The organism is Mammaliicoccus sp. H-M34 (genome assembly GCF_022386495.1).
Classification (GTDB): domain Bacteria; phylum Bacillota; class Bacilli; order Staphylococcales; family Staphylococcaceae; genus Mammaliicoccus; species Mammaliicoccus fleurettii.
The window spans coordinates 230,686-288,356 of record NZ_JAJNIK010000002.1 but is presented as its reverse complement, the minus strand read 5'-3'; the positions used below and the strand labels follow the sequence as shown (position 1 = coordinate 288,356).

General features: G+C 30.8%; 50 protein-coding genes (2 of these 50 only partly in view). 5 read left to right on the top strand and 45 right to left on the bottom strand.

Features of this window, described 5'->3' with window-relative positions; genetic code table 11:
* The 4 genes from glnA to hflX all read right to left on the bottom strand — a co-directional run.
* Positions 1 to 198 carry the start of a type I glutamate--ammonia ligase gene (gene glnA, locus LQ608_RS03605; RefSeq protein ID WP_239749642.1) on the bottom strand. It extends 1,143 nt beyond the left edge of the window, so only the first 198 of its 1,341 coding nucleotides appear in the window; its start codon is at positions 196 to 198; the stop codon falls past the left edge of the window.
* Between the two features lie 18 nt (positions 199 to 216).
* Positions 217 to 573, bottom strand: a complete 357-nt coding sequence (locus tag LQ608_RS03600) for a MerR family transcriptional regulator (protein WP_016912283.1) — start codon at positions 571 to 573, stop codon at positions 217 to 219.
* An 87-nt stretch (positions 574 to 660) separates the two neighbouring features.
* Complete coding sequence (locus LQ608_RS03595) at positions 661 to 1,908, bottom strand: methionine gamma-lyase family protein (protein WP_239749633.1); 1,248 nt, start codon at positions 1,906 to 1,908, stop codon at positions 661 to 663.
* Between the two features lie 11 nt (positions 1,909 to 1,919).
* Entirely contained in the window at positions 1,920 to 3,158 is a 1,239-nt protein-coding gene (gene hflX, locus LQ608_RS03590; protein ID WP_078356295.1) for a GTPase HflX, read from the bottom strand.
* Positions 3,159 to 3,266: 108 nt separating this feature from the next.
* On the opposite strand from hflX, the gene LQ608_RS03585 reads away from it, so the two are divergent.
* The gene (locus LQ608_RS03585) at positions 3,267 to 3,740 is read left to right on the top strand and encodes a glutathione peroxidase (RefSeq protein ID WP_078356294.1); all 474 of its coding nucleotides are present in this window, start codon (positions 3,267 to 3,269) and stop codon (positions 3,738 to 3,740) included.
* 67 nt (positions 3,741 to 3,807) lie between these two features.
* Here LQ608_RS03585 and hfq read toward each other — a convergent pair whose 3' ends face one another.
* From hfq to LQ608_RS03495, 18 genes are all read right to left on the bottom strand, one after another.
* Positions 3,808 to 4,035, bottom strand: coding sequence for an RNA chaperone Hfq (gene hfq / locus LQ608_RS03580; RefSeq protein WP_078356293.1), 228 nt, complete (start codon positions 4,033 to 4,035; stop codon positions 3,808 to 3,810).
* 13 nt (positions 4,036 to 4,048) lie between these two features.
* The gene (gene miaA / locus LQ608_RS03575) at positions 4,049 to 4,978 is read right to left on the bottom strand and encodes a tRNA (adenosine(37)-N6)-dimethylallyltransferase MiaA (RefSeq protein WP_239749632.1); all 930 of its coding nucleotides are present in this window, start codon (positions 4,976 to 4,978) and stop codon (positions 4,049 to 4,051) included.
* On the bottom strand, positions 4,971 to 5,918 hold the full coding sequence (locus LQ608_RS03570; protein ID WP_239749630.1) for an alpha/beta fold hydrolase: 948 nt from the start codon (positions 5,916 to 5,918) through the stop codon (positions 4,971 to 4,973). The genes miaA and LQ608_RS03570 overlap by 8 nt, the downstream gene beginning before the upstream one ends.
* Positions 5,919 to 6,124: 206 nt before the next feature.
* Positions 6,125 to 7,801, bottom strand: coding sequence for a glycerol-3-phosphate dehydrogenase/oxidase (locus tag LQ608_RS03565; RefSeq protein ID WP_275583013.1), 1,677 nt, complete (start codon positions 7,799 to 7,801; stop codon positions 6,125 to 6,127).
* Between the two features lie 116 nt (positions 7,802 to 7,917).
* A complete protein-coding gene (gene glpK, locus LQ608_RS03560) occupies positions 7,918 to 9,411 on the bottom strand; it encodes a glycerol kinase GlpK (protein ID WP_078356289.1) in 1,494 nt (497 codons plus the stop codon).
* 26 nt (positions 9,412 to 9,437) lie between these two features.
* Positions 9,438 to 10,256, bottom strand: coding sequence for an MIP/aquaporin family protein (locus LQ608_RS03555; RefSeq protein ID WP_239749619.1), 819 nt, complete (start codon positions 10,254 to 10,256; stop codon positions 9,438 to 9,440).
* A gap of 196 nt (positions 10,257 to 10,452) precedes the next feature.
* Entirely contained in the window at positions 10,453 to 10,986 is a 534-nt protein-coding gene (locus LQ608_RS03550; RefSeq protein ID WP_239749618.1) for a glycerol-3-phosphate responsive antiterminator, read from the bottom strand.
* Between the two features lie 9 nt (positions 10,987 to 10,995).
* Complete coding sequence (gene mutL, locus LQ608_RS03545; protein ID WP_239749616.1) at positions 10,996 to 12,996, bottom strand: DNA mismatch repair endonuclease MutL; 2,001 nt, start codon at positions 12,994 to 12,996, stop codon at positions 10,996 to 10,998.
* 14 nt (positions 12,997 to 13,010) lie between these two features.
* Complete coding sequence (gene mutS, locus LQ608_RS03540) at positions 13,011 to 15,536, bottom strand: DNA mismatch repair protein MutS (protein ID WP_239749613.1); 2,526 nt, start codon at positions 15,534 to 15,536, stop codon at positions 13,011 to 13,013.
* Positions 15,537 to 15,653: 117 nt separating this feature from the next.
* Positions 15,654 to 16,085 carry a YlbF/YmcA family competence regulator gene (locus tag LQ608_RS03535; RefSeq protein WP_078356284.1) on the bottom strand — a complete coding sequence of 144 codons (432 nt, stop codon included), beginning with the start codon at positions 16,083 to 16,085 and terminating at the stop codon, positions 15,654 to 15,656.
* Entirely contained in the window at positions 16,086 to 17,621 is a 1,536-nt protein-coding gene (gene miaB, locus LQ608_RS03530) for a tRNA (N6-isopentenyl adenosine(37)-C2)-methylthiotransferase MiaB (RefSeq protein ID WP_239749611.1), read from the bottom strand. It lies immediately after the preceding gene.
* Positions 17,622 to 17,717: 96 nt separating this feature from the next.
* Positions 17,718 to 18,227 carry a GNAT family N-acetyltransferase gene (locus LQ608_RS03525; RefSeq protein ID WP_239749609.1) on the bottom strand — a complete coding sequence of 170 codons (510 nt, stop codon included), beginning with the start codon at positions 18,225 to 18,227 and terminating at the stop codon, positions 17,718 to 17,720.
* 13 nt (positions 18,228 to 18,240) lie between these two features.
* A complete protein-coding gene (locus tag LQ608_RS03520; RefSeq protein ID WP_239749607.1) occupies positions 18,241 to 20,085 on the bottom strand; it encodes an ABC transporter ATP-binding protein in 1,845 nt (614 codons plus the stop codon).
* Positions 20,082 to 21,806: an ABC transporter ATP-binding protein gene (locus LQ608_RS03515; protein ID WP_239749605.1), complete on the bottom strand. Its 1,725-nt coding sequence runs from the start codon at positions 21,804 to 21,806 to the stop codon at positions 20,082 to 20,084. Before LQ608_RS03515 ends, LQ608_RS03520 begins: the two co-directional genes overlap by 4 nt.
* A gap of 130 nt (positions 21,807 to 21,936) precedes the next feature.
* Positions 21,937 to 22,227 (bottom strand): thiamine-binding protein, encoded by a 291-nt coding sequence (locus tag LQ608_RS03510; RefSeq protein ID WP_078356279.1) that lies wholly within the window; start codon positions 22,225 to 22,227, stop codon positions 21,937 to 21,939.
* A 74-nt stretch (positions 22,228 to 22,301) separates the two neighbouring features.
* The gene (locus LQ608_RS03505) at positions 22,302 to 23,168 is read right to left on the bottom strand and encodes a 2-oxoacid:ferredoxin oxidoreductase subunit beta (RefSeq protein WP_239719652.1); all 867 of its coding nucleotides are present in this window, start codon (positions 23,166 to 23,168) and stop codon (positions 22,302 to 22,304) included.
* Complete coding sequence (locus LQ608_RS03500; protein WP_078356277.1) at positions 23,169 to 24,926, bottom strand: 2-oxoacid:acceptor oxidoreductase subunit alpha; 1,758 nt, start codon at positions 24,924 to 24,926, stop codon at positions 23,169 to 23,171.
* A 105-nt stretch (positions 24,927 to 25,031) separates the two neighbouring features.
* Positions 25,032 to 25,823: a TIGR00282 family metallophosphoesterase gene (locus LQ608_RS03495; protein ID WP_078356276.1), complete on the bottom strand. Its 792-nt coding sequence runs from the start codon at positions 25,821 to 25,823 to the stop codon at positions 25,032 to 25,034.
* Positions 25,824 to 25,995: 172 nt separating this feature from the next.
* On the opposite strand from LQ608_RS03495, the gene LQ608_RS03490 reads away from it, so the two are divergent.
* Positions 25,996 to 26,214, top strand: coding sequence for a hypothetical protein (locus LQ608_RS03490; protein ID WP_078356275.1), 219 nt, complete (start codon positions 25,996 to 25,998; stop codon positions 26,212 to 26,214).
* A 63-nt stretch (positions 26,215 to 26,277) separates the two neighbouring features.
* Here LQ608_RS03490 and LQ608_RS03485 read toward each other — a convergent pair whose 3' ends face one another.
* From LQ608_RS03485 to LQ608_RS03470, 4 genes are all read right to left on the bottom strand, one after another.
* Positions 26,278 to 28,584 carry a CDP-glycerol glycerophosphotransferase family protein gene (locus LQ608_RS03485; protein ID WP_107510025.1) on the bottom strand — a complete coding sequence of 769 codons (2,307 nt, stop codon included), beginning with the start codon at positions 28,582 to 28,584 and terminating at the stop codon, positions 26,278 to 26,280.
* 233 nt (positions 28,585 to 28,817) lie between these two features.
* Positions 28,818 to 28,979 (bottom strand): hypothetical protein, encoded by a 162-nt coding sequence (locus tag LQ608_RS03480; protein WP_239749602.1) that lies wholly within the window; start codon positions 28,977 to 28,979, stop codon positions 28,818 to 28,820.
* A gap of 151 nt (positions 28,980 to 29,130) precedes the next feature.
* On the bottom strand, positions 29,131 to 31,002 hold the full coding sequence (locus LQ608_RS03475) for a glycosyltransferase family 2 protein (protein ID WP_239749600.1): 1,872 nt from the start codon (positions 31,000 to 31,002) through the stop codon (positions 29,131 to 29,133).
* A 13-nt stretch (positions 31,003 to 31,015) separates the two neighbouring features.
* Positions 31,016 to 32,083, bottom strand: a complete 1,068-nt coding sequence (locus tag LQ608_RS03470) for an acyltransferase family protein (RefSeq protein ID WP_239749598.1) — start codon at positions 32,081 to 32,083, stop codon at positions 31,016 to 31,018.
* Between the two features lie 333 nt (positions 32,084 to 32,416).
* On the opposite strand from LQ608_RS03470, the gene LQ608_RS03465 reads away from it, so the two are divergent.
* From LQ608_RS03465 to LQ608_RS03455, 3 genes are read left to right on the top strand one after another with little or no spacing between them, the layout of a single operon-like run.
* A complete protein-coding gene (locus tag LQ608_RS03465) occupies positions 32,417 to 32,743 on the top strand; it encodes a hypothetical protein (protein WP_239749596.1) in 327 nt (108 codons plus the stop codon).
* Entirely contained in the window at positions 32,730 to 33,140 is a 411-nt protein-coding gene (locus LQ608_RS03460; protein WP_078356270.1) for a YolD-like family protein, read from the top strand. Before LQ608_RS03465 ends, LQ608_RS03460 begins: the two co-directional genes overlap by 14 nt.
* Before the next feature lie 26 nt (positions 33,141 to 33,166).
* Entirely contained in the window at positions 33,167 to 33,688 is a 522-nt protein-coding gene (locus tag LQ608_RS03455; protein WP_239749595.1) for a GNAT family N-acetyltransferase, read from the top strand.
* A 122-nt stretch (positions 33,689 to 33,810) separates the two neighbouring features.
* On the opposite strand, the gene LQ608_RS03450 is transcribed toward LQ608_RS03455, so the two are convergent.
* The 19 genes from LQ608_RS03450 to ribF form a co-directional block, all read right to left on the bottom strand.
* Positions 33,811 to 35,970: a bifunctional glycosyltransferase/CDP-glycerol:glycerophosphate glycerophosphotransferase gene (locus LQ608_RS03450; protein WP_239749593.1), complete on the bottom strand. Its 2,160-nt coding sequence runs from the start codon at positions 35,968 to 35,970 to the stop codon at positions 33,811 to 33,813.
* Positions 35,971 to 35,995: 25 nt separating this feature from the next.
* The gene (locus tag LQ608_RS03445) at positions 35,996 to 37,483 is read right to left on the bottom strand and encodes a glycosyltransferase (RefSeq protein ID WP_239749591.1); all 1,488 of its coding nucleotides are present in this window, start codon (positions 37,481 to 37,483) and stop codon (positions 35,996 to 35,998) included.
* A 160-nt stretch (positions 37,484 to 37,643) separates the two neighbouring features.
* Positions 37,644 to 38,435, bottom strand: coding sequence for an HAD family hydrolase (locus tag LQ608_RS03440; RefSeq protein ID WP_239749590.1), 792 nt, complete (start codon positions 38,433 to 38,435; stop codon positions 37,644 to 37,646).
* 167 nt (positions 38,436 to 38,602) lie between these two features.
* Entirely contained in the window at positions 38,603 to 40,162 is a 1,560-nt protein-coding gene (gene rny, locus LQ608_RS03435) for a ribonuclease Y (protein WP_078356186.1), read from the bottom strand.
* A 216-nt stretch (positions 40,163 to 40,378) separates the two neighbouring features.
* Complete coding sequence (recA, locus tag LQ608_RS03430) at positions 40,379 to 41,419, bottom strand: recombinase RecA (RefSeq protein WP_237687696.1); 1,041 nt, start codon at positions 41,417 to 41,419, stop codon at positions 40,379 to 40,381.
* Between the two features lie 211 nt (positions 41,420 to 41,630).
* Complete coding sequence (locus LQ608_RS03425; RefSeq protein ID WP_239749588.1) at positions 41,631 to 42,779, bottom strand: CinA family nicotinamide mononucleotide deamidase-related protein; 1,149 nt, start codon at positions 42,777 to 42,779, stop codon at positions 41,631 to 41,633.
* Between the two features lie 57 nt (positions 42,780 to 42,836).
* Positions 42,837 to 43,418 carry a CDP-diacylglycerol--glycerol-3-phosphate 3-phosphatidyltransferase gene (gene pgsA / locus LQ608_RS03420; protein ID WP_078356183.1) on the bottom strand — a complete coding sequence of 194 codons (582 nt, stop codon included), beginning with the start codon at positions 43,416 to 43,418 and terminating at the stop codon, positions 42,837 to 42,839.
* A 64-nt stretch (positions 43,419 to 43,482) separates the two neighbouring features.
* Positions 43,483 to 43,878, bottom strand: a complete 396-nt coding sequence (locus tag LQ608_RS03415; RefSeq protein WP_107509944.1) for a helix-turn-helix domain-containing protein — start codon at positions 43,876 to 43,878, stop codon at positions 43,483 to 43,485.
* Between the two features lie 21 nt (positions 43,879 to 43,899).
* The gene (locus LQ608_RS03410) at positions 43,900 to 44,715 is read right to left on the bottom strand and encodes a YmfK family protein (RefSeq protein WP_078356181.1); all 816 of its coding nucleotides are present in this window, start codon (positions 44,713 to 44,715) and stop codon (positions 43,900 to 43,902) included.
* A 16-nt stretch (positions 44,716 to 44,731) separates the two neighbouring features.
* A complete protein-coding gene (ymfI, locus tag LQ608_RS03405; RefSeq protein WP_203153588.1) occupies positions 44,732 to 45,436 on the bottom strand; it encodes an elongation factor P 5-aminopentanone reductase in 705 nt (234 codons plus the stop codon).
* On the bottom strand, positions 45,429 to 46,718 hold the full coding sequence (gene yfmH, locus LQ608_RS03400; RefSeq protein WP_239749585.1) for an EF-P 5-aminopentanol modification-associated protein YfmH: 1,290 nt from the start codon (positions 46,716 to 46,718) through the stop codon (positions 45,429 to 45,431). Before yfmH ends, ymfI begins: the two co-directional genes overlap by 8 nt.
* The gene (yfmF, locus tag LQ608_RS03395) at positions 46,711 to 47,985 is read right to left on the bottom strand and encodes an EF-P 5-aminopentanol modification-associated protein YfmF (protein WP_239749584.1); all 1,275 of its coding nucleotides are present in this window, start codon (positions 47,983 to 47,985) and stop codon (positions 46,711 to 46,713) included. Before yfmF ends, yfmH begins: the two co-directional genes overlap by 8 nt.
* Before the next feature lie 77 nt (positions 47,986 to 48,062).
* On the bottom strand, positions 48,063 to 48,776 hold the full coding sequence (locus tag LQ608_RS03390) for a GntR family transcriptional regulator (RefSeq protein ID WP_078356177.1): 714 nt from the start codon (positions 48,774 to 48,776) through the stop codon (positions 48,063 to 48,065).
* 9 nt (positions 48,777 to 48,785) lie between these two features.
* The gene (locus tag LQ608_RS03385) at positions 48,786 to 51,074 is read right to left on the bottom strand and encodes a DNA translocase FtsK (RefSeq protein WP_239749583.1); all 2,289 of its coding nucleotides are present in this window, start codon (positions 51,072 to 51,074) and stop codon (positions 48,786 to 48,788) included.
* 89 nt (positions 51,075 to 51,163) lie between these two features.
* Positions 51,164 to 52,837 (bottom strand): ribonuclease J2, encoded by a 1,674-nt coding sequence (gene rnjB, locus LQ608_RS03380; protein ID WP_078356175.1) that lies wholly within the window; start codon positions 52,835 to 52,837, stop codon positions 51,164 to 51,166.
* Between the two features lie 146 nt (positions 52,838 to 52,983).
* Positions 52,984 to 54,201 carry a M16 family metallopeptidase gene (locus tag LQ608_RS03375; protein ID WP_203153591.1) on the bottom strand — a complete coding sequence of 406 codons (1,218 nt, stop codon included), beginning with the start codon at positions 54,199 to 54,201 and terminating at the stop codon, positions 52,984 to 52,986.
* Positions 54,202 to 54,270: 69 nt separating this feature from the next.
* Positions 54,271 to 56,385, bottom strand: a complete 2,115-nt coding sequence (gene pnp / locus LQ608_RS03370) for a polyribonucleotide nucleotidyltransferase (RefSeq protein WP_107510130.1) — start codon at positions 56,383 to 56,385, stop codon at positions 54,271 to 54,273.
* Positions 56,386 to 56,506: 121 nt separating this feature from the next.
* On the bottom strand, positions 56,507 to 56,776 hold the full coding sequence (gene rpsO, locus LQ608_RS03365; protein ID WP_078356172.1) for a 30S ribosomal protein S15: 270 nt from the start codon (positions 56,774 to 56,776) through the stop codon (positions 56,507 to 56,509).
* A 105-nt stretch (positions 56,777 to 56,881) separates the two neighbouring features.
* A protein-coding gene (gene ribF / locus LQ608_RS03360; protein WP_239749580.1) for a riboflavin biosynthesis protein RibF crosses the window boundary here: on the bottom strand, positions 56,882 to 57,671 show its 3' portion. The gene runs 164 nt beyond the window's last position; 790 of the gene's 954 nt are visible here — the last part of the coding sequence; its start codon lies beyond the right edge, outside the window — the gene reads right to left on this strand; its stop codon occupies positions 56,882 to 56,884.

The following is a 57,671-nucleotide window of genomic DNA, read 5'->3' as shown; positions in this document are numbered from 1 at the left end:
TTCAATTCGCACGAATCCTTCAATTGAAGAACCGTCAAACATCATTTCATTGTTTAAAACTTTTTCTAATTGTGCAATTGGTACCTCTACGTTCTTGATTGTTCCTAAAATATCAGTAAATTGTAATCTTAAATAGCGTACGTTTTCTTCGTCAGCAAAACGAAAAATATCTTCCTTCGTAAATGTTTGTTTAGCCATGTGATTATCCTCCAGTTTTTATTTAAAAAATCTTGATAAATCTCCACGATTAAGTGGTCCTTCTGTTTTAGAAGTTCCTCTAATTACACGTTCTCTCATCTTCAGTTCTTCATCAGAAAGGTCATTTTGTTCTTGTAAAAGAATTTGTTTTATACCTTTCATATTAAATCCCTTTTCGATAAGATTTTTAATTTCAAGTAATCGCTCTAAGTCATTTAAAGAAAATAACCGTTGATTACCTTCAGTCCTTTTGGGTGAGACTAGTTCGTTGCTTTCGTAATATCTGATTTGTCTTGCTGTTAGCTCAGTTAACTTAATCACTACACCAATGGGAAACACGGCCATGTTTCTTCTAATTATGTCTCTAGACAGCACGACCGCCTCCTTCATTTAAGAACTTAAAATAAATTTAGCACATAAATTTTCAGAAAACAAATAAATGTTAGAAAACCTTACATAAAATTAAAGTTTAACAAGTTGACTGTTTATTAAATTTTCTACCGCTCTTTTAATTGCAATTTTAACATGTTCATATGTTAATCCACCTTGTATATATGCTTCATATGGCGCTCTAATAGGACCATCTGCAGTTAATTCAATTGATGATCCTTGTATAAATGTACCTGCTGCCATAATGACATCATCTTCATAACCTGGCATATAACTAGGCAAAGGACTAAAATGCGCATTGATTGGCGATGCATGTTGAATCGACTGACAAAATGCTATCATTTGTTCTTTTGTTTCAAAAGTAACGGACTGTATAATATCTGTTCGCTTATCTTTATAGTGTGGTGTAGTTGTCATATTTAATTTTTGTAGTAATAGGGAAGTAAATAGTGCACCTTTTAAACTTTGACTGACTACATGTGGTGCTAGAAAGAAACCTTGATACATATCTGGCAAGCTTCCTAAAGATGCACCCGCTTCTTTGCCGATTCCTGGTGCTGTTAAACGATATCCACAACGTTCGATTAATTCTCTTTTACCTGTAATGTACCCGCCTATTTTTGCTAGTCCGCCACCTGGATTTTTAATAAGCGATCCTGCCATAATATCAGCACCTATTTCAATAGGTTCTCTATCTTCAACAAATTCTCCATAACAGTTATCAACAAATATAATTATATCCGGATATTTCTTTTTTATATGTTTTATTGCATGCTCAATTTGATTGATTGTTAATGAAGGTCTAGAGCTATAACCCTTTGATCTTTGGATTGCAATAACTTTTGTACATTCATTTATGCTTTTTAACACAGAATCTATGTCTATTTCATTATCTTTTAAAGGAACTTCATTATATAAAATACCTTGCTCCAAGAAACTTCCGATTCCGTTTCCATTAACGCCAATAACTTCTAACAACGTATCATATGGTGTACCTGTTATATATAACAACTCTTCACCATATTTAAGCTGACTATTAAGCGCTAATGTGATAGCATGTGTGCCTGAAATAATTTGAGGTCTTACTAAACTATCTTCAGCTTTAAATACCCTACTATAAACATCTTCTAAATGATCCCTACCAATATCATCATAACCATAACCAGTTGTACCTACTAAATCAGATTCAGTAATTTTCACATCATGAAACGCATCTAATACTCTCTCTTGAGCAATTAATGCATTTTGTTCTATCTTATCAAAATATGGTCTTAATTCTGTTTCTACATCTGTAATTAAATTGTTTAATTTTTGTTCCATTTTTCAACCTCTTATTTCTGTTTATATCCTTTAACAAGATATGAATTTGATGCTTCATCAAAATCCATTGTCTCAACTAAAGTATGTGTTCTTTGCCAATATAATTGATCAGCATTTGATGACGGAATCGTCATTTCATAATATTCCATTGTTTCTTCTATCATTTGTACTAATTTTTCTTTCATTATAACTTTATCTTGAACATTTTTTGCAGAAACAAAAATTGAATGTTCTGAAACAGCTAAATGCGCTCCTTGAACCATATCTTTTTTATTAAATACAACGAGCATTGGAATATGTCCCATCTCTAACTGATTGACTAATGACATAACTGTTTCATATTGCTCCATATGATGTGGATGACTTGCATCAACTACATGAATTAACAATTGAGCATATTTCGCTTCTTCTAATGTTGATTTAAAAGCTGCGATAAGTGTCGTTGGTAACTTTTGAATAAAACCAACCGTATCTGAAATTATCACATTAAATCCATTATTTATTGTAATTGCTCTTGATTTTGGATCTAGTGTTGCAAAAAGCAAATCTTGCTCAAACGTTTCGTCATTAGATAACTGATTGAACCATGAAGACTTACCAGCGTTTGTATACCCTATAAGTGCAACTTGATATGCTTGATTGTGCTGTCGTCGCTCTCTATATCTTGAGCGGTGTGAAACAATAGTTTCTAATTGATGCTTTATTTCATTCATTCTAGTCCGTATATGTCTTCTATCAGTTTCTAATTTTGTTTCACCAGGTCCTCTTGTGCCTATCCCTCCACCAAGACGAGACAAACTTTTTCCGTGACCAGATAACCTTGGTAGCAAATAATCTAGTTGAGCTAACTCAACTTGTAATTGCCCTTCTCTACTAGAAGCTCTTTGTGCGAAAATTTCTAGTATAAGCTGTGTTCTATCGATTATTTTCGTATTAAATAACTCATCTAAATGTTTAGATTGTCCAGTTGTTAACTCGTCATTTGCAATTATGGCATTAACATTTAAGTCATTTAATTCTATATATTCAATCACTTCTTCAATTTTCCCTTTTCCAAAATAATACTGTTGGTCCGGTCTGTCTCTTTTTTGAGTGAATATTTCTATCACTTCAAGTTTACTTGTAGCCGCTAAAGATTCTAACTCATCAACTGTTGATTGAAAAGTAGCTTCATCAATTCTTTTATCTTGAAATGCTAATAAGATTACCTTCTCAGTATCATGTTTAGTAGATTTCATATCATTCTTCATTTTATCACGCTCTCTTTAATTATATTTTAACATATAAAGCAGTATGCATATTAATATGACTTTTATAAATTTACGACTATAATGGAAATAAGAAAAGGAGTGATTGCAATGTCAATTTATGACTTCGAAGTTGCGAAAACAAACGGTGAGAGATATTCATTGTCTGAATATAAAGGGAAAGCAATTTTAATCGTTAATACTGCTAGTGAATGTGGTTTCACTCCACAATTTGAAGGATTAGAAGAGCTTTATCAAGATTATAAAGATAAAGGCTTTGTGGTACTTGGTTTCCCTTGTAATCAATTTGGTAATCAAGAACCTGGAGACTCATATGAAGCTTACCAAAACTGTAAATTAAACTTTGGTGTAACTTTTCCAATGCATGAAAAAATAAAAGTAAAAGGTTCTGAACAACATCCACTATATGAATACCTTACGCTAGCGAAAAAAGGTATATTAAATGGAGCTATTAAATGGAACTTTACTAAGTTTTTAGTAAACAAAGATGGTGAGGTCGTTAACCGTTTTTCTCCACAAAAAAGTCCAGATCAATTAAGAAGTTCAATAGAAGAATTATTATAAATTTAAGAGGTTCTAAGATAGTATATTAAACTACTACCTTAGAACCTCTTAATTACATCACAGGACTTTATTCATTGTCTTTATTTTCTTCGTCTTGTGTATCTACGAAAGTTGAAATAGCATGTTTGTAAATTAGATTTTCTTTCCCTTGAATATCTAAAAGTACAACATTATCGTCAAAGTTGACAATTTTGCCTTTCATTTGAAATCCATTCAGTAAAAAGACTGTTAATTCAGTACCATCTGATTTGAATTTCTCCAACAATACTTCTTGAATATTTTCTTTCTCTGCCATATGACTTTCCCCTTCACTTGGATAATTGGATTACGTTGTCTGCGATTTCTGATAAAGACTGTTTATCCCGTTGAAACCAAGTAACATTCATTTTATTTTTAAACCATGTCATTTGACGTTTGGCATATCTACGTGAATTTTGCTTGATTTGTTCTTTTGAAGTTTCTATATCTATTTCTCCCTTTACAACAGGTATTAATTCTTTGTATCCAATTGCTTGCATACTTTGAGAATTTTCATACCCTTTCTCAACAAGATTAGACACTTCTCTTAATAATCCTCGCTGCAACATCATGTCTACACGCATATTAATTCTTTCATATAATATTTCGCGCGACATTTCTATCCCAATTAATATTGTACTATATTTTCCAGAAAATGTCTGGCTTTTCTTTCGTTCACTTAAAGTTTTTTTTGTTTTTAAGTAATATTCAATTGACCTTTCAACTCTTTTGCGATTGTTTGGATGCACTGTTGACGCAGTTTCTGGATCAATTTGATAAAGATAGTCATGCAATTCATTATTTGTGAAATTAGATAATTTATTTATTTTATTTTTTATAATTTCCATTTTTTCAGAACTTATTTCTTCTTCTTCAAGCTGATAATCATATAATACTGACTGAACATATAGCCCAGTTCCACCAACTAATATAGGTAACTTACCTCTATTATGAATATCCTCAACTACTTTTGTAAAATCTTGTTTAAACTTGTAGACAGAATAAGGTTCATCGGGTTCATAAACATCAATTAAATGATGGACTACACCCTCTTTTTCTTCTTCTGTAACTTTGGCAGTACCAATGTCCAAGCCTTTATATATTTGAAAAGCATCACCATTTATAATTTCACCATTTAAAGCTTTAGCCAATCTAATACTTAATTCAGTTTTCCCTACAGCAGTTGGTCCAACTATTGCAATTAATGGTTTATCATTCATTTGAAGATTCCTCTTTTTCTAATTGTTTAATTTGTAAATTCAACCAATTATATAAATGTTCATAAACGGCGTATTGATTCGTTTCAAATAAAACTTCATGACGTTTATTCTTATATAGTTGCACTGTGACATGTTTAACACCTGAACGTTTATAAATAGATGCTAATTGTTTAATACCTTGTCCAAAACCACCAAAATGATCTTCTTTACCTGATACAAGTAATATAGGCATATTTTTATTTTGCACTTTAATGAAATTTGATTTTTTAGTTTGGACTGTAGCCCTAACTGTCTCTAAAAGAATTTTGTGTGATACTGGAAATCCTGCAAATCTATCTTGCTCATATAGTTCACGATTCTCATCACTTTGACTGATCCAATTATTATCTTTGTTTAAATCTTTATGTTGACGGTTAGTAGTTTTGAATGCAATATTGTTAATAAATTTTGACTTAGTACGACTTCCCAAAAATAAATTTACTACTTTCAGACCGTATAAGTTCATTTTGCCGCGTAAATTCGAATAAACTACAGTACCAGATAAGATTAATATATCAACATCATCTGGATAATCATGTACGAATTTTCTTGCAATTAGTGAACCCATTGAATGACCTAGTAATATATAAGGTAAATCAGGATTCAATTCATTTTTAAATGTATCTCTTATTTCTTTAGTATCATCAACTAAATCTTGTAATGAATTGAAATGACCTCTCGTTGATTCTTCAATATTAATACCATGTCCACGATGATTATGACGGATAACATGAAAACCTCTTTTACATAAATACTCAACAATAACGTCATATCTATCTTTATGCTCAGCTACACCGTGTAATATATGTATAATGCCTATAGGTTGTTCATCAGTTTTATCTATGGTAACTTCTAACGTCTGTTCTGTTGACAGAGTAATTCTATGATTAAAACGTCTCAAAGACATACGCCTCCCTTTTGAATCATTATATCAAATTCTATACTGCTTAAAAATATATTATCTGTTTTCTCTGATAAATAAAAAAGCTGAGACAATTAAATGTCTCAGCTCAGAGTGTCGACAAAGTCTTAGACTTTGCCGGCATTTTTTTATGCGCATGCTTGTCCCACAGGAGTCAGCGCAAAAAAATACCAAATATTAACAAATTATTTTATGATTGCTGGTTGATCGTTTGGATTAACCGCTTCTTTAATAGCTTGTTCTAATTCATCTTTATATATACGTTTACTGTCATTATCATAATTTAATACTTTTGCCATTACTTCAACAATAGCATCTTTATGTTCTAATACGTAACTAATATCAAAGTATAAACGTCCTGAACGACGTACTAAGAAGTCAGTTGGTTTATGAACCATTTCTTTTTGAATACTATAAATCACTTCTGCGTAAACTTCGATTGGCAAGTTTACATCCGCAACTTGTGTAGCGTGAGCAATTTCAAATACTTCGTCAACGTTTGAACCATATTTTCTAGCTAAATAACGTGCAGCATCTTCAGAAAGATTGTAGTTTTTAGCTTCTTTAACTTTGCTTTCTACAAATGATTCATAATTTTTACTACCACCAACGTTACCACCAGAAATGTAAGTTTCTTTAGTGTTACAAGGTTTAAATGTTAATTTGTAATCTTCTTTAAGACGTTTACTTAATAAGTCAACAATGTCTTGAGCCATGTGACGGTAACCTGTTAATTTACCACCTGCAATTGTAAGTAATCCTGAGTCACCTTCCCATATTTCATCTTTACGAGATATTTCTGAAGGATCTTTACCTTTTTCAAAGATTAATGGTCTTACACCAGCCCATGTAGATTCTATATCTTTATCTTCAACTTTAACTGTTGGGAACATATAATGAATCGCATCTATTAAATATTGACGATCTTCTTCTGTAACTTTAGGTGATGATTTATCATTGTCATATATTGTATCAGTTGTACCAACATATGCTTTTCCGTCTCTAGGAATAGCAAAAATCATTCTGCCATCATTTTCAGTATCAAAGTAAACAGCTTGTTGTAATGGGAATTTACTTTGGTCGATGACAATATGAACACCTTTAGTTAATCTAAGTTGTTTATTGTTTGTTGAGTAATCTTTCCCTCTTACTTCATCTACCCATGGACCTGCTGCATTAATAACTCTTTTACCTTTAATTTCAAAAATTTCATTCTGTAATAAGTCAGTAGCTTCTATACCAGCAACTTTGTTCTTTTTGTTGTATAAAAATTTGTTTGATTTTGCATAGTTAATAATATCAGCACCGAATTCACGTGCACGTTTCATAACTTCAATTGTTAAACGAGCGTCGTCTGTACGGTATTCAACATAATAGCCACCCGCTTTTAAGCCATCTTGCTTAACTAGAGGTTCTTTGTTAATAGTTTCATCTCTATTTAACATTGTACGACGTTCTGATTTTTTAACTCCTGCTAAGAAATCATATACTTTTAAGCCGATAGAAGTTGTGAAAGGTCCCATACTTCCACCTTTATGCAATGGTAATAACATCCATTCTGGTGTTGTTACATGTGGTCCATTTTCATAAACAATTGCTCTTTCTTTTCCTGTTTCAGCAACTACGCCTACTTGGAATTGTTTTAAATAACGTAATCCACCGTGGACTAGTTTAGTACTTCTTGAACTTGTACCTTGAGCAAAGTCTTGCATTTCTACTAATGCTACTTTCATTCCGCGTTGAGATGCATCTAATGCAATACCTGCACCAGTAATACCTCCACCTATAACGACTACATCATATTCTGTATTCTTAAGTTGATCTTTAACCTGGTTGCGGTTTAACGCTGATAATTGTTGCATAATCATTTCCTCCTATAAAATGTAAAAAAATGAGAGACTCATCCCTACAATAAATTGTACGAACAAAGCCTCTCACGTCTCTACGGAATATTAACTTACCTTAATGATAACACAACTTAATCTAATTTAAAAGCTTGAGTGGCTTTTACTGCAGTTTTCCAACCTTTGTAAAGTTTTTCTCTTTCTTCTTCTTCAAGTTCAGGTTTGAATTCTGTTTCTAATTTCCATCTTTGTTGTATTTCATCTTTTGATTTCCAGAAACCTACCGCTAGTCCAGCTAAGTAAGCAGCACCTAGTGCAGTAGTTTCATTTACTTCAGGTCTTTCAACCGGTGTGTTTACAATATCTGCTTGGAATTGCATTAAGAAATTATTCTTAACTGCTCCGCCATCAACTCTTAATGTCTCAACATTAATACCAGAGTCTTTTTCCATTGCTTCTAACACATCTCTTGTTTGATAACATAATGACTCTAATGTTGCTCTAATGAAGTGTTCTTTTTCAGTACCACGTGTTAATCCGAAAATTGCACCCCTAGCATCAGCATCCCAATATGGTGTACCTAAACCAACGAATGCTGGTACAACATAAACGCCTTCAGTAGACTTAACACGTTTTGCGTATTCTTCTGAAGCTGGAGCAGATTTAATCATTCTTAATCCATCTCTTAACCATTGGATTGCAGAACCAGATACAAAGATACTACCTTCAAGTGCATAGTTTACTTTTCCATCTAAACCATATGCTAATGTTGTAAGTAATCCACTATCAGATTTCACAGCTTTTTCACCTGTGTTCATTAGCATGAAGCCACCAGTACCATAAGTGTTCTTAACATCTCCACTTTCGAAACAAGCTTGACCAAATAATGCAGCTTGTTGGTCACCAGCTACTCCAGCAATCGCAATTTTTTCACCGAAGAAATGATGTTCTTGTGTATAACCATAAACTTCACTTGATGGTTTAACTTCAGGTAACATTGATTTTGGAACATCAAGATATTCTAATAATTCTTCATCCCATTTTAAGTCGTAAATATTATACATTAATGTTCTACTTGCATTTGAATAGTCAGTTACATGCGTTTCTCCAGTAAATTTCCAAATTAACCATGTATCAATTGTACCGAATAGTAAATCACCGTTTTCAGCTTTTTCTCTAGCACCTTCAACATTATCTAGAATCCATTTTACTTTTGTACCTGAGAAGTAAGGATCTAATAACAAACCTGTTTTCTCTTTAAATATTGGTTCTAAATCTCTAGATTTCAAATCTGCACATATGTCTTGTGTTTGTCTAGATTGCCAAACAATTGCATGGTATACAGGACGACCAGTATTTTTATCCCAAACAACTGCTGTTTCCCTTTGGTTAGTAATTCCAATACCTTCAATTTGGTTAGGACTAACGTTATTTTCATTCAACACACTAGAAATAACTGCTAGAACAGATGTCCAAATTTCGTTTGCATCATGTTCAACCCAACCGCCTTTTGGAAAGTATTGCTTAAATTCACGTTGGCTAACAAATTTGATAGTTCCCTCTTTATCAAATAGTATAGCTCTTGAACTTGTTGTACCTTGGTCAATTGATAAAATGTATTTTTCCATATTAAACACTCCTATAAATTTGTTTGTTACAGAATTTCAGAAACTTCACCTTTTAGTAACGCTTTATTCAATACAATACCGAATAATACGACAACAACTGTAAAGATGAGTGAGAAAATAACTAAACCGTTAACAACCCCGTTAAATAAAATGTTGTACAATGCTGCACCAAGCATACCACCAGCAATAGGTCCTAAAATTGGAACAATTGCATATTTCCAGTTTGAACTTCCTTTACCTGGAATTGGTAATAACATATGCATAATACGTGGACCAATGTCACGAGCTGGGTTAATTGCATAACCAGTCGCACCACCTAAACTTAAACCAATCGCTACGATTAATAAACCTACGATAAGTGGATTTAAACCGTCAGTAAATTTATTAGCTCCTATAAACAATAATCCCATAACTAAGATCATAGTTCCAATAATCTCACTTAAGAAGTTGGCAACATAGTTTGGATATGAAGGTCCAGTAGAGAATACTGCTAATTTCGCACCTTGATCTTCAGTTTTTTTCCAATGTGGTAAATATGTAGCCCATACAAGTGCTGCACCAATCATGGCGCCGATCATTTGAGCAATGATGAATGGAACAACTTTAGACCATGGGAATGATCCGTCAATTGCAAACCCAAGTGTTACTGCAGGATTTAAATGTGCTCCCGAAACATTACCAGCTGCATAAACACCTAGCATAACAGCAAGCCCCCAACCTAACGAAATAACGATCCAATCTGCACCTTTACCTAACGCACCTTTAAGGTTAACGTTAGCACATACACCGCCACCAAATAATATCAAAATGGCTGTACCAATTACTTCCGCTAAAAATTCACTCATATTAAACACCCTCCTAATATTTTTCGTGCTAATACATAAAAATCCCTCTACGAACTTACAACTATACCTATTATTCGCATAATTAATTATACAAATCTATCGCATAGTGTTTTTGTCATAGAGGGTCTCATTTACTCATCTCATATATTAACTTAATTAGAAGTATAATACTATATGAAAACGTTGTCAAATCAATTTACCAAATTGATGTATCACTAGACGTGATATATTGGGCACCGCTTTCAATAGCAAGTTCAATTTCTTCTTCCGTATTTATTAATCCACCGGCAATTATACGTTTACCTGTTTGGTCACTGATCTCTTTAATTACTTTAGTTGCAACTCCTGGCAGTACTTCTACTAAGTCTGGATCTGACTGTTTAATCAATTCAATGCTTCTACTCAATGCGGTACTATCTAAGATAAACACTCGTAATATCGTTAAAGTATTTAACTTTTTCGCACGTCTTATAATTTTTGATTTAGTTGAAATAATGCCATGTGGTTTATATTGTTGTATAACATATTCAACAGCAGCTTCATCATTAGATAAACCTTTTATAAGATCTATATGCAACATAACTTCTTTATCATGTTTTTTTATTTGTTCTAAAATCCCTTGCAAATGACCTATATGAGTATCTAATAATACACAACGATCATAGTCCATCTTAAAGAATTTTTCCATATCTTTCATAGATCGAATAGCCGGTAATATATGTTTATTCATCTTATCCTCCTACATGACTCTTTTAAATAATTTTTCTAACTCATAAGTTGTTAATTCAATAATAATGGGTCTACCATGTGGACAAGTAAATGGATCAGTTGTATCTCTTAATTCATCAATCAAATGACTCATCTCATGATTTCTTAAGTAGTGATTAGCTTTAATTGATTTTTTACAACTCATCATAATGGCCGCATCTTCACGCAATTTTTTAATATCTACTTTTTCATGTTTTAATACGTAATCAATCATATCTTTAATGATTTCTTCTGCTTCAATATGTGGCAACCAAACTGGATATTCACTAACCATATAATCATGATGTCCAATTGGTTCTAGGAATATGCCCGCTTCTTCTAAAGGACGCAAATATTTTTCAATAATCATATGTTCGTCTCTTGAAAAGTTAAATGTTAATGGCAACAATAAACTTTGAGTTTCATTCGTTACTTCACCAATTTTCTCTTTAAAGAATTCATATTTTATACGTTCTTGAGCGGCGTGTTGGTCAATCATAAACATTCCTGTATCATTTTGAGCAATAATATATGTTCCATGTACTTGACCAACTACCTCCATATAAGGAACTCGCGGTGTATTTGATTTAGTTTCTTCAATTTGTCTTTGTTCATCATTGTCATTTGTATTTTCTATATCAACAGCGTGTTCGTATTCGATATTATTAATCTCTGTTTTTTCAATATCAGCTTGCTCATCCTCATGTTGAATATACGAATGTTCTGTGTTTGTATCTATATCTTCATTTATAAATGAATGGTTATCTTTTTTATCTTTAAATTGCCATTGCTGTGAGTTAGTACTATTCGTTGAATTTTGTTTGTAATTATTTTCAAACGTTTTATTGAATTCATTTGTTTCATCTATCGTGTCATTATCAATTTGACTTTGTTGTTTCACTGGTTCCTGACTACGTTTAGCTTCAAAATCTAACTTCTGCTGTTCAAAAATCTCTTTTTGTGATTTTTTAGGCTTATGGTTATCTAAAGAAGTGCCTGGTATTAGAGACATTCCTCTAAAGGCTTCTTTAATTTTATTATTAATTAAATCATAAAGTAATTGTTCCTTTGAAAGTCTTACTTCTAGTTTAGTCGGATGAACGTTTACATCTACTAATATAGGATCCATTTCAATATTAATATAGACAATTGGATATCTACCGATTGGTAAAAGTGTATGATAACCTTCGATGATAGCTTTATTTAGAACAAAATTCTTAATGTATCTACCATTAATAAAAATAGAAATATAATGTCTATTACTTCTCGTATGTTCAGGTTTGCAGACGTAACCTTTCATTACATAATCATCTGTTTCACCATTGATTTCCACTAAATCTTTAGCTATTTTCATGCCATAAATTTCTGCCATCACTTCGTTCGTCTTACCAGATCCATTAGTTGACAGCACTGTTTTATCATCAGATACGAGATTAAATGAAATATTCGGATGGCTCATCGCCATTCTATTTACGATATCTGTAATCTTACCTAATTCTGTATATAGACTTTTAACATATTTCAACCTTGCTGGCGTATTATAAAACAAATCTTTCACAAGTATGTCTGTACCTTTTTTAGCTTTAGCCGGTTGTTGTTTAATAATTTCACCGTTTTCAACTTGTACTTCATGTCCAAGCATACCATCAGTACATGTCTTCATAGTGACTCTACTAACAGATGAAATACTCGCTAATGCTTCACCTCTAAAGCCTAAAGTACGTATGTGAAATAGGTCATAGTCATTATTTATTTTACTTGTTGCGTGTCTTCCGAACGCTTTATTAATGTCTTCTTCTTCTATACCAGTTCCATTATCTACAACTCTAATTGATTGTATGCCTGATTCCTTTATAGTTATATCTATTTGAGTTGCTTGTGCATCTATTGCATTTTCCAATAATTCTTTCACGACAGAAGCAGGTCTTTCTACAACTTCTCCAGCGGCAATTTTATTGGCTAAAGATAATTCAAGCTCTTTAATTTTTCCCAATGCACTCACACTTTCTATTTAAGTTGATTTTGTAATTCTTGAAGTTTTGTTAATGCTTCTATAGGCGTTATATTCATCAAATCTATTGATTTAATTTTCTTCTCGATTTCAGACGGGCTATGTTCTTCAAACAATTGGAATGCAGGTTGGTCAAATTTTTCAACTTTACGTTCTACTTTTGTATGAGATTCTAATTCCTGGAGAATAGTATGTGCTCTTTCTATAATTTCATCAGGCAAATCAGTTAATTTTGCAACATGTATACCATAACTTTGGTCAACCGCGCCTTCTTTAACTTTATGCAAGAAAATGAGTTCTCCTTGGTATTCTTGTGCAGCAACGTGAATATTTTTAAGTCCAGATAAAGTTTCATCAAGATGTGTAAGTTCATGATAGTGTGTAGAAAATAATGTCTTTGCCTTTGTATGATGATGTACATACTCAATCATAGATTGCGCTAATGCCAATCCATCAAATGTTGATGTGCCTCTACCAATTTCATCAAAAATAATTAAACTGTCTTCTGTTGCACCAACCATTGCTTTTTCCGCTTCTAACATTTCAACCATAAATGTACTTTTACCTGATACTAAGTCATCTGCAGCACCAATTCTTGTAAATATTTGATCAAATATAGGTAATTGTGCGTAATCTGCAGGTACATATGCACCCATTTGAGCCATAATGCTTATAATCGCAATTTGTCGCATATAAGTACTTTTACCAGACATATTTGGGCCAGTTATTAAGTATATAAATCCTTCTTGATCTAAATAGCAGTCATTAGGCACATAATCATTATGATCCATTACTCTCTCAACAACTGGATGACGAGATGATTTTAATGATAAAGTTTTGTCTTCACTAAATATTGGTCTTGTGTAACGATTTTTTTGTGCTATTTCAGCAAAACTTTGTAGACAATCTATCTCTGACAACAACTTCGCTTGTGTTTGTAATTGTTCAGTAAATGCCTTAACTTTCTGTCTTAATTCAAGGAATAACTGATATTCTAATGCTATCGCTTTATCCTCTGCACCTAAAATAATAGATTCTTTTTCTTTAAGTTCTTCCGTAATAAATCTTTCAGCATTTGATAATGTCTGTTTACGTTGATAACCCAGTGCATCAGTATCTATGTTATTTAAATTAGCTCTAGTAATTTCTATATAATATCCAAAAACTTTATTAAAGCTTACTTTTAATGATTTCACACCGGTTCTTTTTCTTTCTTTCAACTGTAACTCTGCAATCCATTGTTTACCATTTGTAGATGCTTCTTTATATTGATCAAGTGTTTCATGGTATCCTTTTTTAAATATTCCACCTTCTTTTACTGAGATTGGCGGATCTTCAACTAAGCTTTCTTCAAGTAAATGTTCTAAATCTCTTAACGGTTTAAGCTCTTTAAATCTTTCAATTGAATTTGAATCTAGTCTTTCTATAATTTCCTTAATATACGGAATTTGTTTTATTGAATAATTTAATTGAATTAAGTCTTTAGCATTCACATTACCATAACTCACTCTTCCAACTAGTCTTTCTATATCATATACCATATTCAAGTAACTTCTTAACTCATCACGTTCGATAAATCCGTTGACCAATAGTTCAACAGCATCTAATCTTTGTTCAATATCTCGTTGTTTAATTAATGGTCTATCAATCCATTGTTTTAATCTTCTTGCTCCCATTGGCGTTTTTGTATCATCCATTAACCATAAAAGTGTTCCTTTTTTTGATTTAAGTCTAATACTTTCAGTTAATTCAAGATTTCTTTTAGCATAAAAATCCATTTTCATATAATCTAGTGCTCTATACACCACGACTTCTTCTATATGAGGCATATCTCTTTTACCATTATCATGGATATAATTTAATAAATAATTTAATGATTTCTTTTGAGCTTGAGATGTATTAGTTACGACTTCGTAATCACGTTCATCATAACTATCTACAACAGTGATTGTTTCAGTTATAAGTTGAATTTGTTTATACAAATTATTTGGCAAAATTTTATTCACTATAATCTCATTCGGATGAATCGTTGTAATTTCGTTAATTAAAGTTGTTTCATCAATGAATGAAGTTACCTTTAACTCTCCTGTCGTTACATCACAATAACTTAAATGAAACTCACCATCTTCTTTAATAAAACTTAAAATATAATTATTAGCTTTTTCATCCATTCCTTTTTGGTCCATAACAGTACCCGGTGTAATAACTTGTACGACTTCTCTACGAACCATACCTTTAGTTTGAGTCGGATCTTCCATTTGCTCACAAATTGCTACTTTATAACCTTTAGATATTAATTTTTCTATATATCCCGAAGCAGAATGATAAGGTACACCACACATAGGAATTGGATCTTTTTTAGCATCTCTTCTAGTTAAAGTAATTTCTAAAACTCTAGATGCTTCAACTGCATCATCATAGAACATTTCATAAAAGTCACCTAATCTAAAAAATAATAATGTATCTTGGTATTGTGATTTTATCTTTAAATATTGAGCCATCATTGGCGTTGGTTTAGACATCTATTTTCACGTTCCTTTTTTTAACTTTCGATTTATCTATTTTATCAAAATTTCTAACAATAAACGAGTAAAAAAAAATCATTAGCCTACGCATTGGCAGACTAATGATTATGTTTATTAATGTGAACAACTGCTCGTATTTGGTGCATTATTCACTGCAGCACCTGTTTCACCAGTAAGCTGATTCCCACCTGTTGATTCAATAATTTCATTTGTAACAGTATGACTAATTGAATGAGACACCATTTGTAACAGTTCATTTACTTCTACTTGAGCTTCTTTAAATTCACTTACTATTGGCATTTCATCTAATTCTTTTTCTATATTTTCTATTTTAGCTTCAACCATTGCTAATGCTTTTTCTTTACCATAGTTTTGGAAATTGACAGCTTGTTTTTGTAATGATTTTAAACTTGCCATTTTTTCTCTTACAGTTTGATTCTCATGTATTTGAGCTTCAGCGCGTTTAAAGAAATCTACTTCTTCTGTTTCAGACATCATTTTACCTAATTTTCTTGCTTGATCAAGAATATCTTCTTTTGTATACATTTAATGTACCACCTTTTCTTTAGATACAATCTCTATAAATTCACCATTTAATGAATATTGCTTAGCTTCAGTTATTTTAACTTTTACTATTTTTCCAATTACATCTTTTGAACCTTTAAAGTTAACTAATTTATTTTTTTCAGTATATCCAGCTAATACTTCATCATCTCTTTTACTAGAACCTTCGCATAATACATATACTTCTTGTCCTTCGTATGGTTTCAATGATTTAGCTGTATACTCTCCAACCACTGTATTTAATCTTTGAAGTCTTGCTTTTTTCTCTTTGTCAGGAACATTATCCTTCATTTTAGCTGCTGGTGTACCTTCTCTAGGTGAATATACATACGTATATGCATGTTCAAATCCAACTTCATGATAAAGTTTAATCGTTTCCAAAAATTGTTCTTCTGTCTCATTAGGATAGCCAACAATGATGTCAGTTGTCAATGCAACATCTGGTATTGCTGCTCTAATCTTTTGAACTAGCTCAAGATAGCTTTCACGAGTATATTTACGACCCATAATTTTTAGTACTTGATTATTACCAGATTGAACAGGTAAATGTATGTGAGGTACGATATTTCCACCATTTTTAATCACTTCAATTAATCGATCATCAAAATCCCATGGATGACTCGTTGTAAAGCGAACTCTTGGTATGTCAATTTTAGTCATATCATTTAATAAATCACCTAGACCATAATTTAATCCTTCAATATCCTTACCATATGCATTTACGTTTTGACCTAATAAACATATTTCTTGATAACCTTGTCGTGCTAAATCTCTAACTTCAGCAATAATTTCTTCTGGCATACGACTTCTTTCTTTACCACGTGTGAAAGGTACGATGCAATACGTACAGAACTTATCACATCCATACATTATATTTACCCATGCTTTTATTCTACCATTTCTAACTTTAGGTAAATTTTCAATAACATCGCCTTCTTTTGACCACACTTCAACTACCATTGCTTTAGACATATACGCTTCTTCTAAAATTTCTGGCAATCTATGAATATTATGTGTACCGAAAATCATATCAACATTTTGGTATGATTTAAGAATTTTATTTACAACTGATTCTTCTTGAGACATACATCCACATACACCAATTAAACAGTCTGGTCTTTCTTGTTTAAGATGCTTTAAATTACCAATCTCACTAAATACTTTATTCTCAGCATTTTCTCTTATTGCACAAGTATTCAGTAAAATCACATCTGCATCATCAACAGTATTAGTTGGTGCATATCCTAACGCTTGGAATATTCCCGCCATAACCTCTGTATCATGTTCATTCATTTGACAACCATAAGTTCTAATATAGAATTTACGACCTTTCCCCATCCCTCTATGTCGCTCATCTATTTTAAAATCATCATGATATTCAATTTGTGATTTACCTCTTTGTTTAGCTTCCTTTAAGTTTGGAGGTTGATAAACATGTTCGAAGTATTTGCTATAATCTTTTTCTAAATTAGGTTCTGTCTTCGCATTAGCACCATGTTTTCTTTGCTCTTCATTCAATGTCAAAACCCTTTCTGCCCATATATTTACATCTTTATATTATATTAGAGTTCAACACAAAGTGCAAAAAAGTTTAAATATTTTCACAGTTAACATTTATTCAAGATTAATCCAAAATCTTTTTGTAATTTCGTTGTCATCTGATATAAAAGGTTTTGCTTCAACACCATTGTTATGAATAATAACTTTTGCACTTGCTAAATTATTTTCATCACATGTTATGAGCGCTTTTTCAACTGATTCTTCACGTAATTCTATCAGTGCATACTCTAATAATTTTGTTGCATATCCTTTACCTCTTTCACTTTTTCTTACGCCATAACCAACATGTCCGCCTTTACTTTCCAAGAATTCATTTAGTGCATATCTAATATTTACAGCACCTACAATATGCTGGTTGTCTATTAAGACAAATGTTTTTGCTTTTACAAAGTCTTTGCTAATTGGATTAATTGCTTCTTTTTGCATCATTAACATTTCTTTGAATCCACCATGGTGTTTTACATCAGTTGACCATGGAACCACGCTTTCTTCATTTTCATACCATTCACTTATATACTCTGTAAACATACTTTCGATATCTGTATTTATTTCTCTAAATTCCATAAATTCACCCTCTTTAATGCAGTTCTTTAATTTGTTCTTCGTCATTCGCATTTAGCATATGATAATAAATTCCTTGTTGCTCTATTAAAGCTTGTTGTGTACCTGATTCAATAAGTTCTCCGTTTGCCAATACAAATACTAAATCTGCTTTTTTAACAGTATTCAACCTATGGGCAATAATAATACTCGTTCTACCAATCATTAAAGTTTCTAAAGCTTCTTGAATTTTTATTTCTGTCACTGTATCTATACTACTTGTCGCTTCATCTAACAGTAAGATTTTAGGGTCTTGTAACAAACATCTTGCTATTGATACAAGTTGTCTTTCCCCTTGTGACAATGAGCCGGATTCCCCTTTTAAAACAGTTTCATAACCACTTTCAAGATCTTTAATAAATTCGTGTGCATTTGCTTTTTTAGAAGCCTCAATTACTTGTTCATAAGTTGCATTTGGAGTGCCATACATAATATTATCTTTTATCGTTCCATCGAATAAATATGGGTCTTGTAACACAACACCTATTTCTTTCCTTAAAGACTTTCGCGTTATTTTATTGATTGGAATATCATCTATAAGAATTTTTCCACTTTGTACATCATAATAATGTAATATAAGTTGAACAATTGTTGTTTTACCAGCTCCAGTAGCACCAACTAATGCTACCGATTCACCATTATTTATTTTAAAGGACAAGTCTTTGATTGTTGGATTTTTTTGAGTCTTATCATACTTGAATACAACATTTTCGAATTCAATAGTACCTTTTATATCTTCGTAATCTGATGCATCGTCTTCATCTTTTTCAACTGGTTCATCCATAATATCAAATACACGTTCAGCACCGGCAATAGCTGATAATACAGTATTAAATTGGTTTGCTAAATCTGATAACGGTCGTGTGAATTGTCTCGCATATTCTGCAAAAATAACTATAACACCGACCGTTACCCCAGCTGCATTATTTAAAGCTAAAATACCACCAATTCCTGCTACGATAGCAAAGCTTAAATTATTTAAGTAGTTCATTACTTTTGGTATCATGCCACCAATTGTTGTTGACCAGAAACTATATTCTTTTACATTTCTTGCTTTTTCATTGAATGTTTCCATTACATATTTTTCTTGAGAAAATGCTTTAACCACTGTTTGACCGTTCACAATTTCTTCAATATAGCCATTCATAATACCGAGTTGTTTTTGCCTTAAAGCATATAATACACTCGTACGTGCTGTAATCCATCTTAAACTCACGAACATGATTGGAATGATCGTCATAGTTAATAGTGTGAGTAATGGACTTAAATAGAGCATTATTGAAAGTGTACCTATTAATGTCACTACACTAGAAGTAAATTGAATAAACGATGAATTTAACACTTGTGATACATTTTCAATATCATTTTGCATTCGACTCATTAATTCGCCATGTTGCTTCTTATCATAATATGATACTGGCAACTTTTGAAAATGTTTAAAAAGTTGATCTCTTAATAAATAGACTGTGCGTTGTGCAATGCTTACCATCATAAATGATCCAATATATGAAGTTATGGATAATGATACATAAACAATCAGTATGATTACAATATATTGAGGGAGACCACTTAAATCTTTAGGTATAACTTTTGTATCGATTATACGACCAATTAAAAATGGTCCAATTAGACTCAATATTGAAGCACATACAATCATAAATATTACGATTATCAATTGAATTCGCTTTTCATCAATTAAATTCCAAATATTAAGTAATGTTCCTTTAGTATCACGTGCTCTTTTTTTCTTTTTCGGATTCTTTTTTGAAAAATCTGCAGCTTTGAAAACAGGCTGATGACCATAAGGTTGTTTTATACTCATGATGAACTCACCGCACTTTCTTGACTATTGGCGATTTCTTTATAAAGTCTTGATGTTGCTAATAGAGACTCATGTGTATCTATTGCTTCAATCCGTCCATCTACAAGTAACATAATTCGATCAGCGGTCTTAGCTGTTGAAATCTTTTGAGTCACTATTAACTTCGTTGTATCTTCATCTTCTAATGCATCCCATAAAGCCGATTCTGTCTTAATGTCTAATGCTGAAGTAGAATCATCTAAGATTAATAACCCCGGCTTTCTTACGAGAGCTCTAGCGATTGACAGTCTTTGTTTTTGACCACCTGATAAAGTTACACCTTGCTGACCAATTAAAGTGTCATACTGATTATCAAAGTGCTCAATAGATTGATGAATTTGTGCTTTTTCAGATGACATTTCTAATTCTTCTATTTCTGCAGACGGATCTCCAAATTGCAAATTCTCATATATTGTTCCTGAAAATAAAAGTGCTTTTTGAGGTACATAACCAATAGCATCTCTTAAAGCTTCTATATCCCAGTCATTCACATTTTTGTTATTTAATAATATTTCGCCAGATGTTGCTTTGTACATTTTAGGTATTAAACTTAATAATGTTGACTTACCTGAACCAGTAGCACCCATAATCGCAAAAGTTTCTTTAGGTTTAACATCAAAACTAATATTTTCTAATACAGGATTATGTGCATTTGGATATGTAAATGAAACATCTTTAAATGAAATACTATATGCATAATTTGAAGAATGGTTTACTTCGTCATTTATCACTCGTTCATCTGATTCTGTAATTAGCACTTCTTCAATGCGGTCACTTGAAGCTTTCATTCTACTTAATGTCATAATTAAAAATGCTAACATACCAAAGCCACCTTGCATTCTCATTCCATAATTTAAAATGGCAACGAGCTTACCTATTTCTAATGTAGATTGATTTACCATATCTGAACCAAACCAAATAACAGCTAAAATACTACCATTTATAATCAGTAATAATGATGGATTGATAAGTTCCATAAGTCTTAATGCATATGTATAATTGTGTCTAATATCTTTAATTTTTTCTTTAAACTGACTTGTTTCCTGTTCACTCGTTTGACTTGCTTTAATCAATCTAACTGCTTCCAAATTTTGTTGGAAAAATCTATTCATTTCATCAAACTTTCTTTGAATTTTAGTGAATAGTTTAGATCCCGTTCGAGCAATTATAAAAATAATTATAAAAATAATTGGTGTACCTATAACTAAGTAAATCGCTAACCTAGGTTCAACAACAAAGCTCATTATTATACTACCAATAATCATCAATGGTGCTCTTAACATAATTCTAATTGACATATAAACTGCTTGATCACAATTGTTTACATCACTTGTTAATCTAGTGATTAAGCTAGACGTTTTAAACTTTTCTAAGGTTGCTAAAGAAAAAGTTTGTATCTTGCTAAATTGGGCAGTCCTTAAATCATAAGCAAATGCTTGACTGACATGACCTGCTACGAAGCTATTCCACACACCAGAAACTAGTGCAGCTAAACCTGTTACTAGCATAATTGCTAAATATAAATAAACGTGATTTAAATTATTCTTCAAAATACCGTTATCTATAATTTCAGATATAAAAATTGGTTGAACTAATTCTACTGCTAGCTCTACTAACATTAATATTAAACCTAATGCGAATAGCCATTTATACGGTTTAATAAATTTAAGTACTGTCTTCAATTTGCTCGTCCCCTTTATTTCATAAAACGAAATATTTCTATAACATTCTCCTTTTTATTTTAACTTCTATTTAACTATTAGTTATGATACATTTTCATACAAATAAAAATAATATTTTAAAAAAAGTGGTTTATTCTTTATATTTTTCTGTTAAAGATTCCATAGTTATACCTTCTGGAACATGATAAAACTTTATTTGAGAAATAATACTTTCACATTCAAGTTCAGCCATTCTTTCATTTATTTGCTCTATTAAAATCAAACAAGCATTCATTTCTCCTTCAATTGTCGTTTCTAAAGGATGAACTTCATATTTCAATCCAGATTGGTCGATTACTTTAATTGCCTCATCAACTAATGGTATAACTTCTGTTTCATTATGTTTGGGAATAATTTGAATGCTCATTAACGTATTTGTCATTTTATGTTCTCCCTTCAATTTAGAAAAAAAGCCCATAGATAAATCTATGAGCTTAAAGTGTGACTATTATACAATTATTTAAATTGAGAAACAAGTTCATCAAATTGATTTTTTTCAAGTTTTAATGATTTTTTAACAAGAGGTTCTTCATCAAATTGCTCTATTTGAGATTCATATGATGGTGTTTCTTTATCTTGATAAATAATACCTGTGATCATAGATTCTGTATCAAGCACTGTTTGCATAGCTTGAGCTTTACTTGAATTATCGTAATCTTCAATATCAGCAAGTTTCGTTAAATTCTCTTTAAACCAATCATACGTGTTAATTTTGTTGTATGTCACGCATGGTGAGAATACATTAACAAAAGAAAATCCTTTATGATTAATCGCTTCTTCAATGATATTTGTTAATTCTTTAATATCACTTGAGAAACTTTGTGCTACAAAAGTCGCACCTGATGAAATAGCAAGTTCTAAAGGCGCTACATTTTGTTCAATGTTCCCTTTTGGAGTTGATTTAGTAACAAAACCCTTTGCAGAACTTGGCGATGTTTGTCCTTTAGTTAATCCATAAATTTGATTATCCATTACAATATAAGTCATATCCATGTTTCTTCTTAAGGCATGAATCGTATGGCCCATACCGATTGCAAAGCCATCACCATCTCCTCCAGATGCTATAACTGTTAGGTCTTTATTAGCCATTTTAACGCCTTGAGCTAACGGTAATGAACGACCGTGTATAGAATGGACACCATATGAATTTACATATCCACTTAATCGTCCAGAACAACCGATACCTGTAATAAGTGCAACTTCTTCTGGTTCTAGCCCTACATTAGCTGCAGCCTTTTGAATAGCGGCTTGTACTGAGAAATCTCCACATCCTGGGCACCAGTTTGGTTTAACATTATTTCTAAAATCTTTGAATGTTGCCAATTATATCAACTCCTTCAAATTGCTTACTATTTCTAATGCTTTATCTTCAATTTCATGTGGTAAGAATGGTGTACCATCATATTTTGTTTGGTTTATGATTTTATTTTGATGATTTATATTCATTTTAATAATATTAGATAGTTGACCTTGATAATTATGTTCAGCTACTACTACTTTTTTAGCTTTATTGAATGCTTCTTGTACAACGTCTGAAGGAAATGGATGTAATTGTCTTATTTGAATATGATTTACTTTAGCGCCTTGATGATCCAATCTAGAGATCGCCTCATCAATTGCTCCAGCAGTTGAGATAAATCCTACATAAAGAATATCCGCTTCATCATATTTTTCATTTGATTCAACTGGCTCATCGATTAACAATTGAGCAGTTTTTCGCATACGTTTATCCATTTGCTTTTGTCTATTTTCAGCACTTTCAGAAGGCTTACCTTCTTCATTATGTTCTACACCTGTAACATGGTGGATTCCACCTTTAGTTCCAGGTAATACACGAGGTGAAACACCTGAATCAGTTAATGCATAACGCTTAAAGTATGCTTTATCTTCTTGTGCTTCTAAATCACCTTCAACTAATGCTCCACGACGAATTTCAACTTTATCATAATCTAAAGATTCAACTGTCTGTTTACCTAATGACAATTGTAAATCTGATAATAAAATTACTGGACATTGATATTCTTCAGCTAAGTTAAATGCTTCTACCGTTAAATAGAATGCATCACTTGCACTTGTTGGCGCTAACACAATTTTAGGAATATCACCATGTGTACCATAGATCATTTGCATTAAATCAGACTGTTCTTGTTTAGTTGGTAAACCTGTTGATGGACCACCACGTTGTGTATTAACTATAACAAGTGGTGTTTCAGTCATACCTGATAAACCAATAGATTCCATCATCAATGATAATCCTGGTCCTGCTGATGATGTAAATGAACGTACGCCAGCATAGTTAGAACCAATCGCCATAGTACATGCTGCAATTTCATCTTCAGTTTGGATAACAGCACCACCTAAAGCAGGTAAGCGATCTATCATGTATTCCATTATTTCAGATGCTGGTGTAATTGGATAAGCTGCCATAAATCTAACACCTGCTGCAACTGCACCTAAACCAATTGCATCATTACCTATCATGAATAAATGACCTTCTGAATCAATAGGTTCTAATGTATGTTCACTATTTAAACTTTCCATTTCTTCTTTCATTAAGCGATAGCCTTCATTTAAAGCTTGTATATTTAAATCTACAACACTCTCGCCTTTTTTACCGAACAAATCTTTAATTAATGATTCAAATACTTTTGTATCTAAATTCATAACTGCACATGTTGCACCTACAGCAACCATATTTTTCATTAAAGCAGTTCCTAGTTCTTTAGCTACACCTGTAAACGGAAGACTTACTAATTGAGCTTTACTATCTTCAGGATTTTGTGGTTTAGCTTTTTCATCAGCAATTATTATACTTCCTTCAAGCATTTCACCATAATTTACATCTATTGTTTCTTGGTCGAATGCAATCAATATATCTAAATCGTCACTTATAGCTCTAACTGGCTTCGACGATACTCTAATTTTATTGTTCGTATGACCGCCTTTAATTCTACTTGAAAAATGACGGTATCCGTATAAATAATATCCTTGGCGGTTCATAGCAGTTGCAAAAATTTCACCTGTTGATTCAATTCCTTCACCTTGCTGTCCGCCAACTTTCCATGAAATTTGTGATTTCATTTTATGGCCTCCCCATGTAATATCTCAATTTATATCATAACAAAAAAAGCCCTTTAATCCTATGAAATTAAAGGGCTTTAGTAAAAATCAGTCTAATGGACGATACTATTCAAATGGATGATCATCGTTAATCAAAACTCTTTGAATTTTTTTAGCCTTACCTTCTGCATTGAGATCAATAATTACACCAGACAATACTTTTCTACCTTCATCTGGCAAATTATGACGTTGTGGCAAGCTTGTTATAAATCTTTCTATAACTTCTTCTTTTTTAATGCCAAGAATACCATCATAGTATCCTGTCATTCCTACGTCCGTAATATATGCTGTACCACCATTTAACACGCGCTCATCAGAAGTTTGAATGTGTGTATGTGTTCCAACCATAGCACTCACTCGCCCATTCAAATACCAACCCATTGCATTCTTTTCAGACGTTGTTTCAGCGTGAAAGTCTACAAATATATATGGTGTTATTTTCGATGCTTGTTCAATTAGTTCATCTGCTTTTTTAAATGGGCAATCTATTGCTGGCATGAATGAACGGCCTTGTAAATTAATAATTGCAATATCTTTATCATTTACTTTAATAATTCTCATACCTATTCCAGGTGCTTCTTCAGGAAAATTTGCAGGTCGTACCATTCTGTTAGCTTGACCTATAAAATCGTATATTTCCCTTTGACCATATGTATGGTTTCCCATTGTTAAAAAGTCAGCACCCATACGTAATATTTCTTTATATAGTTTTTCTGTTAATCCTTTGCCGTGAGCAGCATTTTCTGCATTCACAATGGTTAAAGTTGGTTTATAACTTGCTTTAATTTTTGGTAAATAATTTTCTAATTGCTCTCTTCCTAATTTACCTACAATATCACCTATAAATAAAATTCTCAATATTGACATCCTCTCTATACACTATATATTCTAATTCAAAACAAAAATTTTTAAAAGAGATGATTAATATTTTTTTATTAGGGTATTTATAAAATGGACGCTATATAGACATGATTGAAATATGATTGTTTTGTTAACGTTACAAAATCTTACTAGGAGTGTTTATTTAAACATGGGAATTGAAATTCAACCAGAAAAATTTGCAGAATTAGTGGTTAGTGCAAATCCGTCCGTAGAAGAAAATGCAGAAGATATTGCGAAAGACTGTTTAGAATTATACGTTACAGCATTTAAGCTTGCTGAAAAGTATGGTAATTGTGGTGTTAATTCACAAGAAACATCTAACGTCTTAAAAGAAGCTTTAGAATTAGAACTGAACTTAACACATTAATTAATTATAAAATATTAATCCAAAATAACATCTCTACAATAATTGTAGAGATGTTATTTTGGATTATTTCATTATAAAGTTTACAATATTTTCTGTTGTTCCGATTTTATCTGCATCTAATAGTCTATTCGTAATATTGTGGTAATCAATTTCTTTGTTCTCTAATAACTGTCTTGCTAAAATGCGTTCATCATTACTAGCAATTTCAATATTTACAAGTTCAAATATATCGAAATAAAAACCGATTTGTTGTGAATAATCTTCCGTATCTTCTTGTAATAAGAATATTGGTTTATTCAAATGTGCAAAGTCGAAAATTGTTGAGGAATAATCTGTAATCATAGCTTCTGAAATTAAGTATATTTCTTGAATATCTACAAATTCATTATAAAAACAATGGATTCGTTCACTCAATTCACTATATATCCGTCTTAAATGAGCTTCATTTGGATGTAATTTAACTATAATTTCATATTCTTCCGGCAAATGTTCAAGTAAAATGATCAAATTAATTTTTGACAATATTTCTCGTTTCTCTTTTCGCCATGTAGGACAGAATAATATAAATTTCTTATCTTTATTTTTAGTAAAGAAGTACTTAGAACGAACGCGATCGCTTTCTTCTTCATTACTTTGTATTAAATATTCATTTCTAGGTGCACCAAGCTCTAGTACTTGTAAGTTTTTATTCTCTTTAAGATCAAATGAGGACTCCAATAGGATTGTATTTATAGCCGAAGAAGTAAGTAAATAATCCCACTTTTTCATTCTCGGTCTAAATGCTTGAACTTGTTCTTTTCTTTCAATTTCATCTCCTAAATCATTCAACATTCTTTTTAAAGGGAAACCATGCCATGTTTGTATAAATATTTGTTCTTTATGCTTAAATACTCTATCTAAAGTATTTCCATTCACTATTACATATTTACATTCTCTAAATGTTCGATTATAAATTTCACTACCGAATCTTATAGGAACTAAATTATAACTTCTAACTTCCATATCTACCAATGCATTTCTAGAACTTACGTATACCTCTTTTTCAGGAAAATGTTTTTTAATATAAATTCCTAAATACTTAGGATCTCCACTAAAATTATTACCATGAAACGACTCGATAAATACTTTGTTATGCGAAGGTTTAATTTGATCATATATTTGTTTCATTTTATCTATTTTTCTTTTTTCATATTTCTCTTTAGCAAAATTAAACACTTTTTCATTATTTAAGACTGCTCTTAATAATGGCTTTGTTTTATATTGCTCGTATAAATCTCTACCATATTCAAGCTTGGACTTCTTCCCATTATTGCTCTTTGAAACTTTTGTATTAACTGAACCTCTTTTAAGTTCATTCATACACCCAATTGATGACTCAATGAAATCATTCGCATAATCTCTGTCTATAAACGTATCTTTCATCAATGCTACATCTGCAGCTCTTTGTTCTTTAGTATATTTATGATCAATAAAGTCAAGTAGTCGTTTGCAATCGTCTTGTATATTTTTTTCTAAAAATTCAATCGCATGATATTTTTGATAAATTCTTTGAAGAACACCATCTTCACCAGCGTAAATAAAAGCTTTATTTCCTTCAGCAATTGCTTCTAATATAGAATATCCCAACGTTTCATATGGTGAAGAAGAAATATAAATATAATTCTTCGGTTCTCTCTCATTAATATGTATATTATCTTCTAAATGATAATACTGAATTAAGTTCTTATACAATATTTCAGACGGACCATACCCTTTTATATATAACTGAATATCGTCATGCCCTTCAATGTTAACAATTCTATTCATCAATTTTATTACATATGAAATGTCTTTAATATTATCTTCAAAACGAGCTTTAATTAACAAGTTTCTTTTTGTTACACTTGCTTCTTCATTTAATTCAATATGTGATGCATCTACATATTGGTTGAAAACATTCGTAACTTTAAAGCGTTTCATAAAATCATTTTTAACATCCATTGTACTTACTCTAAATGCATCGATAGAGTCCATCGCTAAATCTTGACCATCATTTATATAAGCTAATGGCGCATGAATCTCACCTACAATTTTAATACGATAATCTATCGATTTAATTTCTCTTGCTAAATAAAAGAAAGTTTCTCTCGTCAAAATAACTAAATCAGCTCCGACTAAGTCATGAGCATCCTCAAATAGTTTGAAATTCAAATTTTTATCAAATAATTGTTCATTGATCATGATGTTAAACTTTGCAGTTTTATCAAATTCTTTAAAATTATAATACGTAACCTCATGATTAGATTTAATAAAAGATTTGATTAAGTTGATGTTGCTTCTTGATGTTCCACCTTTTGCAAAAAGATTGAACCCTAGAATTTTGATATTCATTCAATCTCGCCCCTCTTTTAATTGGAGTTAACAATTTAATTTTTTCTCTATATTAACACTAATTTAATATTTAATCTATATATAACAACAATTTATGACATAATTGATAAAAATTTTATTTTATTCTAATAAGTACAAAAAAAGGAGATAACCTGAGTTCAAGTTATCTCCTTTTTTGTACTTTAATGTTAAGTTTTTCATCCCTAGTTAGCAGCCTTAAATAATTACATATCCTATTCTTTAACAGGTATTAAATCAATTAATACATTCATTATATAGCTTACTATCCCTATAGTAATCGCTATCAGCAAATCTTGAACAATAAAGCAATAAACTAGAATTCCTATTAAGTGACTTATGATTAAATTCATAAGTATATATTTTAAAGTCATCATTTATCATTGCCCCTTCAACATCAATATACCACGTTTTCATTAATCGTTTATTTTTTAAGTATTAATTTTTATTTAAGATGATTTAATCATTAATAAAAAACTCCACCAACGACCTTGTTGGTGGAGTTTTTTAGAATTTGTTTACCTTTAACTACTTAGTGATATCAATAAAGTCTTTATTAGCTGTTAAATAATTACCATCTTCTGTAACAAGTCGTGGTGTTGAGTTATTAGTATAAATAATATTACTGATTTTTATGTTTTCACCAATTTTTAGTATTTTAATCGGTTCATTTTTAAATGATCTCGAATCATATAATTTACAAGTTTTTTTAATTTTTACTTCACTTGGCACTTCAGTTATATATTTATGGTGATTTTTTTCATCAATATATGTGACAAAATCTTTATTAGCAGTCATTATACTACCATCTTCTAATACTAACCTAGGTGTCCCGTTAGAACTATATTTTATTTCAGTTGGAACAACTTTTGATCCTGGCTCCAAGTTCATAATTGCTTCTTTAAATTCAAGGTCTTTATATATCTTAGTTTTTTTAAGTGTAATTAATGAATCAGATATATTTGTAAAATATTTATTTTTTTTATTTTCTTTCAATCTATTTATAAACTCTACCTTGAAACTTTGTCTTTTCATTTTAAACGTTTCATTATTACTTGGATATGAAGCATAAACCAACGTACTATCCATTTCACCATGATCTACACATAAATTTACATCTAAAGCTTCTAATTGATCGAATTGTTTTTGATTTATATAAATTTTGTCATTTTTATAATCAAAGTCTATGTACTGAGTATTTAACACATTATTAATTTCAACTAAGCTTAGGGCAGTAATATTAATATGCTCTGGTTTTAAAACTTTTATTACTTCATACATCTCTCCATTTATGTATTGGGTACCCTCATAAATTGGATAACAATCTACAGCGATAGGGTTTATGATGTCATAATCATTTTCTAATTCTTTATAAACCACATCATTTTGGACATAAAAACGCCAATTCCCATATACTACATCATGTGTAAATTTTAAAAATTCATCTTCATTTTCAGATTGGTATAGTTCATACATAGCTGTAAAAATTTTATTTTTTAAAAAATCTTTTGTTTGGAATCCATGTTCTTTCAGTATTTCTTCAATTTCATTAAATAAAATGTAAAATTCTTGTTTATTATCAGATTTCAAGAATGTTTTTGTATGCAAAAATCTTCTAAAGAAGTCAACTTCGACCATTCTAGATAAAGCTAGCTTTTTTAGTGGTAATGGTATATCTGCCTTACAAATTCTTCTTGTGATTTCTTTATTTAAATAAGCTTTGTCCAGTACAGATGTTTCTTTTACAAGTGAAACATTTTCGTCATATCTATTCACGTGATACACCGGAATTGTAGACATTGTAATATTACTAATCTTCGAAATGAGCTCAATGAAAAATAGTTTATCTTCTCCAAATTTCATATGTTCAAACTCTATTTGATTATCTTCTACAATACTACGCTTAAATACTTTCCCAGGTGGTCCAACTGCTCTAAAAATTTTCTCTATTTCCTCAGGTTTCAAATTAGAACTATCTTTATATGCTGTAAACCTTGCATGAAATGTAATATTTTTATTTGTATGCTTATAACTTTGACCTAAACCAAATTCAGCATCATCTTCATTAACTTTATTAATAAATTTTGGGAATCCTTCTGTATCTAACCAATCATCGGCATCTAATAATGTTAAATACTTTCCACTTGCTTCTTTCATGCCTATATTTCGTGGTTCTGAAGGACTACCTGTATTATTTGGTAACTTAATGATTTTTATGAATTCAAATTTTTCTACATAACTTTCTATTATTTCAACGGAATGATCTGTTGAACAATCATCTACAAAAATTGCTTCAATCTTCGAGTGATCTATATTTAAATTAATTAATGATTCTATACATTTCTTTAAATAAGGTTCTTTATTATATACAGATACTATAATCGAGACTAACTTCCCCATCATTTCTCCCCCTTTAATCTACTTGATTATTTTTATAACTATTATAAAACGACTCATACTTAACTTTTCCAATACCGCCAACTATATATTTCCCAAATTTTGTTAAATTAAACAAATATGTTATACAAATTGCAAAAGTAACAGTCAATGTAAACGTAAATAATATATTAAATGCTGGATTATCATGTAATTTCCCTAATCTATGAACAATAAAATAGTGTATTAGATAAATAGAGAACGAATAATTACTAATGAATATAAAAAATCTTGGAACATACTTAGTATAAGATGATATTAAAAAGAATACCAGAATAATCATAGTAACATATAGAGGTGTATCTATACGTTTTGAATCTACTAAAGTTAGCCAACCAGATAAATAGTTGAACACAGTTATTACAGTAACAATTAAAGTACCGACTAGAATATGAACACTGTATCTTTGTATATTAGCCATGAATGTTTCATAGTAGTAACCCATATAAAAGCCTAATAAGAAATAACTTAGCCAACCTATAAAGACCATCCATCCTTCTCTTTGCCACATCCAATTTAAATAAAAGGCATCAGGTGCATCTATAAATGTTCGCATTGCCCAAAATAGGCTCGTTATAATTAATGAATAAAAAATCATCTTTATAGGATTCAGCTTCACTAAGTATTTAGCGAATAACATATGTAATGCGTAAAATTGAAAAATAATGATAATAAAATAAGTTAATGTTCCACCGTGAAACATCATAAAATTAACTGATTCCATATATTCTTTCATATTTTCAGGATGACCATACACATAAGCTAGCCCTAAATTGATAATAATATAAGGAATTCCTAAAATAAGTAACTTCTGCTTCACAAAGCCTTCTTTAACTTCTGTCTTATAATGCTTAGCTAATAAGAATTCAGAAATAAACACAAATATCGGTGTTGCATATAGTAATAATAATTGAAAAACTCTTAATAAATAGCCTTCATTTGGCATTTCAAATTTATAGAATGTTGTTGTTATAGTATGGATCATAACAATACTTAAACATGCCATTGCTCTCATCCAAAATATAACTGATGTATATACTTTCATAAATGTACTCCTCTTTAATTTTAACAATTATCTTACTATAGGATTTTTTACAAATAGTTAACAAATGCTAAATAATATATACTAATTATAACTATATATTGTTAAACAAATCTAGAGTAAATTTTTTTGACAAGAAATTTTCTTGTAAATAAAGATAAATATAATATTTTGAAAGCTTCTAGTAAAAGTAATAGTCTCACATTCTAAGTGTTATATTTGAAGCGTTTGAAGAATTTAATTAAGTTATTCTATTTAAATTTTTAACTTAACACTTTACAAACACGAACACTTGTTCGTATAATGAAGGTAATAATTCTACGAGAGGTGTTAATTATGAATAAGTATATAAACTTAATGATTAATAAATTTGAATCTTATATTTACATGTTAGATAGCATTGAGCCAACTAATGACACCGCAAAATTTTTAAACGACAAAGTTATTTATAAAGAAATAAACAATGTTTGTAATTATCTTAAGTCATTTAATAGTCGAACAGAAAAGTTCATCTTATATACAGATTATTTAGAGTTACTATGCACAGTTTATGATGACGTACAGTCTTCACATACTCAAAGAAATACTATGATTGTTGCATTAAACAACGCGATTCATCGCTTAAATAAAATAAATAAGGAACTTGCATATGAAAGTCATTAATCCAAGTATGCCTGAACCTTACAAATATGAATCTGATTATCGAAAAATACCAAATAAATATCTTCAACAAAACATACCTAAAGGCCGTGGTATGATTAAATGGGCACCATTTGCGACAATGCCACAACAATACGAAACGATTAAACAGTTTATAAGAGATCAAACAAAGGTTGATAAACCTATATTAGAGGACACTGCATTAAACGATTTAAATCATGTTTTAGCAGAGAAGATATTCTATAATCCAAAAGCATCAATTAAATATTGGGATAATGGTTATTTTAAAGAAGTAGATTGTGAAATAAATAAATTTGATAGTGAACGAAATAAGTTAGAAGTGCTTAAAAATAATGAGTTGCTAAAGCTAAATATGGATTGCATTGTAGAGATAGAATAAGCGTTAATAAGGGGGGATTTCCTACTATGATAAATGTAGAGAAGATAACAAATGAGAATCAAAAAGCACTTAAACTGCCCAATGAAAAGTTTGAATTATACGGAAAATTAATCGTTACAAGAGCAAATAATTTATGGAATTATCATGAAATTTTAACTGAAACTGAAACAATGGTTTTTCCAGATGAAAATTATCAACTAGACATAATTAATCAAAATGGATTTGCACTTGGTGCTTTTGAAAATAGTAAATGTGTAGGTTTAGCAATTTTCGAAAATAATTGGAATAAATATCTATATCTAAGTGATTTAAAAGTGGCTTCATCACATCGCAGAAAAAATATTGCTTCAATGTTGTTAGATGCAGCAATATCAGAAGCAAAAACAAAAGAAATATGTGGACTATATACAATTGCGCAAGACAATAACTTAAGCGCTAATCGCTTTTATTTACGTTATGGATTTGAAATAGGCGGATTAAATACGAAAGACTATAGTTTCACTAACCAAGAAGGTAAATATGATATATATTACTATTTAGATTTTTAAAATATAAATAAGCATATCACTAGAACTGATTACTACAGTTTTACAGTGATATGCTTATTTTTTATAAGAACAACCAAAAAGTACAAATCAAATTTGTTTAACACATATACATGTCCTGGACACTATTTTGTATTGTTAAATATATAATCACCTATATATTTAGATGATTCTCCTTTTTCTAAAGAACAGAATTTCTCATAAAACTTCTCTATCTTATCTTTATATTTTTCTTTATGTTCGTCAATATTTTTTAACTCTTCTGCTAATTTAAACTCATCTGTTATAATTTCACCTGGTAAGTCAGTCATATAATCCATATAGAATCCTCTTAAACCTTTATCATACTTTTCAATATCATAAGCAAAAAAGAATTGAGGTTTCTTAAGAATACCAAAGTCAAACATAACCGAAGAGTAGTCTGTAATTAAAGCATCAGATATTAAGTATAATTCAGAAATATCATTATAATTAGATACATCAATAGCAAAGTCTTCATATCCATTTAAATCTAGAGCATTAGAAATCAAATAATGCATTCTAAGTAATATGACATATTCGTCACCTAACTCTTTTTGTAAATTTTCTAGATTAATTTTTAAATCAAATAAATACTTTCCTTTTTTGACAAATTCATCATCTCTCCATGTAGGAGCGTACATAATGATTTTTTTTCCTTCTGGTAAATTCAAATCTTTTTTTATTTGTTCAATATATTCTTGATCATTACTTCTATTAACTAATACATCATTTCTAGGATAACCAATTTCCATCGTTCTTTCTTCATCCATCCAGAAAGCAGTTTTAAAAATATTTGTTGAATATCTGTTTGGAGAAACTAAATAATCCCATCTTGATGTTTCAGCATAAAAATTCTTTTTGTAATTAGACGTAGTTGTACCTGGCATTCTAACAACTTTCATATCGTTAGCTAATCTTTTTAATGGTGTACCATGCCAAGTTTGAATATATATTTGATTTTCTTTCTTGTTTAAATAAAGAGGTAGTCTAGCATTGGTAACCCAAAACTTTGCTTTAGAGTATGCATCGTAATATTCTTTAGATCCTTTTTTAACTTTCTCAGCATTTCCGATAATTACATTTTGTTCAGGTTTGACAAATACCCAAATATAATTTAACTGAGGATAGTTTCTTTGCATATATTCATATATATACTTAGGACTATCACTATAATTTTTGCCACCAAATGATTCAAATACAATTGTGTTTGAATCTACACCATCTTCTTTATCAAACAATTGATACTTAGAACGATTTTTCAATTTATTATTTTGTAATATATTTTTTACATGTCTACTTACATATCTAAGATTATTAACATACTTTGCATTTTCGATCGCATTCATAGATAAAAATAGTATCTCTAAGTTGTATAAAATCTTAGCGTCTTTCATTAAGTCCCACTTTAAAGATTTAACCACCTTAACTAATGGTTTCTCAAGGGTATTGTATCTCAACTCAATATCTTTTAAAGATGGATCGAAGCCATTTTTGATTTCTTTTTTCATTTTATCAGTTAAGAAATGAATTACTTTTTTATTATCAGTTCTTTCAATAGAATCGAAATAGCTATTAACATAGTCTTCAAATGTTAATATAAATTCTTGGTCAGTTAGAGTATTTCCTTCAAATGGATCGTATACTTCACCTCTATAATAAAACGGAAAATCAAATATTCTGGCAAATCTTTCAACATACTTCATATAATCAAGTACAAATGAAGCATCAGTGTATATTTTCAAATTTTCATTAAATCTAATGTTATGAGCTTGTATAATTGCATTTTTAAATAAAATATTACAAACAGTATTCTTTCTTAAAAATGAATTAGGATTAGATTTTTGAGTTAAATATTCAACTCTTACTTTATCTTTATTAACGTATTGTGGTTTATTCATAGTGAATTTGTGTATAGGTGCTACTAATCCATCCAATCCGTTAACTTTAGATAAATAATACTCAACTGAATAACTTGCTAGTTGGTCGTCTGCGTCTAAAAACATAACATATTGTGTATTTACATGTTCTAAAGCAATATTTCTAGCATGTGCATGACCTGAATTATTTTCTAATGTAATAAAATTAATGTGTTTATCATAGGTATTAATCGACTCTTTAACTAAATTAGCTGATGAGTCAGTTGAACCATCATCGACAATAATCAAATCAAAGTTTTGATTTCTTTGACTTTTTATACTTTCTATACAATCTAATATATGATCTTTATTATTATAAAATGTAATAATAATCGATAATTTATTCATTTTTTCTCCCCATTTTTTCAAACTTTTAATATTTTAATTCATCTAGTAAGTTTTTATAATTATTAATTGCAGATTCTAGACTAAATCTATTATTCAATTTTACATCTTTCAAAGGTATATTTCTAGCATTTTCCATAGCTGTTGCAAGTTCGTCAATATTGTCTTTTTCTACTAGAATGCCATTTTTATTATTTTCTATTAATTCACTTGAACCATATTTAATATTGTAAGATAAAACTGGACATCCATTATTTAAACTTTCCATTATAGTAAGTCCAAAACCTTCAAATTTACTAGTTAAAATAGAAGCAATTGAATTTTCGAAAACTTTTTCAGGATTACTAGTGTACCCTTTAAATTCTACATATTCATTTAAATTCAATTCTTTCACTAGTATTTTTAATGAGTTCAACTCTCCATCTCCATCTTTACCATATATAAGTAATTTTGAATCATTACCTTTACTTATATATATACTAAAAGCTTTAATAATATGATCAATTTGCTTTTCTTTTGAAATTCTACCAACGTAACAAAATTGATTGTTTTTCTCGTTAATTTCATGAGATTTCATTTCCTCAACAAAATGTGGAATTACTTTGAATTTATCATCTTCAATTTCGAAGTCTTTTTGAATATCTTTTTTTTGATAATCAGTAAGAACTATATACTTATCAATAATATCATCACTATTTAAAACCAACTTATAAGAAGCTCTAATTCCTCTTTCCACTAAATGAGTGCTATGAAACACAACTACCCTTTTTAAATTTTTATCACATTCTATTAAAGATTTATCCAATAACCTAGCATCATTAAACACTATTGATTCATCTTCAAGAACATTATTGAAATAATAAGTAAACATCTCTTTTTCATTTCTAAAAAATTTAGCTGGTCTATTTCCTTGATAAAGCGTTATATACAAAATTTTATTCTTCTCAACATCAGAATAGTATTTTTTTAAATATATATCTCCTACCTTATTATAATATTCTTCGTATAATTTATTATAACTTGTTGGCGAATAGTTAGTAATTCTATGAAGCACACCATTTCTTGTATACTCTCTTCTTTCTAACCTTTTACTTGATATAGGCGACATAAAATCTTCGAACAGCAAAATTTTAGTACCAAAGTAAAATTTTCTATATAACACATATTCATCCTTATTATAGTATCTAACAATGTTTTTATTAATTTTTTCATTTAAGTGTTCAATAGTGTACTCAGTTTCTTTCTTTTTTTTAGTAAAAATTGTTGGACTAGAATATCTTTCAAGCAATTTGTCGTTAGATAGCCATTCATAAATATTTTTTATTTCTAAAGAATCACTTATGATATTTCTTTTCTTAAAGTCATCATAAACATTAAAATAATCCGGATTATAATTAGTAGTGTGGATAACAGACTTTTGGTTTAGATGTTCTTCTAAAAACTTAATTCTGTACAATAAGGATTTAGTTCGACCCCCATGTATCTTTGGTAGTATCGATGTAATAGTATATAACATAAAACTCCCCCACTATTTAATTTATAACAATATAAAAAAGTCTCACTCATTCGAGCGAGACTATGATTATCTACGATGTTTAACTTATATATAGTAAACCATAATATTAAGAAAATGTAAATTATCATATAAAGTCACTAACTGACTTTAGTTAAGTTATTTAAACTAATAATTCCAAAGTTTTAATAACCCCACTTTTATTATTATTTACTGAAATTAGATTTGCTGCTTCTTTTAGTTCTGGATATGCGTTATCCATTGCTACTTTATACTTAGCTGATTTAAATAAGTCGATATCGTTTAAACCATCTCCAAAAGCAATCGTTTCAGATGGGTCTATATTTAAAATACTTTGTATTCTATTTATAGTCGTTCCTTTATTAACACCTAATGTTGTAATATCAATCCAATAATGTTCAGAAGCAACTATATAAACCTCATTTTTAAAGTAACCTATTTGTTCGGCTGTATTCTTACATTTCCCTTTAATATCATGAACAGTAATCTTTAAGAAATCACTTTTTATTTCTACAAAATCTTTTATGTATTTCACATTTTGATATGATCCATGCACAAATTTACGTTCTTCTTCAGAAGTAGATTCTAAAACATAAGCAACTTCTTCTGTACAAGCTATAATAGTCTGTTCTTCATCTATTTCTTTTAACGATTCAATAATATTTAAGCCTAAATTATTATTGATAGTAGCTGTATATAGAAATTCTCCATTATACTTTATACGCGTAGCACTATCTCCAATGATAAAAGTATCGTTACTCAAATCTCCCACAATATTTTCGACTCTTTCGCATTGTTTCCCAGTACAAAATACAAATCTAATATCTTTAGAATCCAGGTTTTTCTTTAATGCTTTAAATGCTTCTCTATTAAAATCACTATTACTATCTAAAAAAGTCCCATCCATATCTGTTACAACTAATTTAATATCCAATTTAATACCCCTTTTTATACGGTTTAATTATATTGTACCGGTATAATAAAAATTGTACAAATGATTTTGTTTTTATTAATATCCCAATATTATAAAGTGCCACCCATTTATAGATAGCAAAAAACCCTCTAACCGATGTGGTTAAAGGGTTTTATTTCTAAGGGCAACTATTTAGCGTATTCGGTTGCTCTCATCTCGCGGACAACTGTCACTTTAATATGCCCTGGATATTGTAATTCACCTTCTATTTGATCTTTAATATCTCTTGCTATCCTATGTGCCTTCAAGTCGTCAATATCTTCAGGAGAAACAATTACTCTAATCTCTCTACCTGCTTGTATTGCAAAGGCTTTTTCTACACCTTGATAACCTTCTGATATTTCTTCTAATCTTTCTAAACGTTTTACATAATTTTCTAAAGTTTCACGTCTAGCTCCTGGTCTTGCAGCACTTAATGCATCTGCTGCTGCTACCAATATAGAAATGACTGATGTTGGATCTACATCCCCATGATGTGAGTGTATTGCATTTATGACTGTATCATGTTCATGATATTTCTTTGCAAGTTCTACCCCTATTTCAACATGGCTACCTTCAACTTCGTGATCAATAGCTTTCCCAATATCATGTAATAAACCTGCTCGTTTTGCTAAAGTGACGTCTTCACCCAATTCAGCTGCTAACATTCCTGAAAGTTGTGCAACTTCTACAGAGTGTTTCAGTACACTTTGGCCATAACTTGTACGATATTTCATTCGTCCTAAAATTTTAACCAATTCTGGATGTAAGTTATGAATACCTAATTCAAAGGTAGCTTGTTCACCTGATTCTCTCATCAGTTCATCAACTTCTCTTCTCGCTTTTTCAACCATATCTTCAATTCTACCTGGATGGATACGTCCATCAGATACTAAATTAGTTAAAGCTGTCTTAGCGATTTCTCTACGAATTGGGTCAAATCCAGATAAAATTACTGCTTCTGGTGTATCGTCTATTATTAAATCTACACCTGTCAATGTTTCTAAAGTACGTATATTTCGACCTTCACGACCGATAATACGACCTTTCATTTCATCGTTAGGTAGATTAACAACTGATACAGTTGACTCAGAAGTATGATCTGCAGCTAATCTTTGCACTGTTGTTGCTAACAGTTCTTTAGCTTTCTTATCTACATTTGTTTTTAGTTCGCGTTCTTTGTCTTTTACAAGTACAGCAATATCATGTGACAGTTCTTCTTCAACTTGTGAAAATTGCTCTTTACGAGCTTCTTCACGTGTTAGTCCGGAGATGCGTTCTAGTTCTTGTTCATGTTTCGTTATTATTTCTTGAACATTACTCTCTTTTGCATCTACCTGTTGTTGTCGCTCTTCAATTTTAGCTTCTTTGTTTTCTAGAATTTCATCTTTTTTGTCTAAAAGATCAGATTTGCGCTCTAAGTTTTCTTCTTTTTGAAGTAATCTTGCTTCTTGCTTTTGTAGGTCACTTCTTCTCTCTCGTATTTCACTATCAAGATGATCTCTAATTTGTTGATTTTCTTCTTTTGCTTCAATCAACTTTTCTTTCTTTAGGCTCTCAGCTTCTTTATTAGCCTCACTTATTATATAGTGAGCAGACTGACGGGCTTGATCTTGCTTTTTCGTTAAGCTATTATGTGCGAAAAAGTATCCTACAACAACACCTAGAATAACTCCTAGCAAAATGAGTAAGAGGGTTAATAAGTCCACATAAACACCTCCTTCTATCTAGGTTCTATGTCTTATATATACAAAAATATGATTAAATGGAACATTGGAATCATACAACTCAATTGTACGTTTAAATTTGTACAAGTGTCAAGGACATGGACTTTATTTTTAATACTCTTTTATAAAAAAACATTCTACAAATCTACTTTTAAAAAAGTGATTTATAGAATGTTTAAATTTATAGATAAACACAGTTTAGTCTAATAAAGTTTCTTGTCCTGGACTTCCTGTCTTTTCAGCTTTATCTTCCTTTTTAGCTTTGTCTTCTTTTTTAGCTTCTTCTTTCTTTTTACCATTGAAGCCTAATTCATCTCTTAAAAGACCATCAATTTCTTCAATAATTGCTGGATTTTCTTTTAAATAAGATTTAACATTTTCTTTACCTTGACCCATACGTTCTCCATTGTATGAATACCAAGCACCAGATTTATCAACAAAATCATATTCAACAGCTAAGTCTATTAACTCACCTTCACGAGAAATACCTTCACCATACATGATATCTACTTCTGCTACTCTAAATGGTGGTGCAACTTTATTTTTAACAACTTTAATTTTAGTACGGTTACCTACAACTTCTTGTCCTTGTTTCAATTGTTCAGCACGGCGTACTTCTAAACGGACAGAACTATAGAATTTAAGTGCACGTCCACCAGGTGTTACTTCTGGATTACCAAACATAACGCCAACTTTTTCACGAATTTGGTTTATAAATACTGCAGTTGTATTAGATTTAGAAATTGCTCCTGATAATTTACGCAAAGCTTGACTCATCAATCTTGCTTGTAAACCAACATGAGTATCTCCCATTTCGCCTTCAATTTCTGCTTTAGGTGTTAAAGCAGCAACTGAGTCAATAATTACGATATCCACAGCACCACTTCGTACAAAAGCTTCAGCTATTTCTAATCCTTGCTCACCATGGTCAGGTTGAGATAAGTATAGGTTATCAATATCTACGCCTAAGTTCTTAGCATAAACAGGATCTAATGCGTGTTCAGCATCAATGAAAGCAGCTACGCCACCTTGTCGTTGTGCTTCGGCAATAGCATGTAAAGCTACTGTCGTTTTACCAGAACTTTCTGGTCCATATATCTCTATGATACGTCCTTTAGGATATCCACCAACACCTAGTGCTTTATCAAGTGTGATAGATCCACTAGAAACTGCAGATACTTCTCTACTTGTATTATCCCCTAGCTTCATTACTGCCCCTTTACCAAAGGATTTTTCCATATTCTTAATTACTGTATCGAGTGCTTTCTGACGGTCGTTCACGCGATAACCTCCTATATATATAAAATGAATTTACTTGTTTAATTAGCTATTATTACTATATCTGGTTTCGTTCTAAATTGCAAGCATAAAGCGAATATTTGTTCGTGTTTTTGTGTTCGTTTTTTGAAAATATGCGAACATAGGTACCGATATTATTAAATTACGAATCTCATCGTAATAAGTTTAAATATTCAATAAGTGCTATATTGCTTATTCTATCACGTCTTCCAGCATATGATTGGCTTAAAGAAGAAATAAATTTTTTGTTTTTTTGCTTATGCGAAATATAAACTGTAGACTCTTTATCATCTTGCAATAATAAGATGGTGCTTTCTACTTTAAATACTTCTTTTAACTTTTTAGTGATTTCTTCACTCGTATCATTTTGTGCAATATTAAGTACACTGTCTGACCAATCATTTTTAACTGTATAAGCTTTTAAGTACTCTTCACTTTTCTCACTAAGCTTTAACCTTGAATATAGTACTCCATCAGTTATGCCGTCATAAATTACAAAAGGTTGATCTAATTCATTAAATACCGCTTCTTCAATTGATAAATCATCACTGCCATAATAGTACTTACCAATTCTACTTAGAATTTCTTCTTTTACAGGCTTGATTAATTCGAGCGCTTTTTGTTTCGTTTCTGTATTTGCAGTTATTCTTAATGAAACTTCATGTTGACCTGCTAAAGGAGCTATTGTAGGATTTGTTTGATTATCTATTATATCCATCAATTCTGTTTCTAGACTTGATTCACCTATTCCAGTAAACTTTAATGACTCGGAGAAAATCACATGCTCTTCATTTAAGAAATATGGTATAAGATATTGATTGACCATAGGCTGAAGTTCTTTTGGTGGACCTGGTAACAACACAATTTTTTTGTTATCTAACTCCAAATACATGCCTGGAGCCATACCGACATCATTATTTAATACATCACTACCTTCAATAACAAGCGCTTGCTGTTTATTATTAGGCGTCATAGTGCGATTTTCATTTTTAAAATATCGCTCTATATGATCCATGGCTTGTTGATTTGTTTCAAGACCTCTCTCTAACACTTGTGCTACTGTTTGTTTCGTCAAATCATCCTTAGTTGGTCCTAATCCTCCAGTGAGAATAACAACATCATGGTTAAATAATTCTTCTTTAAAAGTTCTTTCTAATCTTTCCGGATTGTCACCAACTGCAACATGTCTCACAACACTTGCACCAAGTTCATTTAATACTTTTGAGATAAATTGAGCATTGGTATTCGCAATTTGTCCTAATAATATTTCAGTACCAACACTTAATATGCTCACTTTCATATATGTTCCTCCTAAAGAAAAACCTACAAACTCAATGTTGTAGGTTGATTGTCATTATTATTTTGATCCTTTAAATACATCTCTACCATTATAAAAATACTCTATTCCAGATAAAATAGTAAAGAATGTAGCCACATACATTAGCCATTGCCCTAAATTAATTTGCCATAAAGTAGAGAAAGGTTCTTGTAGTAAAATAAATACAATAGCTACCATCGTAACCGCCGTTTTAATTTTACCTAATTGACCTGCTGCACTTACAAATCCTTGTTCTATTTGCAATAATCGTAACCCCGTTACTGCAAATTCTCTCGCTATAATAATGATTGCGATAACAGAAGATACTTTATCTAGTTCTACTAATGCAATTAATGCACTAGCTACTAATAATTTATCAGCTAATGGGTCTAAAAATTTCCCCATGTTTGTTACAAGTTCCCATTTTCTAGCTAAATAGCCGTCAAACCAATCTGTAACAGAAGCTAAAATAAAGATAATACCTGCTATAAATTGTTCTACTCGCATTTCTTGACCGAACAAAAAGCTCATTTGTCCCATATTAAAATCAACAAGTAAAAATAATACAAAAATAGGTATTAAAATAACACGTAATACCGTTAACTGATTAGGAATATTCATATTCTTTCTCCTTCTTTTCATACAAACACATAATAATACTATTATAAATCAATCGCTTATATAATTAAATGATAATTATTAATAATACCCAAGCAATAAGACATACGCCAAAGAAAGTAACCATTTGAGTAATTAACTTAGCGACCATTTTATTCTCAGATATTTCTGTTTGGCTTCTTTTCTCTTGTGTTAATAAACGAAATGCTTCTTTTGCAGATGGCGTTGTTTTAGGCAATTCACTTTGATGTTTATCAATTAATTCTGCAGGACTTACATTAATTGCAGATGCATACTTAGTGATGAATCCTCTAGCGTAATCAGGATTTGGTAATTTTTCGAATTCATTTTTTTCAATCATCACTAAAAATGGTCTCTGTATCTTAGTCTTTTTTTCAAGTTCAACTAATGTCATACCTAACTGTTCTCTTTTATTCCTTAATGTTTCCCCAATATATTTCAAAATATATTCACCTCAGCAAAATTATTCAAAGAAACCAAATCCATCTCCAAATGCCATATTGTCATTTGTAAATAAATCATTTTTATTCAATTGTTCGTATGTAATTTCTTGATCTTCAGTTTCTCTCAATTCAATAATATAATCAAAATCTTCAAGACTATATTCAGAGCGCTGCACAAATAAATCAGGATGTTCAACGACTTTAATAGTTGGTAAACTCATGACTTCTCTAACCAACTGTTTATGCTTTTCATCTGTCTGTTTAGATGTTACAGCACCATCAATTATATAAACGTTCTCGTCTCCATATTCACCTTTTAAGAGAGAGCTTCTCACAGTTTGTTTAATCAGAGTTGAACTAATAAACAACCATTTCTTATGTGCACAGACACTTGCTGCTACTACTGACTCTGTCTTACCAACTCTCGGCATACCACGTACACCAATCAATTTATGTCGATTTTCTTTAAAAAGTTCAGCCATAAAATCAACTAACAAACCTAAATCTTTTCTTTCAAATCTAAATGTCTTTTTATCATCAACATCTCGTTTAATATACCTACCATGTCTTACTGCCAATCTATCTCTTAAACCAGGTGTACGTAATTTCTTTATGGTAATATCATCAATTTCTTTCACGATATTTTCGAAGCGTTTAACTTTATTCATATCATCTGTTTTAATGAGCAAACCTCTTCTACCTTGGTCTACACCATTAATCGTAATAATATTAATACCTAAAATACCTAATAGACTAGATATATCCCCTAATAATCCTGCTCTATTTACTTGAATATCATATTCTAAGTACCATTCTTTTTTAATTACTTCTTCCATAATATCCACCCCAATATTAAATATACCATCCTCCGTTAATTCGAAGTACTTGGCCAGTTACACTTTGAGATAGCGGGTTTAGTAAATAAGCTACAGTCGCACTAATCTCTCCAGTCGTAACAAAACGACCTTGTGGTATTTCTTCTTTTAACTGTGTTTGAGTAATTGCATCAAGTTCATCTGTCATTTTACCATGAACAACGCCTGGAGTTATAGCATTAACTGTAATTGATGTTAAAGCTAACTCTTTAGCTAATGACTTTACAAAACCTAATTGTGCAGCTTTCATAGTTGAGTAAATCGTTTCGTAACTTGCACCTGTTTCTCCCCAAATTGAAGATACAACAATAACTCTTCCATTTTCACTTTTTCTCAGTCTATCTACAAATAATTGTACTACCTTAATTAAAGAAAAGACATTTATATGGTATTGTACATCAATTTCTTGATCAGTAAAGTCTTGAATAGATCCAAATGACGATTGTCCAGCTACGTATATCAACTGATCTATATGTCCTACTGATTCTAATTCACTTATGTCATTCCTTATTGCAAGATCAAACTGTAGAAAACTAACTGCTTGTCCTTCGTATCTTTGTTTAAGTAGATTTAAATCCGAACTATTATAATGTAGTATGACTTCATTACCAAGTGATAAACATTCGTCTACTATTGAAAGTCCAATATCGCCGCTTCCACCTATTATAAGCGTTCTAGCCATTTTGTTTCACCAAACGACTTTCAACTATATTGTCAAAATCAATTAATGATTTCAATGTTTGCTGAACACTATCAACAGTTACTGATTCTAATATATCAATCAGTTCAAATAGCTCAACACCTTCAAAATAAAACTTCGTATATTGATTTGCAATATATTCTGGAGAATTCAAACTTGAAATAATTTCCCCTAATGTTTGTTTTCGGACTCTTTCTAATTCATCTTTATTAAAACCTGTATTAATATAATTATTTAATTCTCTAAATAAAGCATCTTTAAATACTTTATGGTTATCTGTTGTTACAGCTAGAATTAAGTAACTATATGTCATTTCATTAGCAAATTGATAACCAAACGTATCATCAATAATACCTTCTTCAAGAAGTCCTTGATAAAAATCTGTCTGTTCTCCAAACATCAAGTCTAAAGCAATCATCATTTCCATATCATTTTTAACTCTATTTTTGTCTGAAATTGTATTAGGCTCGAATTTAAAAGCTAACATAGACTTCTCTTGTATTATATCCATTTTTGTTTCGATGTAAGGCGTATGCACCGATGTAGGTTCTTCTATAGGTTTTCTTGTAATAGGCGGCATTTCTTTCATATTTCTTGCAGCCTCATGTTTACGCACTAACTCTATTGTGTCTTCTGGACTTACATCTCCAACAATAATTAACACCATATTCGCAGGATGGTAAAACGTTTCATAAGATAAATATAAGTCTTCAGCAGTTATTTTATAAATGCTGTCTACTGAACCAGCAATATCTACTTGAACTGGATGATTATGATAAAGTGCTCCTAAAGTTTGAAACATTAATTTATAATTCGGCTGTTCTTGATACATTTTAATTTCTTCAGCTATAATACCTTTTTCTTTCTCAACAGTCTTCTCTGTAAAATAAGGACTCTCTATCATTTTTAATAGTCTCATAATATTGTTATTTATATTACCAGTCGCGCTAAATAAATAACTCGTTCTGTCGAAAGTCGTAAAGGCATTAACTTGTGCATCATTTTCGGCAAAGCTAGTAAACACATCGCCTTCTTCTTTTTCAAAAAGTTTATGTTCTAGAAAATGTGCCACACCATCAGGAACTGAGACAAATGCTTCTTTCCCGTGTGGTTTAAATGTATGGTCAAGTGAACCAAAATTAGTCGTATATGTTACAAAAGTTTTAGAAAAACCTGCCTTAGGAATAACAACCACTTTTAATCCATTGTCTAAAGTTTCTTCATAAACTGTTTCATCAATCTGTTCGTAATATTGATTACTCATTATTTTCACCTTCAGTCAGTATATATATTGTATCCAATTGTCCAAGTTGAGCAATATTTTTAATGTCATCTATCGTAATTGATTCTATTTCTTTAATCCAATCATCATGATTATATACTGATTGATAACGTGCATGTGTATGTAATAAATCAATCATTTGTCGTTGCTTATCAAACGTCTCTCGTGCATGAGATATAAGAACTTTTTTAGCTAATTCTAACTTTTGCTCGTCGAAGTTCCCTTCCTCTAAATCTTTATAAATGTCCAATATCGTGTCTTTAGCTAATTGAACTTTATCTTTGGAAATTCCACCAACAATATATAAAAAGCCATTTCTAGCATCAATTTGAGAATGAATAGAATATGCCAAACTTTGTTTTTCTCGAACTTCGCTAAATAATATCGAGGATGCATCTCCACCTAATAACATATTCAATACTAAAAATGAATAATATTCTTTAGAATGGAATGCAATTGGGAATCTATAGCCCATATTTAACTTAGCTTGATCAATTTTAGTATAATCCACTATTTCTTTTACTTCTTCAATGACTTTTAATGATGAAGTTTCAATTTCTAAATGACTATTGTGATCAAAACTAAAATAATCATTACAAAGTGCTTTAACTTCGTCTAATTCAACGTTTCCAATAATATATGTAGAAATTGCGTTTTCATGAAGTAAATCATGATATGTATCAACTAATGATTCTGGAGTCACATTATCAATGTCTTCAAGACGACCAGATGCTAAATATTTATATGGTTCATCCTCAAACATATGATTCATGAACTGAATAAACGCTCGTTGCGACTTGTTATCTTCTATTGCAGTTAATTTTTTATGTAAAAGTGATTTTTCTTGCTTTGTATATTTTTCATTGAACTTTCCATTTTCAATTAATGGATTAAATATTACTTCGTGTAATAATTGAACGGCATTTTCAAATAAGGATAACTCACTTTTTAAGTATTTTTCATTCACTATTTCAATACCAATCGTCATAATATGATTATTTGCTTGTTTATTTACATAACTAAATAAATGTGCACCGTATAAATCAGCGAGTAGATTATTCATCTCTCTATCTGTTTGATACTTTTTAGTTATTCTTGTTATTAATTTACTTAAAATTGACCTAGATGTAATCGTAGCACTATTTAAAGGCGCTACAAATTTAAAAACTATCGTAGTTGTTTTAAACTTTTCTGTTGGTATTACATAAACATCGTTTGATGCTAATTGTATATGTTCTGTAGTAATCATCAAATACACCTCTCTTATATGTATATATATACAGAAACAAAGCAACAATTGTTACTTTGTTTTCCTCAATATATTTATTATATCCTATTTCTTGTAATTCGAAACTTTACAAGACTACTTTTGAAATAATTTAAAGAATAAAGAACCGGTGTACCATGTTCATTATAATGTATCTGTGTTAATAACATCATAGCATCGTCTGGTTCAGAGTTAAGTATTTCACTTATATAAGGTTCATAGCTTATAGATTCTATAGATGTATTTGCATGCGTAATTTTAAACTCTACTTTACTTTCTATTGCTGATAGTATTGAAGAATTCGAACGGTAGTCACTACATGCAAATAAATCAGTAGCAATTTTATCTAAACAATATACAACTGGTTCTCCATCAGCAGTTCGCAATCTTTCAATTACAGATATCATGGCATCTTTTTCTAAATTAAGAACTTCTATATCTTTTGAAGTAGCAACTTCTTCATCTAAACTGATAAATTCTGTACCCGCCACTTCTCCATTCTTTTCTATCATTTTAGTAATACTTAACAATTCATCTAAAGGATAATAGTAAGGTTGTGTCGGTTTAACAACTGTGACATCCCCAGATTTTTGCGATAGGATTTGTTCAGTGACAAGTTCATGTATAGCTTTTTCAATTTCTTCATAATTTACTTTCAACAATCTTTTGATTTCGAACTCATTAGGTATCGTTTCACCAGGTTTAATTTCTCCTGATTGAATTTGATCTAATATCCAGTTCTTAACAAAATTTGTAGTTGCATCTGTAGACATAATATCCCCCTATTCCTCTTGATAAATATCAACCAATACTTGTCTAGGTTTACTACCTGATTGTGGTCCAATAACACCATTGTTTTCTAAATCGTCCATTAATCTAGATGCTCTATTATAACCTATTCTAAATCTTCGTTGTAACAAACTAGCACTTGCTTTTTGTTCTTCAACAACAAATAAATATGCTTCTTTATAAAGTGCATCTTCACTTTCCATTTCACTCGCTTCAGTAGGTTCATCAGGTTCCATTTCTTTCACATAATTAGCAGTTTGTTCTCCAACTACATGCTGGACGACTGTCTCTACTTCACCATCTGATAAGAATGCACCTTGTATTCTTGTTGGTTTTGATGAATCTCTTGATAAGAATAGCATATCTCCTCTACCAAGTAGTTTTTCAGCACCACCACCATCTAGTATCGTTCTAGAATCTGTTGCAGAACTTACTGCAAAGGCAATTCTCGAAGGTATATTTGCTTTAATACTACCTGTAATAACATCTACAGAAGGTCTTTGCGTCGCAATTATTAAATGTATACCTGCTGCTCTAGCTAACTGAGCTATTCGCATAATTGATGATTCCACATCTTTCCCTGCAACCATCATTAAATCTGCAAGCTCATCAACAATAACTACGATATATGGTAATTGTGCTTGCTTTTCTTCCATTTCTTGATTCGTACGTTCAATAAATTGATTATATCCTTCTATATTTCTCGCACCTACATGTTGGAATAAGTCATATCTTTTTTCCATCTCTGATACAACTTTTTGTAATGCTTGATTTGCCTTTTGAGGGTTTGTGACTACCGGCGTTAATAAATGCGGCACACCATTATAAACATTTAATTCTACCATTTTAGGGTCAATCAGCATTAGTTTCACTTCATGTGGTTTAGCATTCATTAAAATACTCGTAATAATACCATTAATACAAACTGATTTACCACTACCAGTTGCACCAGCTACAAGTAAATGAGGTAATTTATTTAACTCTGCTGTAATTGGCTCACCAGAAATATCTCTACCAAGTGCTACTTCAAGTTTATTTGTCGTAGGTTTCGCTTCGCTTAACACTTCTTTTAATGTAACCATTGAAATATGTTCGTTTGGCACTTCAATTCCAACAGCAGATTTACCTGGAATAGGTGCTTCAATTCTTATGTCTTTAGCTGCTAAATTAAGCGCGATGTCATTACTTAAATTGACTATTTTGTTAACTTTCACACCTTGAGCTGGCTGAACTTCATATTGAGTAACAGCTGGACCAATTCTAATTTGTGTTACTTTAGCATCTACATTAAAGTTTCTTAATGTTGCTTCTAGTAACTTGCCTTTTTCTTGAACAGTCTTTTTTGAAACCGATTGAGATTGAGGTGGATCATTTAAAATATCTAATGATGGTAATTTATAATTTAAATTCTCCGTTTCATCTATAGTTGATTCATTGATTTCACTTTCGACAGGTTCAGTATTTTGTGGTGATCGCTTCGGCTGTTGCTTTCTTTTAGCTTCTAGTTTTTCTTGTGATTCATAAATTGGAATATCTTCATTCACTGGTTCTGGTTCAACTGTTGAAACTTCATTAGTAGGTTCTAGTTCTTTTAAGTTCGATACATCTTTTGGTTGATTTTTTTGACGCTTTTCTTTTTCTAATTGTTTAGCTCTTGCTTTCTCTTCACGTTTTTTTTCTAAATTAGTCATTTTTGATTTAGTTTTGCTTTGAGCAATATCAAAAGTTGATTTCGTTATGTCACGATGTCTTTTCTTAGAAATTAAAATAACACTAGATATTAATATAAGTATTGTTAATAAGCTATAACCAAAAACAGATATTAGTTTACTCAAAACGTTAAAAGCATAATAACCTATGTATCCACCACCATTAAAGTAAAATGAATTTCTTTCTAAACTTGAGTACGTTTCACTTATTGTCATTTTAAAAGTATCAAAAGACTTATCTTTAAAATATAAAATCAATTGCATAACAAAAATTAGTGCAACTTGAAATATAAGTAGACCATTTAGTCTTCTTGTAAATTTCAATTTACCGTTTATTGTAATTAGCAGTGATATAACCGCAATGAGAATATATGTGAAGTACTTAGAGTAACCGAATAAAAAATGAAAGAAGCTATCTATCATTAATCCTATAAATCCTAATTGAAAAACTCCTAGCACTAATAAAAACAGCACAATCATTTGAATGACATATTTTAAAGTATTATCCTTTTGCTTTTTCTTACCACGTGTTGTTTTTCTTTTACTAGTTGCTGGCTTCTTCTTTTGTACCATCTTGAAATAGCCTCCTTATCAATAATGCAAAAAATAAGCCCATGATTGGGCTTATTTGACTGTTAATAAATCTTCCATAAAACAATCCATTAGATTTCAGAAATAATAGGAATAATCATCGGGCGACGCTTCGTTTGTTCATATAAATATTTGCCGAGTTTATCACGCATATTTTGTTTCATTTCAGACCATTCAATTTTCTTTTGGAGTAATCCTTCTTCAACAATTTCACGTACTTTTTCTGAAGCATCATTTAATAATTCTTCACTTTCTCTTACATATACAAATCCACGTGATTGAATTTCAGGTCCTCCAACAATTTTTCTGTTCTTAGGATCTAATGTTACTACAGCTATAAATATGCCATCTTCAGCTAATAAGTGTCTATCTCTTAAGACAATATTACCTACATCTCCGACACCAATTCCGTCTATTAATACATTCCCTGCTGTTACTTTTTCATTGGCAAGCATTTTTTCACCATCAAAGTTAACAACGTCACCTTTTTCAAGTAAGAAAATCTTCTCAGGATTCACACCAGTTTCAGCAGCCAATTTCGCATGTGCAATTTGCATTTTAAATTCACCTTGTACAGGAATAAAGTATTCCGGTTTCATTAAATTAAGCATCATTTTAAGTTCTTCCATACAACCATGACTTGAAGCATGCGTCTTTTTATTATTAGGCATGATATGTGCACCAGCTTTAACAAGCTCATTTAAAGTTTGTCCAATAATAACTTCCATATTTGCAGAGGCAGTAGTAGAAATGTAAACATTATCCCCTTCTAAAATATTCATAATTGGATGTCTTTGTTGAGCCATTTGACCTAGTGCTTCAATTGGTTCACCTTGCATACCAGTTGCAATGATAATCATTTCGTTCTTAGGATACTTACTAATATCGTGAACAGGAACTAATAAGTTTTCTGGTATATTAAAATAACCTAGTTTACGTGCTACGTTAAATGAACTTTCTAATGAACGTCCTAAGAATGAAACTTTACGATTTAATTTGCTTGCTGCGTTTAATACTTGTTGTATACGGATAAAGTTAGATGCATAACAAGATACAATGATTCGACCATTTGCTTTAGCAAATTCATCTACTATATGACTTTCAATAACATTTTCCGGAACATTATATCCAGGCTTTTCTGCTTCTGTTGAATCACTAATTAGTGCAAATACACCATTTTGACCAATTTCAGTCATTTTAGCAATATCTGGTGCATATGCCCCTTGTAAACTTTGGTCGAATTTAAATTCACCAGTATATACGATAGATCCGTAAGATGTATGTATACATACACCTAAACTATCTGGGATTGAATGTGTTGTATTAAAGAACGTTACATTAACATTTTTAAATCTCATTACTGAATCTTTATTTACTGTATAGTAACGTACTTTTTTATTTATTTTTCTAGCTTTCATATGGTCTTTTACTAACGCAATCGTTAATCTAGAACCATAAACAGGTGCATCTAGTTTCTCAAGTATATAACTTACTGCACCAATTGAATCTTCATGTCCATGTGATAAGAAGATACCTTTAAGCTTTTCTTTATTTTCAATTACATATTGTATATCTGGTATAACAACGTCTACACCTAACATTTCATCTTCTGGAAACATTAAACCAGCGTCTAACATGAACATTTCTTCATCCACTTCAACGATATACATATTTTTTGCGATTTCTCCAACACCACCAAGTGGTATGATACGAATTTTATCATTTTTCTTTTTAATTAAACTCAAAATTGTTCCTCCTAAATGTAGTCCCGTCCATAATATATTTATTTAATCATACCATTTATATAATCGTTTACACAAGCACATACAACAGACTTATACATAATTAAAATAAAGGAAGAGAATATTTTTACTTCTTATTACGATATATATTATTTCTCTGTAAGTATAAATTCAGAATAAGACGCTTCAAGTAATATTTTTGTAGCTGTTTTAATATCTTTTAACTGAATTTGATTGATTTCTTTTTCAAATTTATCGTTTGAAATAAGTTCGTTATGAAACATGATTGAACGCGCATTTCTTGTCATTTTATTTTGATTAGATTCAGAAGCCATTAAGAAACTTGTTATAATATGACTTTTTGCATCGTCTAGTTCTTCTTGCGTGATGCCATCTTTGAGTAAGTTTTCAAGAACTTCTGTAATCAACTTGCTTGAAGCATCTACGTTCTCTTTATCTGTTGCAACATAGATTGTCAACAAGCCATCGTTCGGAAAGCTTTGGAAATCCGAATAAACATTATAGCAAAGACCGTGTTCTTCTCTAAGCACTTGGAATAATTTAGAACTCATCGTTTCACCTAATATTGTATTTAATATATTAGTAGAATAATAGTGCTCATCATTATAGCTTGGTGCGACGTAGCTTCTCATAAAGTGCGTTTGTTCAAGTTCATTTTTATAGTAAGTTTCTTTCTTTTCAATAAACTGCATTTTTTGTTGATCTTCATCAATAGCAATACTCTGCTCATCTGTTAATCGTTCGATTATTTCTTCTTTTAAAGATTCGCTGTACGCGCCAGCAACAGAAACGATTAATCGATTACTTTGATAAAATTTTTCATGAAAATCGACTAAAGTTTTTCTATCAATTTCATTAACACTTTGTGGTGTACCTAAAATCATTCTACCTAATGGTTGATCTTTATAGATTTCATTTTCTAATTTATCCAATAACCATTCTTCAGGTGTATCTTCAATCATTTTAATTTCTTCAAGGATTACTTTTTTCTCACGCGTAATTTCTTCTTCTATAAATAAAGGATTCTTAACCATGTCCAATAATAAATCTGTTGCTTTTTTTTCAAATCTTTTTAAAGTTTTACAGAAGTAACAAGTATAAAGCTTAGTTGTGTATGCATTATTATATCCACCAATTTTATCAAATTCAGTTGATAATTGCTGTCTTGAATACTGTTTACTTCCTTTAAAAAGCATATGTTCCATAAAATGGGCAATACCTTCAGGATAATCTCCTTCATTAGCTGTACCAGTCTTTACATATACACCAATACTAATTGTTTCACTATTAGGAACATCTTCAAATATTAATGTTGTACCATTTTTTAATGTTTTTAATTCTGTCATTCTATCACCTCATAATAAAAATAGGGACACGTGAATGTCCCTATTTAAAGCATTTATTTAATTATATTACTATTTTTGTTCTTTTTCTTCATCCAATAACACTTTACGTGAAGCATTTACACGTCCTTGACGGTCAATTTCAGTAACTTTCACTAAGAATTGATCACCAATTTTTGCTACATCTTCAACTTTGTTAACTCTTTCGTTTGAAAATTGAGAGATATGAACTAGTGCATCTTTACCTGGGAATATTTCAACAAATGCACCAAATTTCTCGATACGTTTAACTGTACCCATATAAATAGCGCCGACTTCCGCTTCTCTTACGATATCTTCAATGATTTTACGTGCACGATCAATCATTTCTTTATCTTTAGAACCGATAAATACTGTACCATCTTGTTCAATGTCTAATTTAACACCTGTTTCATCAATGATTTCATTGATTTTTTTACCTCCAGGTCCAATAACATCTCTTATTTTGGCTGATTTAATATGCATGATTTCTATTTTAGGAGCATATTGACTTAATTCTTCTCTAGGCTCTCTTAAAGTTTCTAACATGTGGTTTAAGATATATAGTCTACCAATTCTAGCTTGTTCAAGTGCTTCTTTTAAAATTTGCTCACTTAAACCATCAATCTTGATATCCATTTGAATTGCAGTAATACCTTTTTCAGTACCTGCAACTTTAAAGTCCATATCACCTAATGCATCTTCCATACCTTGAATATCTGATAAAATTGTATAATTATCATCTTTAGTAATTAACCCCATTGCGATACCTGCAACTGGCGCTTTAATTGGTACACCAGCATCCATTAATGCTAATGTTGATCCACAAATTGAAGCTTGTGAAGATGAACCATTAGATTCAAGTACTTCAGATACAACTCTTATTGTATAAGGGAATTCTTTTTCATCTGGAATTACTTGTAATAAAGCACGTTCTCCTAATGCACCGTGTCCAATTTCACGTCGACCTGGTCCTCTTACTGGGCCAGTTTCACCAACTGAGAAGTTAGGGAAATTATAGTGATGCATGTAACGTTTTTGTTCTTCAGTACCAAGTCCATCAATAATTTGATGTTCTCCAAGCGCACCTAAAGTAGCAACTGAAAATGCTTGTGTTTGTCCACGTGTAAACAATCCAGAACCATGCGCTCTTGGTAATAGACCAACTTCTGATGCTAATGGTCTAATTTCTTCAGGATTACGTCCATCAGGTCTAATTTTATCTTCTGTAATTAAGCGACGAACTTCATCCTTAACAAGTGTATCTAAAATTTTACTTACAGACTTTAGAACTTGTTCGTTATCAGGATCTTCTTCATTATCGAAATGTTGAAGCACTTCATCTTTAACAGCAGATATATTAATATCACGTTGTTGTTTTTCTTCAGTTCTTATTGCAGCGTTTATGTCTAAAGCTTCAGCTTTTGTACGAACTGATTCTTCAAATGAAGCTTCAATTTCTACTGGAATAAATTCTGCTTTTACAGGTTGAATTTCTTCAATAATTGCTTCTTGGAATTCAACAAGTCTTTGTATTTCTTTATGTCCGAACAAAATTCCATTTAACATCATTTCTTCAGTTACTTCTTTAGCACCTGCTTCAACCATGTTTACTGCATCTTTATGTCCTGCTACTTGTAAATCCAATAAAGAAACTTCTTTTTGCTCTACATTTGGATTTATAACATACTCACCATCTACTAAACCTACATTTACACCTGCAATAGGTCTTTCAAATGGGATGTCAGAAACAGATAATGCCATTGAAGAACCAATCATTGCTGCCATTTCTGGAGAACAATTTGAATCTACACTCATTACAATTGATATTACTTGAACATCATGTTTATAGCCTTTAGGAAATAGAGGTCTAATTGGTCTATCAATTAATCGACTTGTTAAAGTAGCATCTTCACCAGGTCTACCTTCACGTTTATTAAATCCACCAGGAATTTTACCTGCTGCGTACATTTTTTCTTCGTAATTTACCATTAATGGGAAAAAGTCTACATTTCTAGGTTCTTTAGATGCAGTTGCTGTTGATAATACAACTGTATCCCCATATCTTACTAATACTGCACCATTAGCTTGTTTTGCTAATTGGCCTGTTTCAATTATTAATGGACTGCCTGCCCATTCTGTCTTAAAGACTTTTTTCTCTTGAGACATTTATGAATCTCCTCTCATACAATTAATCTCTTATATCATACCATTATATACTTATTTTTTATATTTATTTATAAAAAAAATCGAAAGAAATCTGATCGATTTCCTTCGATTGATATTGTGATTAACGACGTAATCCTAATGATTTGATTAAATCACGGTAACGTTGAACATCATTGTCACGTAAATATGTTAATAAATGTTTACGACGACCAACCATTTTTAATAATCCACGACGTGAATGATGGTCTTTCTTATGTGTACGTAAATGTTCGTTTAAAGTAGTAATTTCTTCAGTTAAAACTGCGATTTGTACTTCTGGAGAACCCGTATCTGTTTCGTGTACGCGGTATTCTTTAATTAGTTCGTTTTTTCTTTCTTGTGAAATTGCCATTGTCAATTTCCCTCCTATAATTGTATTCACCGTAAACCTGAGCGAATCGTCGGAGTGTCGATTAGCCAAGGAATAGGCACTTAAACTATTATACATAAAAGCATATTATCTTTCAAGCAATAATAACGATTTCGCTTCTTCTTTATCTTTTGTGATTTGACTTACGAGTGCATCTATTCCATCAAACTTTTGTTCTGGTCGAATAAAGTGATGCCAATAAACTTCAACACGCTCTCCGTAAATACTTTCATCAAAATCAAATATATTTACTTCAATGCTTATTTGAGAAACAGAAGGGTCATGGAATGTCGGTTTAACACCAACGTTACATACACCTTTATACGTTTTATCTCTAGATTTAATAAGTATAGTAACTGCGTATACACCTTTTCTAGGTAAAACATAATCATCAACCGGTTCTACATTAGCCGTTGGAAATCCAATTGTTCTACCTCTTTTTTCACCTTGTACAACCATTCCTTTAATAACATAAGGTCTACCAAGAGCCAAATTACACGCTTCAATTTCACCAAGTTCAAGTGAAGCTCTTATATCCGTTGTAGAAATTTTATCATCGTCTTGCAAAGTTTGTTTAGATACTACATGTACGCTAAAAGGATAATCATTCTCTTGTAAAGAAGACATATTACCTTTTCCATATTTACCAAAACTAAAATCATATCCTGCAATAACAGCTTTCACATGATTTTGTATGAAATACTGATCTATAAAATCATCTGCAGATACATTTGCAAAAGTTGAAGAAAAGTTTACTACGAAACAATAATCGACGCCTAATTTTTCTATTGATTCTATTTTGTCAGCAATAGGTGTTAAATATGTTGTTCGCTTCTTCTCAGGATTCAATACTACTGAAGGGTGTGGATCAAATGTC

Bases quoted from the DNA above. Each gene is read 5' to 3' on its own strand.
- LQ608_RS03595 (WP_239749633.1), bottom strand. From the start codon at position 1,908: ATGGAACAAAAATTAAACAATTTAATTACAGATGTAGAAACAGAATTA.
- hflX (WP_078356295.1), bottom strand. From the start codon at position 3,158: ATGAAGAATGATATGAAATCTACTAAACATGATACTGAGAAGGTAATC.
- LQ608_RS03585 (WP_078356294.1), top strand. From the start codon at position 3,267: ATGTCAATTTATGACTTCGAAGTTGCGAAAACAAACGGTGAGAGATAT.
- hfq (WP_078356293.1), bottom strand. From the start codon at position 4,035: ATGGCAGAGAAAGAAAATATTCAAGAAGTATTGTTGGAGAAATTCAAA.
- miaA (WP_239749632.1), bottom strand. From the start codon at position 4,978: ATGAATGATAAACCATTAATTGCAATAGTTGGACCAACTGCTGTAGGG.
- LQ608_RS03565 (WP_275583013.1), bottom strand. From the start codon at position 7,801: ATGCAACAATTATCAGCGTTAAACCGCAACCAGGTTAAAGATCAACTT.
- glpK (WP_078356289.1), bottom strand. From the start codon at position 9,411: ATGGAAAAATACATTTTATCAATTGACCAAGGTACAACAAGTTCAAGA.
- LQ608_RS03555 (WP_239749619.1), bottom strand. From the start codon at position 10,256: ATGAGTGAATTTTTAGCGGAAGTAATTGGTACAGCCATTTTGATATTA.
- LQ608_RS03550 (WP_239749618.1), bottom strand. From the start codon at position 10,986: ATGAATAAACATATATTACCGGCTATTCGATCTATGAAAGATATGGAA.
- mutS (WP_239749613.1), bottom strand. From the start codon at position 15,536: ATGTCTAAACCAACGCCAATGATGGCTCAATATTTAAAGATAAAATCA.
- LQ608_RS03535 (WP_078356284.1), bottom strand. From the start codon at position 16,085: ATGTATACAAAAGAAGATATTCTTGATCAAGCAAGAAAATTAGGTAAA.
- LQ608_RS03525 (WP_239749609.1), bottom strand. From the start codon at position 18,227: ATGGAATTTAGAGAAATAAATACAGATATCGAAAGTATGTTTACAGAG.
- LQ608_RS03520 (WP_239749607.1), bottom strand. From the start codon at position 20,085: ATGAGTATAAAACAACCTTATGGTCATCAGCCTGTTTTCAAAGCTGCA.
- LQ608_RS03510 (WP_078356279.1), bottom strand. From the start codon at position 22,227: ATGACAAATACGTTAATGAGCATTCAAATTATTCCCAAACATAATGAA.
- LQ608_RS03500 (WP_078356277.1), bottom strand. From the start codon at position 24,926: ATGAAATCACAAATTTCATGGAAAGTTGGCGGACAGCAAGGTGAAGGA.
- LQ608_RS03490 (WP_078356275.1), top strand. From the start codon at position 25,996: ATGGGAATTGAAATTCAACCAGAAAAATTTGCAGAATTAGTGGTTAGT.
- LQ608_RS03485 (WP_107510025.1), bottom strand. From the start codon at position 28,584: ATGAATATCAAAATTCTAGGGTTCAATCTTTTTGCAAAAGGTGGAACA.
- LQ608_RS03480 (WP_239749602.1), bottom strand. From the start codon at position 28,979: ATGATGACTTTAAAATATATACTTATGAATTTAATCATAAGTCACTTA.
- LQ608_RS03475 (WP_239749600.1), bottom strand. From the start codon at position 31,002: ATGGGGAAGTTAGTCTCGATTATAGTATCTGTATATAATAAAGAACCT.
- LQ608_RS03470 (WP_239749598.1), bottom strand. From the start codon at position 32,083: ATGAAAGTATATACATCAGTTATATTTTGGATGAGAGCAATGGCATGT.
- LQ608_RS03465 (WP_239749596.1), top strand. From the start codon at position 32,417: ATGAATAAGTATATAAACTTAATGATTAATAAATTTGAATCTTATATT.
- LQ608_RS03460 (WP_078356270.1), top strand. From the start codon at position 32,730: ATGAAAGTCATTAATCCAAGTATGCCTGAACCTTACAAATATGAATCT.
- LQ608_RS03455 (WP_239749595.1), top strand. From the start codon at position 33,167: ATGATAAATGTAGAGAAGATAACAAATGAGAATCAAAAAGCACTTAAA.
- LQ608_RS03450 (WP_239749593.1), bottom strand. From the start codon at position 35,970: ATGAATAAATTATCGATTATTATTACATTTTATAATAATAAAGATCAT.
- LQ608_RS03445 (WP_239749591.1), bottom strand. From the start codon at position 37,483: ATGTTATATACTATTACATCGATACTACCAAAGATACATGGGGGTCGA.
- recA (WP_237687696.1), bottom strand. From the start codon at position 41,419: ATGGAAAAATCCTTTGGTAAAGGGGCAGTAATGAAGCTAGGGGATAAT.
- LQ608_RS03425 (WP_239749588.1), bottom strand. From the start codon at position 42,779: ATGAAAGTGAGCATATTAAGTGTTGGTACTGAAATATTATTAGGACAA.
- pgsA (WP_078356183.1), bottom strand. From the start codon at position 43,418: ATGAATATTCCTAATCAGTTAACGGTATTACGTGTTATTTTAATACCT.
- LQ608_RS03410 (WP_078356181.1), bottom strand. From the start codon at position 44,715: ATGGAAGAAGTAATTAAAAAAGAATGGTACTTAGAATATGATATTCAA.
- ymfI (WP_203153588.1), bottom strand. From the start codon at position 45,436: ATGGCTAGAACGCTTATAATAGGTGGAAGCGGCGATATTGGACTTTCA.
- yfmH (WP_239749585.1), bottom strand. From the start codon at position 46,718: ATGAGTAATCAATATTACGAACAGATTGATGAAACAGTTTATGAAGAA.
- yfmF (WP_239749584.1), bottom strand. From the start codon at position 47,985: ATGATTACTACAGAACATATACAATTAGCATCAAACGATGTTTATGTA.
- LQ608_RS03390 (WP_078356177.1), bottom strand. From the start codon at position 48,776: ATGTCTACAGATGCAACTACAAATTTTGTTAAGAACTGGATATTAGAT.
- LQ608_RS03385 (WP_239749583.1), bottom strand. From the start codon at position 51,074: ATGGTACAAAAGAAGAAGCCAGCAACTAGTAAAAGAAAAACAACACGT.
- LQ608_RS03375 (WP_203153591.1), bottom strand. From the start codon at position 54,201: ATGACAGAATTAAAAACATTAAAAAATGGTACAACATTAATATTTGAA.
- pnp (WP_107510130.1), bottom strand. From the start codon at position 56,385: ATGTCTCAAGAGAAAAAAGTCTTTAAGACAGAATGGGCAGGCAGTCCA.
- rpsO (WP_078356172.1), bottom strand. From the start codon at position 56,776: ATGGCAATTTCACAAGAAAGAAAAAACGAACTAATTAAAGAATACCGC.